The sequence below is a fragment of the Pseudoalteromonas sp. S8-8 genome, assembly GCF_000497875.1.
Lineage (GTDB): Bacteria > Pseudomonadota > Gammaproteobacteria > Enterobacterales > Alteromonadaceae > Pseudoalteromonas > Pseudoalteromonas arctica.
Genome location: NZ_AUTR01000001.1, coordinates 25,757 through 83,427, shown reverse-complemented (window position 1 = coordinate 83,427; position 57,671 = coordinate 25,757). Strand labels below are relative to the sequence as shown.

Below are 57,671 nucleotides of genomic sequence, written 5' to 3'. Positions count from 1 at the left end.
CCAAAGATGTTTACTAAAACAGCTTTAACATTGTCGTCAGAAAGAATGATTTTGAATGCTTCAGAAACACGTTCTTTAGTAGCACCGCCACCAACATCCAAGAAGTTAGCCGGCTTGCCGCCGTGTAGGTTTACGATGTCCATAGTACCCATTGCTAGGCCTGCACCGTTAACCATACAACCAACATTACCGTCTAGAGCAACGTAGTTAAGCTCGAAGCTTGCTGCGTGTGCTTCACGAGCATCTTCTTGAGATGGATCGTGGAATTCACGGATTTTAGGTTGACGGTAAAGTGCATTACCATCAATACCGATTTTGCCGTCAAGACAGTGAAGGTTGCCTTCGTCTGTAATTACTAACGGGTTGATTTCAAGTAATGCGAAATCAAAATCAGTGAACATTTTACCAAGACCCATAAAGATCTTAACAAACTGTTTCATTTGTACTGGGTTAAGACCCAATTTGAAACCTAGTTCACGTGCTTGGTAAGCTTGAGGACCTACTAACGGGTCGATCTCTGCTTTGTGGATAAGCTCTGGTGTTTCTTCAGCAACAGTTTCAATTTCAACGCCGCCTTCAGTAGACGCCATGAAAACTACTTTACGAGATGCACGGTCAACTACTGCACCTAGGTACAATTCGTTAGCAATGTCAGTACAGCTTTCTACTAAAATTTTAGCTACTGGCTGGCCTTTCTCGTCTGTTTGGTAAGTAACTAGGTTTTTACCTAACCAGTTAGCTGCAAACGCTTTTACTTCTTCGATAGTTTTAACTAGCTTTACACCGCCAGCTTTACCACGTCCACCTGCGTGAACCTGAGTTTTAACAACCCACATATCGCCGCCAATTTTTTCAGCAGCTGCAGCAGCTTCTTCAGGTGTATCGCAAGCGTAACCTGTAGAAACGGGTAAACCATATTCGGCAAAAAGTTGTTTTGCCTGATACTCATGCAAATTCATGATGCTTTATCCAATTTTTTATACTAAAAGAGCTGAATATTTTTTCAAATAAACAACTATCCCAAATTGCGCACCTAGTATAGATCCCAAGGCTTAACATGAAAACCCCAGTACGACCAAAGGCGCAAAAAAAAAGCTGTGAATGTTCATTCACAGCTTACATTTCATACAACTAGATTAAACATCTAGCAATAAGCGAGTTGGATCTTCAAGTAACTCTTTAATAGTTACTAAGAAACCAACAGATTCTTTACCATCAATGATACGGTGGTCATAAGAAAGTGCTAAATACATCATAGGTAGTATTTCAACTTTACCATTTACAGCCATCGGACGGTCTTGGATTTTATGCATACCCAAGATTGAAGATTGTGGCAAGTTAATGATAGGTGTAGATAGCAATGAACCAAATACGCCACCATTAGTAATAGTGAAATTACCACCCGTCATATCAGCAAGCGTTAGCTTACCATCACGACCTTTAAGTGCTAACTCACGAATACCTTTTTCGATTTCAGCAACAGATAGTTTGTCACAATCTTTAAGTACTGGAGTAACTAAACCACGTGGAGTAGATACTGCAATGCTGATATCGAAATAGTTATGGTAAACAATATCGTCACCATCAATTGAAGCATTAACATCAGGGAAACGCTTAAGAGCTTCAGTTACCGCTTTCACATAGAAAGACATGAAACCTAAACGAATGCCGTGACGCTTTTCAAACGTTTCTTGATACTGCTTACGAAGGCTCATGATTGGTCCCATGTTCACTTCGTTGAATGTAGTTAACATTGCAGTTGAGTTTTTAGCTTCAAGAAGGCGTGTCGCAATCGTTTTACGTAAACGAGTCATAGGAACACGTTTTTGAGTACGATCGCCCATTGGTGCTGCAGGAGCAGAAGCTTCTGCTTTTTTAGCCGCTGGCGCTGGTGCTTTTAAGAAAGTATCAACGTCTTCTTTAGTTACACGACCATTTTTACCCGTGCCTTTAATTTTAGAAGCGTCTAGGCCTTTCTCAGCAATTAAACGACGAACTGATGGTGTTAACACATCTGAACTTTCGCTTGAATCTGCTGCTGGCGCTGCGTCTGCTTTTGCAGCTGGAGCCGCTGGTGCACCGCCTGCTTTAACCGAACCAATTACTTGCTCGCCTAGTACAGTATCGCCTTCGCCGTGAATGATATCACCCATGATGCCATCTTCTTGAGCTACTACTTCAAGAACAACTTTATCTGTTTCAATATCTACCAAGTTTTGGTCGCGTGTTACCGCGTCACCTGGTTGTACATGCCATGTAGCAATTGTTGCGTCTGCAACTGATTCTGGAAGTACAGGTACTTTAATATCCACTTCTTTACCTTCTGATGCTGGTGCTGATTGCGCCACTGGCGCGTCTTCTGATTTAGCTGGTGCTGATTCTTCTTTAGTTGAACCTTCACTTGCTGGCGCTGCATCAGCATCACCAAGTAAACCCATAACTTGATCGCCAAGTACGGTTGCACCTTCTTCTTGTGATATTTCTGTTATTACACCGTCATGCTGTGCAACAACTTCTAAAACCACTTTATCTGTTTCAATGTCTACTAAGTTTTGATCGCGAGTTACTTTGTCGCCAACACTTACATGCCATGTAGCAACGGTAGCATCTGCAACCGACTCAGGAAGAACAGGAACTTTAATTTCTGTGCTCATTGCTTATCCTTTATTTTCTATAGTAAGCGCGTCGGCAACGAGCGCTTGTTGTTCTTTAGTATGTACTGACATGTAACCACACGCTGGTGATGCAGACGCTTTACGTCCTGCATATTTTAATTTAGCACCTTGTGGGATTGCATCAATAAAGTGATGTTGTGAACAGTACCATGCACCTTGGTTTTGTGGCTCTTCTTGACACCATACAAAATCAGTTACGTGTTGGTAGCGCTCTATAATTGTTTGCATTTCATCGTGTGGGAACGGGTATAACTGTTCAACACGTACAATTGCAATATTATCTTGCTCAAGCTTACGACGCTCTTGTAGTAACTCGTAGTAAACTTTACCGCTACAAAATACAACGCGCTCTACTTTCTCAGGGTTAATATCATCAACTTCGTCGATCATATTATGGTAAACACCGTGTGAAAGCTCTTCAAGTGATGAAGTTGCAAGCGGGTGACGAAGTAGCGACTTAGGCGTCATAACAATCAGAGGACGACGAAGTGGTCGAACTGACTGACGACGAAGCATAGCGTAAACTTGCGCCGGCGTTGAAGGAACACACACTTGCATGTTGTGATCAGCACATAGTTGCAAGAAACGCTCTAAGCGCGCTGAACTATGTTCAGGACCTTGACCTTCGTAGCCATGAGGTAACAAAATTGTAAGCCCACATAAACGGCCCCACTTTTGCTCACCAGAACTTAAGAACTGGTCAAATACAACTTGTGCACCATTGGCGAAGTCACCAAATTGCGCTTCCCATATTACGAGAGACTTAGGTTCAGCGGTAGCATATCCATATTCGAACGCAACGACAGCTTCCTCAGATAAAACAGAATCAAAGACTTCAAATGTGCCTTGATCTTCACTTAAATGCTCTAAAGGAGTGTAAGTTGTACCATCAGATTGACCATGAACAACAGCATGACGATGAAAGAATGTTCCTCGACCTGTGTCTTGTCCTGTTAAACGAATGTCAGTACCTTCAGACGCAATTGTTGCATAGGCAAGAGTCTCTGCCATACCCCAATCAAGTGGTTTTTCACCTGTGGCCATTAGCTTACGATCGTCATAAATCTTTTTAACGCGAGATTGAGCTTTATGTTGTTCTGGGTAAGAAGCTACTTTCTCACCAAGAGCTTTAAGCTTCTCTACAGATACGCTAGCATCGTAGTCAACATTCCATTCATGACCAATATATTTGGCCCACTCAGAAGAATGCGACGTCTCTGGCTGTATTTCTGAAACAACACAGCTGCCTTCATCTAGTGCATCACGGTACTCATCGGCTAAGGCTTTAACTTCTTGTTCAGAAAAAGAGCCTTCAGCAATAAGTTGGTCTGCATAGATTAAACGCGGCACTGGATGCTTTTTAATTTTTTGGTACATGACAGGCTGAGTTGCATTAGGCTCATCAGCTTCATTGTGACCATGGCGACGGTAACAAACTAAATCAATTACTACGTCACGCTTAAACTGATTTCTAAAATCAAGAGCGAGTTGAGTAACAAATGCAACGGCTTCAGGATCATCAGAATTAACATGGAATATTGGAGACTGAACCATTTTAGCAATGTCAGTACAGTATGGCGTTGAGCGAACGTCATCTTGCTTAGAGGTTGTAAAACCAACTTGGTTGTTGACAACAATACGAATACTACCACCACAACTAAACGCATTAGTTTGTGACATGTTAAACGTTTCTTGAACAACACCTTGTCCAGCAATAGCAGAATCACCATGGATGGTAATAGGTAGTGCTTTAATGCCTGATTTATCACCTAAACGGTCGAGACGACCACGCACAGAGCCCATTACAACAGGGTTTACGATTTCTAGGTGAGATGGGTTAAACGCAAGCGCCATGTGTACATTGCCACCTTTGGTAGCAAAGTCAGACGAATAACCCATGTGATATTTAACATCACCAGAACCTAACGTTTCTTTATGTATACCAGCAAATTCATCAAATAATTCTGATGGATTTTTACCAAGTACATTAACTAAAACGTTTAAACGACCACGGTGAGCCATACCAATAACAGCTTCTTGTTGGCCGCTTTCACCAGCGCGGTGAATAAGCTCTTTAAGCATTGGAACTAACGCATCGCCACCTTCAAGTGAAAAGCGCTTAGCACCAGGGAACTTAGACCCTAAATATTTTTCTAGACCATCTGCTGCAGTAAGCCCTTTAAGGATACGTAGCTTTTCATCTTTTGAGAATTTAGGCCTAGACTGGACAGATTCTAGACGTTGTTGTAACCAACGTTTTTCTTCTGTTGATGTGATGTGCATATACTCAGCGCCAATTGAACCACAATATGTAGTTTTTAGTGCTTGGTATAGTTCACCTAAAGGCATAGTATCGCGCCCTACGGCAAACGATCCTACGTTAAACTCGCGGTCAAAATCACTTGAAGATAGGTCGTGGTACTCTAGCTCTAAATCTCGTACACGCTCTCGTTGCCAAATACCTAATGGATCTAGGTTTGCATTTTGGTGCCCACGAAAACGGAAAGCATTAATAAGTTGTAGAACTTTAACCTGTTTAAGGTCACCGCCACTACCCTCTGCTACCACTACTTCTCTATGCTTGTTTTTTGCAAGCTGTGCAAACTGTGCTCGAACCTCTGAATGTTTTACTTCAACATCCACACCATCAACTTTAGGTAATTGTTCAAACACTTCTCGCCATTCGTCTGGCACAGAAGTCGCATCGTCTAAATACGCTTCATAAAGCTCTTCTACATAAGCAACGTTGCCGCCGTTTAAATGTGAAGATTCTAGCCATGCCTTCATCACACCTTCGTGCATTTATAAGCCCTTTTTTTTAGCGCAGAAATTAATAGTTATTATAACAAGATGGCTAATATAATTTAATATTAGCCATCTTACCTTTACTAAGCTATCAAACCGCTCGGTTTAGTAACATAGATTTGATTTGTCCAATTGCTTTGGTCGGATTAAGACCCTTAGGACAAACGCTAACACAGTTCATGATACTGTGACAACGGAACACACTGAACGCATCGTCTAAATCCGCTAAACGTTCTTCAGTTGCTGTATCTCGGCTATCAGCCAAGAAACGATAAGCATGAAGAAGACCTGCTGGACCAATGAACTTGTCTGGATTCCACCAGAACGAAGGACACGATGTTGAACAACATGCACACAAAATACACTCATAAAGCCCATCTAATTTATCACGTTCTTCAATAGTTTGAAGACGTTCGCCTGCTGCAGGCTGATCATTAATTAAATAAGGTTTAACTTTTTCGTACTGAGTGTAGAACTGACTCATGTCAATAACAAGGTCACGAACCACAGGTAAACCTGGTAATGGACGTACTACGATTTTACCTTTGCCATTTTTTTGTAGCGTAGATAAAGGAGTAATACATGCTAAACCATTTTTACCATTCATGTTAACACCATCAGATCCACACACACCTTCACGGCATGAACGACGGAAAGATAATGTAGGATCTTGTTCTTTTAGAAGAATAAGTGCATCCAACACCATCATGTCGTGACCTTCCTCTGTTTGCAAGGTGTATTCTTGCATACGAGGAGCGTTGTCAACATCTGGATTATAACGATAAACTGAAAATTGTACTTGTGCCATCGTCTATCTCCTAGTAAACACGTGCTTTAGGTGGGAAAGCTTCACGCGTTTTAGGCGCATAGTTTACATCACGCTTACTCATTTCATCCGTTACAGGATTGAATACTGAGTGACATAACCAGTTTTCGTCATCACGATCTGGGTAGTCAAAGCGAGAATGTGCACCACGGCTTTCTGTACGGAAGTTTGCAGCTACTGCAGTTGAGTAAGCTGTTTCCATTAAGTTGTCTAGTTCAAGACATTCGATACGCTGCGTATTGAAGTCTGATGATTTATCATCAAGACGAGCATGTTGCAGACGTTCGCGAATTTCTTTAAGTTCTTGAAGACCTGCAGCCATTGAGTCACCTTCACGGAATACCGAGAAGTTAAGCTGCATACATTGTTGTAGGTCTTTTTTGATTTGAACTGGATCTTCACCTTGGCCAGCCGTTGAATTTTCCCAACGATTGTAACGTGCAAGAGACGCTTCTAAGTCTGATTCTGAAGCAGCTTTAGATATTTCAACGTCATTTAGGTACTTACCTAAGAAGTTACCCGCAGCACGACCAAACACAACTAAATCAAGTAATGAGTTACCACCTAAGCGGTTTGCACCGTGTACAGATACACATGCAATCTCACCTACTGCAAATAAACCTTGAACTACTGTTTCGTTGCCTTGAGCATCGATTTGTAGCGCTTGTCCATTTACATTAGTAGGAACACCACCCATCATATAATGACAAGTTGGAATTACTGGAATTGGCTCTTTTGCAGGGTCAACGTGAGCAAATGTTTTAGCAAGATCACATACGCCTGGAAGACGTAAGTTAAGTGTTTCTTCACCCAAATGGTCAAGTTTTAACTTAAGATGTGGACCCCAAGGACCATCACAACCACGACCTTCACGGATTTCAGTCATCATTGAACGTGCAACAACGTCGCGAGACGCTAAGTCTTTTGCGTTTGGTGCGTAACGTTCCATGAAGCGTTCGCCATCTTTATTTAAAAGATAACCGCCTTCACCACGACAACCTTCAGTTACTAGCGTACCAGCACCTGCGATACCCGTTGGGTGGAACTGCCACATTTCCATGTCTTGCATAGAAATACCAGCACGTGTTGCCATACCAACACCGTCACCAGTGTTAATGTGAGCATTAGTGGTTGATGCGAATATACGACCTGCACCACCAGTAGCTAATACAACAGCTTTAGATTTGAAGAAGGTAACTTCACCTGTCTCAATCTCAATTGCAGTACACCCTACTACATCACCATTATCGTTTTTAACTAAATCAAGTGCATACCATTCAGAGAATACATTTGTTTTGTTTTTAACGTTTTGTTGATATAGAAGGTGTAATAAAGCATGACCAGTACGGTCAGCAGCTGCTGCAGTACGTGCGGCTTGTTCACCACCAAAGTTTTTCGATTGACCACCGAAAGGACGTTGGTAAACACGGCCATTTTCAAAACGAGAAAATGGTAAACCCATGTTTTCTAATTCGGTAATAGCTTCTGGGCCAGTTTGACACATGTATTCAATAGCGTCTTGGTCACCGATAAAATCGGAACCTTTAACGGTATCGTACATATGCCATTCCCAGTTATCTTCGTGTGAATTACCAAGCGCAACCGTAATACCGCCTTGAGCAGATACAGTGTGTGAGCGCGTTGGAAATACTTTAGATATTAATGCACACGTTTTGCCAGATTCTGTAATTGCTAAAGCAGCGCGCATACCTGCACCACCTGCACCAATTACTACGGCGTCAAATTCACGAACAGAATATTTCACTTAAACACCCCATAATACGATTAGACCAATAGCTACGTAAGCAACGGCCATTAGGTTTAATACAAAACCTAAAACTGCACGAAGCTTTGCGCACTTAACATAGTCTGTAAGAACTTGCCAAAGGCCAATGCGGGTATGAACCATAATGCAAACAAGGGTAATTAACGTAAACCCTTTCATTGCTAGGTTAGAGAAGAGGCCTGTCCAGGCTTCGAAAGTGACTTCTGGCGTCGCTAAAAAATAGCCGATAATAAAAATCGCGTAAGCGCTGATTATTAATGCCGTGGTACGTAAAGATACGAAATCTTGTACACCATCACGTTTTAGAGTTGCTTGATTTAAAACCATATCCACACCCCTGCCAATACGGCAAACACAACACCAAGAGCCATTGAAACTTTAGCGCTGAGGTTACCTGATTCAAGTTCTTCCCAATGTCCCATATCCATAATCATATGACGGATACCACCAATAAGGTGATAACCTAATACAGAAACAGTGCCCCAAGCTATAAATTTGGCAATGAATCCGTTAAACAGACCCTTGACGAATTCAAAACTTTCAGCTGAAGAGAGAGACTCAGACCAAGCCCAAATGACAAACGTTAAAGCAAAAAATAATGCAACACCGGTGACGCGGTGAAAAATTGAAGCTTTAGCCGTTGCCGGCATAGATATAGTTGTTAGATCTAGATTTACAGGTCTTTGCTTTTTCACAGTTACTTGCCCATCTTTGCTCACAGTGGAGCTCATCTACTTGTTTTTCTAAAAACCCACCAAATATTACTGATGGAACTATCAAAATAAACGTACCAAAACAATTAAAGTTCACAAACCTGTAAATTTTAAGCTGTTAAGAATATGTTTACCCAAATACAATACGGTTTAAAACCACCGTTAGTATATATACCCACAAGGCTTTTTACAATTCTTGTTTATTTAGAGATGTTTGCGAATTAGCCAATAGTATTATATTTAATTAATACCGAATATTTATTATACATATATGCATAATGTTTATAAAAATTGACTTTAACCCCCTCTTTCACGTTAAAATGAGAAGATGTGCTTAAAACAGATTTCAGAACTTTAAAATCTAAAAATCAGAATAGATATCTTAATAGGAGATACATAACGATGGCAGATAAAAAAGCCACAGTCCAAATTGATGGACTAGATCCAATCGAACTTCCAATTTATCAAGGCACTGCTGGCCAAGATGTAATCGACGTACGTACGTTAGGTTCACACGGTCACTTTACTTATGACCCAGGTTTCATGTCGACTGGTTCTTGTGAATCTGCAATCACCTATATTGATGGTGGTAAAGGTGTACTACTTCACCGTGGTTACCCAATTGAGCAATTAGCTGAAGACTCAAATTACATTGAACTTTGTTACTTACTTTTAAATGGTGAGTTACCTTCTAAAGAACAATATGAAGTTTTTAAGAATGAAATCACTACAAGCACTATGCTTGACGAGAAGATTGCTAACTTTTTCCAAGGTTTCCGCTTTGACGCTCACCCAATGGCAATGCTTTGTGGCGTAGTAGGTGCATTATCATCTTTCTATCATGAAGACCTTGATATTACTGATGCTGAACAACGTAAAACAAGCGCAGTTAAGCTTGTTGCTAAGTTACCAACAATCGCGGCAATGGCTTATAAAACAAATATCGGCCAACCGTTTGTATACCCACGTAACGATTTAAGCTACGCAGAAAACTTCTTACACATGATGTTCTCTGTACCTGCTGAAGAATATAAAGTTAATCCAGTAACTGCAAAAGCGATGGATAAAATCTTTATGCTTCATGCAGATCATGAACAAAATGCATCAACTTCAACAGTTCGTCTTGCTGGTTCATCTGGTGCTAACCCGTATGCATGTATTGCAGCTGGTATTGCATCTTTATGGGGACCTGCTCACGGCGGCGCTAATGAAGCATGTTTAAACATGTTAGAAGAGATTGGCTCTGTTGACCGTATTGATGAATACGTAGCTAAAGCTAAAGATAAAGCTGACCCGTTCCGCCTTATGGGCTTTGGACACCGTGTTTACAAAAACTTTGACCCACGCGCTACAGTAATGCGTCAAACGTGTCACGAAGTTTTAGCTGAGCTGAATATCCAAGATCCACTTCTTGATATTGCTATGAAGCTTGAGCAAATAGCGCTTGAAGACCCGTACTTTGTAGAGAAAAAACTATACCCTAATGTAGATTTCTACTCTGGTATTATCTTAAAAGCGATTGGTATTCCAACAAGCATGTTCACTGTAATCTTTGCAATGGCACGTACTGTTGGTTGGATCACGCACTGGGATGAGATGCTATCTCAACCTGGTCATAAGATCAGCCGTCCTCGTCAACTTTATACTGGTTACACTCAACGTGACTACGTATCAACTGACAAGCGTTAATTAACGTTGGTTAGTTTAAAAAGGCCGCATTTTGCGGCCTTTTTTATTAACAACACTTGAGAATTATCATAAACCGATTACAATTCCTGCCTTAAAAACACTATGTAGATGAGCCATGCTTGCTTTAAAGTTTGATATAAATAAAATTAGAAATGACTTCCCAACATTAAATCAAACAATAAACGGCTGCCCGCTTGTTTATTTAGACTCAGCAGCAACCTCACAAAAGCCTCAATCAGTTATAGATACAATTACTGAATTCTATACGTTTCAAAACGCTAATGTACACCGTGGACGCCATACACTTAGCGAGCAAGCAACTTATTCATATGAACAAATACGGGATAAAACTGCAGAGTATTTCAATGTATTTAGTAAAGAGATTGTATGGACTAAAGGCGCTACAGAAGCCATTAACTTGGTCGCTAACGGATTAAAAAAGCGCTTAAATGAAAGTCATACCATAATGATATCTCCGCTTGAGCATCATGCAAACATAGTGCCTTGGCAAATAGTGAGTCAACAAACGGGTGCTAAATTAATAGCGCTTCCACTAAATAAAAATGGCACGCTGAACACCAAAGAATGCTGTGAATTTATAAAAGAAACAAAACCTGCTCTATTAGCTATTACACAAGCATCTAACACACTGGGTAATATCACCGATTTAAAACCACTAATTAGAGCTGCAAAAGACGTCAATTCTCTTGTTTTAGTCGATGGTGCACAAGGTGCACTGCATTTAAAACCCGATTTACGTGAATTAAACTGTGACTTTTATGTCTGCTCAAGCCATAAAATGCTCGGTCCAACAGGATTAGGTGTGCTTTATGGTCGATATGAGCAATTAAATACCCTTGAGATTTACCAATCAGGTGGGGAAATGATCGATAAAGTGTACTTAACTCACAGTACTTATCGTCCTGCGCCTGCAAAATTTGAAACTGGAACACCAAATATCTCTGGAGTTTTAGGCTTTGGTGCCGCATTAGACTATTTAAATGAATTAGATCACGCAAAAATCCAGCAATATGAGCAAAAATTGTTTAGTTATGCCGCTCAAAAATTGGTAAAGGTTGATGGTATTACAATATATAGCAACCTATCTGACAATATTGGTACACTCTGCTTCAACTTAAATGATGAACATCCTTATGATTTGGCAACTTTACTTGACGGGTACGGGGTTGCAGTAAGGAGTGGACACCATTGTACACAGCCATTAATGACACATTTAGGGCTTAATGGAACGCTAAGAGCGAGCTTTTGTTTTTATAATACCTATGAAGATGTAGATATATTCATTGATTCACTTAAAAAATGTATCGCTTTACTGGACTAAACGTCACTTTAATAGAATTAATTAGGATAACTCATGACAAATACGTTTAACAAAGTCACAGAATCTATAAAAAATGCGCCCGCTTGGCAGCAAAAATATCGTGAGATAATGCTTTTAGGAAAAAATTTACCTGTTTTAGCTGATGTTTTGAAGACTGATGATGCACTTGTACCAGGCTGTGAAAGCAAAGTATGGATGTTTGTTGAATTTGATTTAACAGAAAATACACTTGTTGTAATTGGTGACTCAGATACACGTATAGTAAAAGGATTATTAGCCATTATTTTAGCGCTTTACAATGGCCTCACACCAGAGCAAGTAGTGAATAAAAATGCGTATGAAGAATTTGAAAAGCTCGGCCTTATAAGCCACTTAAGCGCATCACGTGGTAATGGTATTAAAGCCATGGTTGATAAAATACAAACCATGGCACAACAAAAGCTTAGTTAGCAAAAACTAAGCTTGCGAGCGTTGTTTTTTATCTAGATATTTACGCACCGCTTTTGCCGCAACAAAAAAGCCGAAGCTTCCTGTGATCATAGTCACAGATCCAAAACCATTATTACAATCCATATTCATCGAGCCATCAGCACTTTGCTTAGCATGACATACGCTGCCATCGCTTCCTGGGTAAACCAATTGCTCTGTTGAGTAAACACAATCAATATTAAACTTACGTTTAGGATTATTACTAAAATTATACTGCTTACGCAAAATATAACGTACTTTTGCAAGTAATGGGTCTTGCGTAGTTTTAGCTACATCACCAAAAGTTATTTGGCTAGGATCTGTTTGCCCGCCAGCACCACCGGTAGTAATTATAGGAAGTTTATTACGTTTGCAATGCGCTATTAATGCTGCCTTTTCTTTAACTGCATCAATACAATCAATCACATAATCAAAACCTTGAATATGCTCTTGAATATTATCAAGCGTAATAAAGTCATCTATTACATTAACTTGGCACTGTGGATTAATAAGCTCGCAGCGCGCTTTCATTGCATCTACTTTAGCTTGACCAATAGTGCCCGTTAACGCATGAATTTGTCTATTGACGTTAGTCGCGCAAATATCATCCAAATCAATCAATGTTATTTTACCAACACCAGTACGTGCAAGTGCTTCAGCCGCCCAGCTTCCTACACCACCAATACCTACTACACAAAAGTGTGCTTCTTGAAGCCAATCAAATTGTTGATGACCATACAAACGCTTAATTCCGCCAAAACGTATATCTGTAACTTTTTCGCTCATTTACCAATCCAGTTGCCATGGCGATTGCCATGCTTGAAAATCTTGATGTTTAATTAACGCCAAATACTCATCACCATTATCGGGTAATAAAGTTAGCTGTATTTGTTCACCTTGCCATAAAAAGCTCAACGCATATGCATGTAAATAGGTACGATTTGAAGACGTACCTGCATACATTGCATCGCCTAAAATAGGTGAGCCAACACTTTTTAGTGCCACTCTTAATTGATGCGTCTTTCCTGAGTAAGGTTTTAAAATATACCCTCTAAACCCAGGCTTATAGCTTAGCGAATAAAATCGGGTGATTGCAGGGTTAAGCTTACTCGTTAGTAACTTAAACGAGCCACGGCGAGATTTAGCCATATCGCCTTTAATCCACCCCTGCTTCTTTTTTGGTTTAGCGTCACTAATCGCTAAATAAAATTTAGCAATCGCATGCTCAGTAAACATAACAGTAAAGCTGGCCGCAGCGGCTTTGTTTCGCGCTAAAATAATCAGCCCTGATGTCACTTTATCTAAACGATGAACGGCATAAAGCTTTTGCGTTAATTGTTGTTCGGCTAACACAACAAAGCCGGGACCATCTTCTGAATGAAAATTAAGACCCGCTGGCTTTTCTAAAATATAAAAATCGTTATGTGTAAAAATGATTTTTAATATTTTACTTACTTGTTCACTCACGCGTTTGTACTTTTAATATGCGCTATCACTTTAGCTAAGTCATCGGGCGTATCAACTCCAGCATGGGGTGCTATTTGAGCTTGCTCTATTTTGATTTTATAACCATGATACAACACACGTAACTGCTCAAGCGATTCAAGTAGCTCAAGTGGCGATACGCTCAATTCTATATATTGTTTAATAAAACCCGCTCTGTACGCATAAATACCTACGTGGCGCTGAAATGGCGCTAAATTAAGAGCACTGCTGTCATTCATCATTGTGCTTCTATCAAACGGAATACTTGCACGAGAAAAATACAGCGCATTTTTATTTATATCGCTAACCACTTTAACGGCATTAGGATTAAATACTTCATCACGCTCTTCAATAGCAACACTTAACGTTGCCATTGGTGCTGTTGAATCACTTAATAGTGCAGCAACTTGGGATACATTTTCTGGCGCAAGTAAGGGCTCATCGCCTTGTACATTAACCACAATTGTATTGCTGTCGAGATCAAGTAAATCAACTACTTCGGCTAAACGCTCAGTACCCGATTGGTGATCTTCGCGAGTCATTACAACATCACTAGTAAATAAACTTACTGCATCAAACACTTTTTGATGATCGGTTGCTATAACCACTTTACTTGCACCTGATAAACATGCTTTTTCGTAAACATGTTGAACCATTGGCTTACCGCAAATATCAGCAAGCGGCTTACCAGGTAGTCGGGTTGATGCAAAACGTGCAGGAATTACAACTACGAATTCCACTTTTCAACCTCTTCTAAAGATAACTCACGAGCTTCGTTTTCAAGCAATACTGGAATATCATCTTGAACGGGGTAAGCAAGCTTAGCTGCTGTGCTAATTAGTTCGTTGTTTTCTCTATCAAAGCGTAATTTACCCTTACAAACTGGGCAGGCAATTATCTCGAGTAATTTTGTATCAAAGGCCATTGAGTATTCCTTTTTCTTTTAATAATGAATTTAATGTGTTTATTACGCCATCGGTAGGCTCTGCATCAACAGGTAGATAATACCAATTAGGTTTTGCAAAGGACTTACATTTAACCGCGTCTTTTTCGGTCATTATAATGCAATCATCACCAAACTGGGTAAAATCATCTGCTGTATAAGCATAATGATCTCTAAAATGATGAGTCGACAATAGCTTAATATTTTGTGCTTCTAATGAGTTTTCAAACCGTTTAGGGTTCCCAATTGCACTTATTGCATGTGCCTCGCTTACGTTACTTTTTGCATCATCACTTGAATTAACTAAGCGAAGGTTACTTACTTGCAGCACGTAGCTATTATTAGCCTCACCGCCATTTTCAATTACTATATCAACACTTTGTAAGCGTTTAGTTGTTTCGCGTAGTGGCCCTGCGGGCATAACAAAACCATTACCAAAGCGGCGTTCACTATCAACAATACAACACTCAATGCTACGAGGCATTTTATAATGCTGCATCCCATCATCAGAAATAATGACATCAAGCGTATAATTTTTTTCTAATAAATCGATATTGTGTTGTCTATTAGGCCCAACCGCTATTGGGCACTTTAAACGATGGTATAAAAGTACGGGCTCATCTCCAGCCTGCTGAGCACCTATAAGGCCAGTAACTAACAGCGGGTAATTTTCTGATTGCCCACCATATCCTCTACTAATAATTCCCACTGATAAACCTTGCTCTGTTAAATGACCATACAGCCACAAAACAAAAGGCGTTTTACCATTACCGCCAACACTTATATTGCCAACTACAATTACAGGCGTTTTGCACTCAAAAGGTTTAAGTATTTTAGCGCTATATAAGTATTTTCGAAATGACGATACAACCCAAAACAAAGCACTTAATGGTAATAACAGTAAAGTAATTAGACCAAATGGTTTATACCAGCTTTGTTCTATTTTACTCACGCCTGATCACCAAACTGCATTTTGCAAAGGGCTGAATAAGTACCGTCATTTGCTAATAAGCTATTGTGATCGCCACTTTCTATTACACGACCATTATCAATAACATAGATTCGGTCACTGTTTTCGATAGTAGATAAGCGATGCGCAATAACAATTGAGGTTTTATCTTTCATTAGCGTTTCTAATGCTTGCTGAATAAGCTTTTCAGATTCGGTATCAAGTGCTGATGTTGCCTCGTCTAAAATCAAAATAGGTGCGTCTTTTAATATTGCACGTGCTATCGCTATACGCTGGCGTTGACCACCTGAGAGCATTACCCCATTTTCACCTACCATGGTGTTTAATTGCTCTGGCAGGTCTTTAACAAATTCCCACACGTGCGCTTGTTTGGCAACTTGTTCTAACTCTTCAACAGACACATCGTGCTTTATGCCATAACAAATATTGTTGGCAATCGTATCGTTAAATAACACAACTTGTTGAGACACTAAAGCAAATTGGCGACGCAGATCAGTTAATTTATAATCCTGCAGGGCTATACCATCAAGTAATATTTCACTCGGTAACTCTAAGTCATAGTAGCGCGGTAATAAATTAGAAATTGTTGATTTACCCGAGCCTGAGCGCCCTACTAAGGCAATACTTTCACCTGCCTCAATCGTTAGCGACAAATCGTTTAATACGGCTTCATCTTTAGTTGGGTACTTAAAGGTTACATTTTTAACTTCAATTAACCCTTTAACTTTATCGACTGAAACGGTGCCAGTGTCTTTTTCCATTTCTTCATCTAACACTAAAAAAATACTTTGCGCGGCAGAGATACCACGTTGCATATCACTATTCACATTGGCGAGTTGTTTTAGTGGGCGTAATAGCATCATCATTGAAGCAATTAATACCATGAAATCACCAGAGCTTATTGTATCAATCATGGAGGGCATTGATACCACCCACAAAATAACTGCCATGGCACTTGCCGCTAAAATTTGAATTATAGACACACTAAGCGCTTTAGTTGCGTCCATTTTGATACGTTGCTGACGATTATGATTATTAATTTTCGAGAAGTGATTGATCTCTTGATCTTGACCACCAAAACCATGAATAACTTTATGTCCGCTCAGCATTTGTTCTGAGCTACGGGTAACTTGCCCCATGGCAGATTGAATGTTTTTAGAAATGTGGCGAAAACGTTTAGAGACGACGGCGACAATAATAGCAACAAGTGGGATGATCACTAAAAATATCAGTGATAATTTCCAGCTGGTATAAAACATTACCGCAAGTAAAAATACAACAAATGCACCTTCTCGAACCACGATTAGCAACGCTTTGGTTATTGCTTGTTGAACTTGTTCTGTATCAAATGTGATTTTTGAAATTAAATCTCCCGTTGAGTTTTTGTCATGAAAAGAAACGGGTAAGTGCAATATGTGCTCAAATAACTCTTGGCGTAAAGAACGTACAACTTGGGAGCCTACATAACTTAAGCAGTAAGAAGACATAAAGTTAAAAACACCACGCCCTAGAACTAACGCGATAACGACAAAAGGAGCGTACTTTAAAACGTCTGTATTACGCTGGTTCAAACCTTGATCAATAAACGGCTTCATTAATTGAATAAATAAAGCATCCATTGCTGAGTAGCCTATCATCCCAATAATTGCGACAAATGCGACGCTTTTGTAGGTGCCAACATATGAGACAAGACGTTTATAAATTTGTGTAGTACTTTGATCCATAACACTCTCTAAATACAGTAACAATCTGTATTGTATCCTCCGATGAGATAAAACTAAACGTCAATCTTTGATAAACCAGTAACTTTCCTGCCCTCTTGCTGTTTCTATAGCCAAATTCTTTGCATAAAATTTAATACTAATTTGCCCTTCAACGCCTGTCGTAAATTGCTGAGCGTTTATTTGGTTATAACGTTCGACGACAAGAGGCTTGGGGAATTCCCATTGCCCTTTATAGGCACTTGAATGAATGACTACTTGGGGAGCAACGTTATATATAAAATTAACACTTGAGGATGTATCGCTGCCATGATGCGGGCTTAACATTACTGTACTTTTCAATGATGTATTATCCGCTAATAGCGATGCTTCACGCGCCTTTGATATATCACCGGTAAGTAACACACTATGGGTATTATCTGATACCCTAACAACGCATGAATCATCATTTTCATTTCCAAACCCTTTTGTACTAAAGCTTTGTACTTTTAATCCAGCAAAATCAATGTTTATGACTTCACATACATTATGTGTATTTTTAGGATGAAATTGTTGTAATGTTTCACCAAAGCCAGCATCTATGAAATGTTGTAATCCTCCAGCGTGATCATTATCTTCATGACTTAGAATCGCCGTTTTCACTGTTAAATTATTTGCTTTAATATAAGGCAATAAAATACTTCGCGTACGGCTAAAGCGATTGAAATAACTGGGGCCAAAATCATAAATAAGCACTTGATTATCTTTTTCAATTAATGCCATAAGTCCATGCCCAACATCAAATACATGTAGTTGCCACTTAGACTTTTCTGTTAGCCAATAATTTAATAAAAGCGTTATTGCTGGAATAAAAGCGAGCCATTTATAAGGAAGAAAATAAACCATCAACATAATAATATAAGTAAAAACGACAAATATTGAGTCAATTCTGCCAGTCGTTATCCACCTTAACGATTCTGGTATTTCATTAAGCAATTTAAATAGCGCATATAAGCCTGTATCAAACAGGTTTATTAAAATACTTATATCTAAGAAAATACTCAGTAATGTAAAAACAATTAAAAAAGGTAAGATAATGATTGAAAGCAGCGGTATAGCAATTAAGTTTATTATCAAACCTGCAATACTTACCCCATTAAAAAAATAGAGTGAAAGTGGCAATAAACCAATAAATAACGCTATTTGAATAACAAACAGTGAAATAACTTTGTTTTTTATGCGAGTGTTTAATATTGGTAATTTATTAATAACTGTAAAAATGATAGCAACAGCTAAAAATGAAAAGTAGAGACCTGGATTGAGTAAATTAAATGGGTTAACAATAAGAACAATAACCAAGGCAAATAAAATGCTCCGCCAACGCAGCGGCTGCTTAGCAAGAAAATACAATAATAAATAACAACCCAGCATGATAAGCGCTCGCGTTGCCGATACTAAAAAGTCACTTAAGTACACATAAACCAAGGCTACTAAAAATCCGCATGAACTGTAATAAAGAGTCAGGTTGAATGATTGCCCAATCGAAGAATTAATTTTTGCAAAAATGAATCGAGTAAATAGATAACCGAAGCTAAAAATCAAACCAATATGTAACCCCGATATAGCAAGTAAATGACTTAGCCCAAGAGATTGCATTAATTGTTTGTCAGCGTAGCTCATCAACGATTTTTCACCGCTAAGCAATGCATAATAGAGCCACTGTAATTTTGTATCCGTATAAGTGTTTTTAAGGAAGTGCTGATAATCTAAAATTATGCTTTGTTTGTCGCTATTTATAATATTAAGATTTTTATTAAGCACTTTACCTTTAAATAATATTCTACTTATAAAAGCATAACGTTCATTATCAAATACATTAAAATTTTTATTACTACGAAAATGTTTTAAATGAATTAAAGCAGAAAATTCATCACCTACTATTAAAGGCTGTGCAGAATTAACACTGAGCATTGCCTTGGGTGCTCTAAAACCTGAAAAATAACTCCCTTCTAATGCCACTATTTTAACTTTAATATATTGAGGTTTTTTGTCAGAAATAACCTCTTCAACAATTAATGTAGAATCAAGTGCATACTTTTCATCCTGTTTTGGTATTTCAAAACTATAAAAAACGTAAAAATGCAGACCAACGAAGCAAATTGCACAAATAAAGCCTAACAATACATTTAAAAACGGCTTAAAATAAGCGCTCACTATAACAATGAAAATTGTGAATACTGTAAATTCGAGAGTTTGATAATAAAATACGGTTGCTATACAGCCAATTACAAACCCAAGACTTATCCACACTGATGTAAATGGTTGCTTTAAATGGCTAAAAAAACGATCCAAAGATTTTTACCTGATCCAAATAAAATTAGACATCATAAATCACTAAGAATATTTGGACGCCTTTTACAAGATGCAAATCTTTGGCATTTAAATAGACGTTCTGCTCGAGGTGCATTTGCAGTCGGGTTATTTTTTGCTTTCATCCCTGTTCCTTTTCAAATGGTTTTAGCAGCAGCCGGCGCTATATTATTTAGAGTTAATTTACCTATCTCAGTTGCATTAGTATGGCTTACAAACCCTCTAACTATGCCACCTATTTTTTATGGCTCATACTTAGTGGGTACATTAATACTTAATCAGCCTGAGCAACACTTTGTATTTGAAGCTAGTTGGTCTTGGTTTCTAGAGAGCATAGAAACTATTGGCCCTGCATTTTTACTAGGTTCGTTAGTATGTGCTTCTATTGCATCAATTATCGGCTATTTTGGTATTGATATTATTTGGCGCCGTTCTGTTAAAAAGGCATGGTTATCGCGAAATAATTAGTAGCGTTAAAGCTAAATAATAACTATAAGATTCATGGCAATCCTAATCTTATGAAATATTATAGACGAAAAAAAACCAACTTTATTAAGTTGGTTTTTTTTATAATCAATATTAGTAAACTTTAAAAGCGAAATATACGTCTTAAGCCAACTAATGGTAATAGCAATAATGTATACCAAGGAAAGCTAGCAGAGTTACGCTCATACACTTCTGCTTCTACTGGAGCACAGTTTTCTACTTCACCATTTGCAATTGGCGTTAACTTAACTGCAACTGCAATACTTTCGTATTCAATTTCACCATTGATATCAGTTACAACACCGCCTAAAGAATCAAGTTTTTCAACTGTCTTAGTCGCAGTACCAAATATTTCATTATTTTCATTAATAGCTGTTGCTTCGACCATTGAGTAAGCGTAGTCAGTTTCGCCATCAGTGTCATAACAAGGCAGTAAATCATTTAGATTAGTGATTTTGTCTTCACCAATTTTGTAAATAAAAGCTTCTTTAAGTCGTGAGCTATCAGAAACACCTACTTCCCCTTCGCCTACAATATATCCTTGATTATTTATATCGTTGCCATAAGAACTTGAGCTTGAAAAATAATCAGTTGGGAAAACTGTATTACCTGTTTCGATGTCATGATAGAAGAATTTATTACGAAGAGTACCTTCAATACGCTTTGTCGCATAACCTGTAATTACATCATTATCATTAATAGCGATTGATTTACCAGCCTGCCAATCGTCTTCTTGATTAATAAAGTCAGTGACTGCACCGTCTTTAAAATAAACTGGCATTGTAAGAATCGTATCATCATTTTTGTAATAACGCGTATTTGATGAACCTACAATTGTACCGTTGTTGTTCACTGCTAAAGCAGTACTCGTAAATGCGTCATCTTCTGTTTCACCTTCATCAGGTGTCAGTGCCATACCAAGCTCTTCAACAGAAATAATATTTAACGATTCATCAAGTTCCCATTTAACAGCACGCTTATTAAATAAGCCTCGTGAAATATTAGAATTTAATAAGTTGATACACACTGACGTTGGTTCGTCTTCATTATCACAGTTATCATCAATATTATCTTGTCTGTCATCAGGAATACTTGTAGAGATATTACCTACAACAGTGTAACCACTATTTGTTTTGACTATATCGTTAGCGCGGCTTGTGCCGCCGTATTCATTAAACTCAGGCTCTAACTCAACACTTATACTGCCATCAGCACTTATTACAATCCCACGTTCTATAAACTCATGTGTGAACCACGTTTCTGCATCATCTTCACCATCAGGTGTAAAAGACACTTTATCGTAAGGAGCACCGCCCCAACCAACAGTAACGCCGTCTTCACTTACAGCATTAAAAAGGTTAATAGTTGAACGCGTTAAGCCATCATAATCAACAGATGCAACATCAAATAACGGTTGCTCTGTTACTTGTGTGTCATTGTACTTTATGCCAACTAATGAGCTTAATTTTTGATATTCAAAATTTGTAGAAATTGAAGATAAAAAACTAACCATGAAAGTATGTGCATCAGAATTAGTAAGTACTGCATCATTATTTTCAATGTCATCAAGTGTAAAGGTAATCTCTTTATCACTTAAATCAAATGCAGCCTCTGTATTATCGTAGCTATTTTCAATAATATTTTCAGTAAAATCTATATAGCTGATATCAATAGGTAAATTGTATAAACCATTTGCGAAACCAATAATATGCCCGCTTTCGCTTACATCTGTTACATAAGAATATTTAGCGTCTTCAAGAGTCCCTAATTCACTTAACTGGTACGTAGCACTTGTTGCTGAAGTGCTTAATGTCGCTAAAATACTGGCAGCGAGTAATTTATATTTCATTTTAGTCCTTACTACTGATTCTGTAATTCTTCAAGTTCTTCCCAGCGCTCAAGCGCAGCTTCAAGGTCAGACTCAAGTTGTGCCAAATGGTTCAATGCTTTAGTTGTTACATCACTCTCTTGTTTAAAAAAGTCTGAGTCACTAACTACAGCTTGTTGAGCTTCAATTTCAGCTTCTAGTTTTTCCATTTTATTCGGTAGTTGCTCTAATTCAAGTTTTAATTTGTAAGAGAGTTTATTTGTTTTAGCTGCAGGTTTAGCAACTGGAGCGACTACTTTTTCAACTTTTTTTACTGGTTGCTGCTGCGTTTTTTTTTCTTGTTCAGCTAAATAGTTAACGTAAGCCTCATAGTCGCTATAGCCACCTACAATATCTGTAACTTTACCGTTACCTTCAAACGCCCATACACTTGAACATGTATTATCAATAAATTCACGGTCATGGCTTACAATCAGCACTGTACCTTGGTATTGATTAATGATGTCCTCTAGTAACTCTAACGTTTCAATGTCTAAGTCATTTGTTGGCTCATCGAGAACAAGGATATTAGACGGTTTTAAAAACAATTTAGCTAATAGTAATCTGTTTTTTTCACCACCAGAGAGTGCTTTAACAGGGGTTCGAGCACGTGCTGGCGGGAATAAAAAGTCTTGTAAATAACCTAAAACATGACGTGAGCGTCCGCCCATCATCACTTCTTGTTTACCTTCGGCGACGTTATCTTGAACTGTTGCTTCTTCATCAAGTTTTTCACGATATTGGTCAAAGTAAGCAAATTCTAAATTAACACCTTGCTTAGTTATGCCGCTATCAGGCGCTAAATTACCAAACATTAGTTTTAACAGTGTGGTTTTACCAATACCATTTGGGCCTACTAGACCGATTCTGTCACCACGCATTACCAGTGTAGAAAAATCATCAGCAATAACTTTGTCTTTAAATGCATGACAAAGATTCTTAGCTTCAAATACTAACTTACCAGAGCGATCTGCTGTTTCAATATTGAAATCAGTTTTACCAACTTGATCAACACGTTGCTTACGCTCTGTACGAAGCTGCTTTAACTCACGAACTCTACCTTCGTTACGCGTTCTACGCGCTTTAACACCTTGGCGGATCCATGTTTCTTCTTCGGCTAAACGCTTATCGAACAATGCATTTTGGCTTTCTTCTACTTTTAAATCATGGGCTTTTTGCTCTAAGTACGTGGCGTAATCACCAGGGTACGAAATAAGCTTACCACGGTCTAAATCTAAAATACGCGTAGCAACAGCACGAATAAACGCACGGTCATGCGATATAAATACGATTCCGCCCTTAAACTCTTTTAAAAATTGCTCAAGCCACATGACGCTTGCCATGTCTAAATGGTTTGTTGGCTCATCAAGTAATAATAAATCAGGCTCACTAACAAGTGCACGTGCAAGTGCTACTTTACGTAACCAGCCACCAGAAAGAGACTCAAGTTTAGCTTCTGGCGTTAATTCTAATTGTGTTAGCACTAATTGAATTCGGCTATCAAAGCGCCAGCCATCAGCCGCTTCTAATTGATTTGATAAACGTTCAAGCTTGTTTAATAACTTATCAGTACACACTGTTTGCAACTCATTACTTACATGATGAAAATCAATTAGTAAGTTTGCAATCTCAGGCATACCTTGCGCAACATAATCAAATACTGTGCCATTTGCGCCTTTTGGTGGATCTTGTTCTAAACGAGAAATTCGAATGCCACCTAGCTGATTTATTTCACCATCATCTAATACAACTTCGCCATCAAGCACTTTTAATAGAGTTGACTTACCCGCGCCATTTCGACCAACAACACACACTCTTTCGCCACTCTCTATAACAGCATCTGCTTTGTTAAGCAAAGCATGCGTACCAAAAGCAAGTTGTGCTTTTAAAATTCTAATTAAATCCATAGTTCTTATTTGCTCTTATTCTGCTTGTGCTAAAAATTCGCGCACAGTGTGTAAAGTAAAAGGCCAAAATAATTGCTCGCCTTTTTCACTTTCTAATACAGGAATAGTAATTTGATACTCAGCTATAAGCTGCTCATCAGTCATAATATCGATTAGTAATAACTCACTCGTATTACTAAGTACCTCAGTGATAAGTTGCTCAGCTTGCTCGCACAAGTGGCAACCATCAGTGTGGTATAAAACCCATTTAGCCATGTGTGATTAACCAGCTATTATGGATTTTTTTATTACGTTTAAAGTCTGGTGATAACGTTTTATCTGAAATATTAATGGCTTTTAAACCTAAACCAATCAGACCAACTTCATCTATCACAAAGCCACGTTTGTTATTAGAGAAAATTAAGGTACCTGATGGGCTTAAAATCTTCTTAACCCACGTTAATAATTTAATGTGATCGCTCTGTACATCAAACGCGTCTTTCATACGTTTTGAGTTTGAAAACGTTGGAGGATCTAAAAATATCAAATCATATTGCGCCGTTGCGTGCTCTAACCATTTTAAACAATCTGCTTGTTCAAAACGGTATCGTGTATTACTAATACCATTTAAATCAAAGTTATCTTGGCCCCATTTTAAGTAGGTCTTTGATAAATCGACTGTAGTAATGGCTTTAGCACCACCAAGAGCAGCATGTACAGAAGCTGTACCTGTGTATGCAAAAAGGTTTAAGAAACGTTTATCTTTAGCATTTTCTTGAATATAACGGCGCATTAAGCGATGGTCTAAAAACAAGCCTGTGTCTAAGTAGTCAAATAAATTAACTTTGAACTTAGCACCAAACTCTTCAACAACCATAGTACGGTTTTGTTTAGACATAGCGGTGTACTGATCTTCGCCCTTCTGCTTTTTACGTACTTTTACAGCAATGTTTTCAGGTGAAATCTCAAGCTGTTGAGCCGTTAAACTTATTACGTCTTGCAGGCGTTTTTCTGATGTTTTTTCATCAATTTCTTTAGGCGCTGCATATTCAAAAATTACAGCAGAGTCGCCATAAATATCTACAGCAACATTGTATTCAGGGATATCCGCTTCATAGACGCGATAAGCATCTATTTTATTTTGTTTAAGCCAGTTTTTTAAGCCTTGCTTATTTTTTTTCAATCTATTTGCAAATGACGTTGAGCCTTCAAAATTGAGTGCTTTTTTGTCATCTGTAGTCAAACTTACTTGCTTATCATCTAATTGGTATAAGTTAAGTTCTACATCAAGCGGGCCATTTTTAAATTTATAACGCTTAAGGCGCACAAGTTTTAAAAGTTTAAATAAGCTCTCGTCCATACCCAATAAGGCAAGTTTCCAGTGATTGAAGTGCTTTTTAAAGCCAACGCCTAAATTACGGTGTAAATCAACAAGCTCAGCCATAGAGCCAATACGCTCACCATAAGGTAAGTTTGAAATTACAACACCCGGTAATTTTGCAACAGCTGTAAGTTTAGTTGCATCACTTTGCTTAAACTTAATCACGTCGTCAAGCTCTGCACGTTTAGCATTATCAATTGCTTTACTTAATACTTGCTCATCGTAATCGTGGCCAATTAACCATAATTTAGGATCAGTAATATTAGCGAGTAACTCTTCTTTAAGCTCTTTAAACTTAGCGGCTCTAAAACTGGGTAAACGCTCAAAAGCAAAACCTTCACGGAATAATCCTGGCGCTTCGTTTCGCGCCATACCGGCAGCTTCTATCAAAATAGTGCCCGCACCACAACATGGATCGAATAAAGGCTGTTTTACATTTTCAAGCCAGCCACTTCGCTTAATTAATGCAGCAGCTAAGTGCTCTTTAATTGGCGCTTTACCTTGGCCTTGGCGGTAACCACGTTCTGACAAACGAGGACCTGAATAGTCAATATACATCGATACGCCGTAACGATTTAATCGTGCAACTACGCGCACGTTAGCATCTTGCTTATCAACGTTAGGACGTTGCTCATATAAATCATTAAAATAGTCAACAATCGCATCTTTGATTACAAGACCCGAAAATTGCGTGTTTTTTAATGAGTCATTGGTACCGTTGAAGTCGACAGCGAATGTTTGCGTAGGTCCAAACCATTCTTGCCAAGGTTGCGAGCGCGCAAAATTATACAGGCTATTTTTGTCATCTACGCCTTCTTTTTCTTCAATAAGCATAAGCACACGCGTTGCAAAACGAGTTGATAAACAAACCTTTTGCGCAAGTAATGAGTCAGCCTCAAAACGAACAGAACCAACAGTTTGCTTAGACACGGTTGCGCCAAGTTCTGTTAGTTCATCAACCAATAAATTTTCGATTCCGATAGAAGTAAGTGCGATAAATTGCAAAGTAATAACCCTTAATAGCTAATTGCGCAGGATTATAACATAGGTTGGGCGACAAACACGCCATAAAGACACGCTTAAGACTTAAATTTGGTTAGGCGGTTTGACTTTGATATTGCTGATTTAGGATGGGGTGTACTCGATTATTCAAAATACGGATTACTTCAAATTGCGCCAAAGATAAGTTTTCGTCTAATTTAAAGGTTTCACTTAAATTCAAACAAATAGATGCATCAGGACAATGCTCTACAATTAAAAAATCACCTGACTGCGCTTTAGATGTTAATTTTACTATTGCCTCTACGCTTGGCTCTGTTCCGGTGTATTCTTCAAAAAACCAACTTTTTGCTAAAACGGGTTTTAAGTGATACTTAACAGCAGTCGCATTTAATGATATTTGACAAATTTGAGCCGCAGACCACAATTCAAATCCATCCAGATAATTATAAACTTGTTCGTAAAATGCAGCATCTTCGAGACTAAAACGTGGATTTTTAAAAACAGAATCGGTGAGCTGTCTTAATTTATAAGGCGTGCATAATTGCATGTCGTCATTTAAATCAAGTAACAAACGATTTTTATCAGGACAAGTAATCCACTGCCATTGCTTTGATGCTTGTAACATTTACTCCTCCTTGGGTATGTTGAATAATTATTGCTCAGAGTATAACCGCTTTTGACCACTTTTAAAATGTTTGCTTAGAACATTTAGCTAACGATCAAAAGCTTAGATAACTGATCCTTATAAGCCGTTAACGATCGACTTTACCAATTGTGGACCTTTGTAGATGAACCCAGTATAAACCTGAACTAAATTTGCGCCTGCATCTAACTTTTCTTTTGCAGATGTAGCATCATCAATACCGCCGACTCCGATGATTGGTAGCTTACCTTGTGTTAAGCGTTTTAGTTCACTTACTACCTCTGTAGAGCGCATTCTAACAGGGTGACCTGATAAACCGCCCGCCTCTTGTGCATATTGCTGCCCCATAACTGCGGCTCGCTCAAGCGTTGTGTTTGTGGCAATTACACCATCAATTTTATTATTTAAAAGTGATTCACTTACTTGCTCTATTTGTATTTGATCGAGATCCGGTGCAATTTTTACAAGCATAGGCACTTGCTTATTATGCTTTGAAATTAAATCTAACTGTTCATTTTTAAGACTTTGCAATAAATCATCAAGTGCAGCACCATATTGTAAATCACGAAGCCCTGGGGTATTTGGTGATGAAATATTTACCGTAATGTATGAGGCATGCTCAAATACTTTACGCATACAATGAATGTAGTCATCTTTACCTTGTTCATTAGGTGTATCTTTATTTTTACCAATATTGATACCGAGTATGCCACTGTACTTTGCTGCTTTTACATTTTCGACTAAATTATCAACACCTTTATTATTAAAGCCCATACGGTTAATAATTGCGTTTGACTCTGGAAGTCTAAAAATACGTGGCTTATCATTACCAACTTGAGGACGCGGTGTAACCGTTCCAACTTCAATAAAACCAAATCCCATTTGGCTAAAAGCATCAATACATTCTGCATTTTTATCAAGGCCAGCGGCAAGCCCTACTGGGTTTTTAAATTCAAGACCTAAAAAGTTTACGGGTTTATCTGAAACACTTTGTGACCAAGCTATATTTAGAGGCGTATTAGCAAAACGACGAAGATTATTAAGTGCAAACTCATGCGCCCACTCCGCATCACGGGTAAACATAAAACGGCGAGCTAAATCATAAAACATCAATATAATCCTCTTTTTAAATTTCAGACAAAAAAATACCTCAGACAAGGCTGAGGTATTGTATAACAATTTTAACAATCAGTTATTTATTTACTAAACAAATAACTGATTAAAGCTAAATTATTTTCCTGATGTATCACAGTTATGACTTAATAACATAAGTTCACGAAGTGCAACTGAGAACTTAGCAAAGTCGTGGCTTTGTGATGTTTTAAACTCAGCCAACATTTGTTTCCAACGCTGAAGTAATAAATCTTGACTATCCATCCACTCATCTATTTGACTATCAACATCGCTCTCGTCACCTTCAAAGCTATTTAGCACCACTTCAGATAACGTACGTTGCTGCCAATCAAGCTCTTCACGGTAAGATGAACGAGCAAGTGCTTGCCAATGATTTGCTACTGGTTGCTTAGTTATTTGCTCTAAGAACCAATGCAGACCCATTCTTGCGCCTAGTTTAAAGTAAGTATTCGATACCATCGAAATACTCTTACCTGAATTATTAGCAACTTCAGCTAAATCCATCACAGAGAATAAGCTTGATAACGAAACAATACGATTAGCTATATCTGCAGGAACGCCGGCGTCAATTAACTTATTAGCTTCAATTACAATACGGTCATTTTCTTTTTCAATCATGTACGTATTTAAATTATCGCTTAAATCTTTAAATGTTGGCGCAAAGAATTCAATTCCTTGTTCAATCGTTTGTGACTTATTACGATGACGTAAGAACCAACGCGTAGTACGGCGAACAGTACGACGAAGTTGGTAAAGCATTTCAGTTTGTACCGCTGCTGGTATTTTATTATCCAGTGCGCTGATAGAAGACCATGTATCGCGCATTTCAAATATTTCGCTAGCAATTGAGTAACACATTGCAATTTCAGCTTCGTTGGCACCGGTTTCTTCATGCATACGTACCATGAAGTTTAAACCCATATCATTAACAATACTGTTAGCAAGTTTAGTTGCAATAATTTCTTTACGAAGTGGATGGTTGTTCATCGCATCGTTAAACTTCTCACGTAGAGGACGTGGGAATGACTTCACAAGCAATTGACGATAGTAAGGGTTTTCAGTAATTTCATCACTTACTAAAGACTCTTTTAATACCATTTTAGCGTACGAAACAAGCACTGAAAGCTCAGGGCGAGTTAAGTCTTTACCTGCGGCTGCACGTTCTGCCAATTCTTCATCGCTTGGAATAAACTCGATAGCACGGTTTAACTTGCCATCTTTTTCAAGTGCATGAATAAAACGAATCTTTTCTTTAAGCGTTGAAGTACCTTTAGACTGCGTAATTGAAATAGTATGTGTTTGACGGTAACAGTCTTTTAATACTAATTCAGATACTTCATCTGTCATTGAATAAAGTAGCTCATCACGTTGTTTACGTGTTAAGTCACCTTCAGCAACCAAGCCATTAAGTAAAATCTTAATGTTAACTTCGTTATCTGAACAGGCAACGCCCCCTACGTTATCAATAAAGTCAGTATTAACACGACCACCCTTAGCTGCAAATTCAACACGACCTAATTGAGTTGCACCTAAGTTACCGCCCTCACCAATTATTTTAGCGCCTAAATCTCTACCATTGATACGTAGTGCATCGTTTGCACGATCCCCTACATCTGCATCAGTTTCTTTAGAGTTTTTAATGTATGTACCAATACCGCCATTCCACAGTAAATCGAACTCCATCATCAATGAAGCTTTCATTAACTCATTTGGGGTCATACTTGCTTTTTTAGTACCCAACATTTTTTTCATTTCTGGGCTGAGCGTAATTGATTTAGCAGCACGAGAGAAAACACCACCACCGGCAGAAATTAACTCTTTATTGTAATCTTCCCAAGATGAACGCGGCATATTAAATAAACGTTCGCGCTCTGGGTAAGAAGTAGCAGCATCTGGGTTAGGATCAACAAAAATGTGCATATGGTTAAAGGCAACTTGTAAACGAATATGCTTAGATAACAACATACCATTACCAAATACATCACCAGCCATATCGCCAATTGCAACTACCGTAAAGTCGGTAGTTTGACAATCGATATCCATTTCACGGAAATGTCGTTTAACTGACTCCCATGCGCCTTTAGCTGTAATACCCATTTTCTTATGATCGTAACCAACCGAGCCACCTGATGCGAATGCATCACCTAGCCAGAAATTGTATTCATTAGCTATGCCGTTTGCGATATCAGAGAAAGTAGCGGTTCCTTTATCGGCTGCAACCACTAAGTAAGCATCATCTTCATCGTGGCGAACAACATCGCGAGCTGGGACTACTTCCCCGCGCTCTATGTTATCTGTAATATCTAGAAGACCACGGATAAAGATTTTGTAACACTCTTGGCCTTCTTTTATAAACGCTTCGCGCTCACTAGGTAATTGTTTACATACAAAACCACCTTTAGAACCAACAGGTACAATTACTGTATTTTTAACTTGTTGCGCTTTAACTAAGCCAAGTACTTCAGTACGGAAATCTTCACGACGATCAGACCAACGCAGACCACCACGCGCTACTTTACCGTAACGTAAATGCACACCTTCAACGCGCGGAGAATAAACAAAGATCTCAAACGCAGGAAGTGGAAGTGGTACATCAGGAATTAAGCTAGGCTGTATTTTAAACGAGACATAAGACTTAAACTGACCTGCATCATCTTTTTGGAAATAGTTAGTACGAAGCGTTGCAACAATCATATCTACGTATAAACGTATAATGCGGTCATCATCAAGGTTTGCTACATTTTCAAGTTCTAAGTAAATTTGCGTACTTAACTTTTCAAGTGTTTTAGCACTTGCTGGGCTCTTAACTGAGAACTTTTTAGCAAATAAATTAACAATTTGCGCTGCAATGTTTGGATAATTTGCAAATGTGCTTTCAATGTAACTTTGTGAGAACGTTACACCAATTTGACGCATGTACTTAGCGTAAGCACGTAAAATAGAGGCTTCGCGGCCAGTTAGGCCACCCATTAACACTAAACGGTTAAAACCATCATTTTCAAGGCGGTTGCCCCACACATTTGTTAATGCAGCGCGAAAACGTGCTGAAATTTTATCAAAGTCTGCCATCCCTTTGCTGTCAATAAGCATCGAGAAGTCCATGATCCAGTTAATACGACCATCGCTAGTTTTAACTGAATATGGTGTTTCACCAACAACGCGCAGACCAAAGTTTTCAAGCATTGGCATAACATCAGATAAGTGAATTGGCTCATCTTTATGGAATAAGCTTAATCGTACAATATTACTGTTTGCTTCTTCTTGAGGACGGTAGAACAGCATTTCTAGCTTGTTTTCATCGCTAAGTAGTTCTAATTTTTCGATATCAACAACCGCAGCACTTGGAAGCACTTCGTCTTTGTATGAGCGTGCAAACGCATTACAGTATTTACGATTTAAATCGTTACCGCGTGCTTCACCCGCAGACTCTAAAAGTGCAGATTGAAGTTTATCTTCCCACGTACGTGCAGCTTCTACTAAATTGTTTTCGATGTCTTTCACGTTATATTCGATCTTGTTGTCGGTCACACGAACGGTGTAATGAGTACGCGCCAGTGTTGACTCAGAGAAATAAGTAGTAAATTCGACTTTATCGTCAGAATTAAATGCATTAGCTAATATATCTTGCGTTTCACGACGAAGAGCCGTGTTATAGCGTTCGCGAGGAACATAAACCATGCAAGATAAAAAGCGACCATACGCATCTTTACGTACAAACAAGCGACACATATCGCGCTCTTGTACTTGTAAAACACCCATAGCAACTTCAAGTAGCTCACTTTCGCGCGCTTGAACTAGCTCATCACGTGGGTAGGTTTCTAAAATATTTAAAACAGCTTTGTAAGCGTGTGTACCTTTAGCAAAATCACACATTTCCATAATGCGGTTAATTTTACTTTTTAAAACAGGCACATCAGTAGCACTGTTATTGTAAAAGCTTGATGAGAACAAACCAATAAAGCGGTCTTCACCAATTACATTGCCTTCATCGTCAAAACGCTTAATACCTACGTAATCAATGTAAGCTGGACGGTGAACGCGAGAAACAGAGTTAGTTTTTGTTAGGATCAGTAGGTTGCTGCTGCGTGCTTCTTGGCGAGCAACCTCTGGTAATTCTGATAATAATCGTGTGTGTTCTTCAGTAGAGTTTTTCATCAAGCCAAGGCTTGATTCCATTTTACCTTTTAATTGGTAATCACCTTGAACTGGGCTTAGCTCATATTCACGGTAACCCATTAGGGTAAAGTTATCTTTCGCTAACCAATCTAAAAACTCAGTTGTTTCTGAAACTTCTTCTGTCGTTTTATTGTGATGACGTTTAGGTAACTCTTTGGTTACTGCAATCAATTTTTTACGAATTGGCTGCCAATCATCAACAGCAACTGACACATCAACAAGAACCGACTCTAACTCTTTCTTGAAAGACTCAATCACAGAAGAATCTGTTTGACGGTCAATTTCAATAAAAAATACTGTTTTAGTAGATGAGGATTCTTGCTCTGCTTTTAAATTTGATAATCCAGAAATTTTAGCGTTTTCATCGCGCTTAATTTTTAATGGGCAGTGAAGTAATAAGTGAGAGGCGATATTTTCACGAGTCATGGCCATACGAACAGAATCAACTAAAAACGGCATGTCTTTAGTAATAATCTCTACGATTGTATGTGATGACTGCCAGCCATCTTTTGCCACTTCAGGGTTGAAAACGCGGATAACAGCGTCGTCGGTAGTATTTTTTTCTAGCGAGTTCCAAAGGCTTAATGCTGCGCCATATAGGTCACTATCGTTGCGGTTTGCCAAATCCTCTTTAGACATATTGCTGTACAAGGCTTTGGCGAATTTCTCAACGAGTAACACATTATCAGCGCGAACTTTTTTCTGGATCAGCTTACAGACATTATCTAGGATAACCGAGGCTTGGCCTTCATTTCGTGTCATTGTATGTTCCTTAATCTATTACTGCTCAGGAGCAGGAATTTGTACAGCTATTCATTAGCGTGGAGTCAATTAAATTCTAACCCTTTTACAGCTAATAAACAGCCTTTTCGATGAAAACATTTTAAGCATTTCAGCTATTTGGTCATCTATTCACAAATTGTAGATATAAATGGCCTTTACAGGCCATTTTGGAGCAAAATTATTCACATTATTTTTTCTGGTCAGTCCAGAGAAGGCTACCAATAGCGGGTAATAACAACACTGCACCTAACATATTTACTAAAAACATGAAGGTTAACAGTATACCCATATCAACTTGGAATTTAAGATCTGAGAATATCCACGTACTCACACCAATCGCAAGTGTAATACCGGTAAATAGAACCGCACTTCCACGTTCAACAAGCGCATTTCGATAAGCAACACTTAATGGTACATTTTGCTTAAGCTGCCCCATCATCGACGACAGTATATAAATACCGTAATCGACCCCAATACCTACTCCTAGAGCAATAACTGGCAAAGTAGAAACGGTTAAGCCTATTTCTAATTGCACCATAAGTGCTTGTGCAAGTGTTGATACGATATAAAGCGGCAATACCACAGCAATCGTTGCTTTTACGCTTCTAAAGCTCATTAAACATAAAATAATAACGGCACCATAAACGTAAAGCATCATTGGTATTTGTGCTTCTGATACAGACTCATTAGTCGCGGCCATTACGCCCACAGGTCCTGACGCTAATTTAAATGCTAATTTATCAGTGCCCTCTTCTTGTGCAAATTGCTTAACACTCTTAATTACGGTATCGATAGTTTGTGCTTTATGATCATCTAAGAATATAATCACTGGCATAACAGAACAATCACCGTTAAGTAAACCTGTACTAGTTTCAACTCGAGACGTTGACTGTACTAAGCTTGCTGAATTTCTTGGCAAACTCTGCCATTTTAAATTGCCTTCGTTGTAGCCCGCGTTAACCGATTGAGCTACAGAGCTCAAACTTACAGCAGACTGCACACCGGCCACATTCTCAACTTTGTATTGAAAACGGCTTATACGCTCCATCACATCATGCTCAGTACATGCTGCAGGATACGCCTCTACAATTACTTTTAAAATATCAGATGAGATAGTGTACTTATCTGATATTAAAAACGTGTCTTGGTTGTAACGGGCATCTTGATGCAGAGATGGTGCGCCTGCGTGTAAGTCACCTATACGCATTTTATCTGCTTGCCAGTAGCCTAGAGCAAATAAAACAAGAGTAAAACCGATAATCATTTTAGCGATTTTAGGATCGGTTGCTTTTACTAAAATGTCTCTGATCTTATCAAGTATATTAGGCTTCTCAGCATCACCAGATTGAATATGTACACTGTTTTCAAAGTTCATGTACGACGCCCAAACTGGCAGCAAAATTAAATTTGTAAATATAATTACTGCCACACCTAAACTCGCTGTAATAGCAAGTTCGCGGATAATACCAATATCAATAGTAAGTAATGTTAAAAAGCCTACGGTATCTGAAAGCAGTGCAATACCACCAGGTATTAATAAAGCCCTGAAACTTGACTGACAACAAATTCGCGTACTTTTTCCTTCACCTACTTTTTTGCCAATCGCATTGATCATCTGCACACCATGGCTTACACCAATAGCAAATACTAAAAACGGTACCAAAATAGACATAGGATCAAGGCCAAAACCTAAACTTGAAAGCAGGCCTAATTGCCAAATAACAGCAATAATGGAACATGCGATAGGCAAAATAGTCAGCTTTAAACTGCCACAAAATAGCCAGACCATAATAAAGGTAAAAGCGATAGCAATGACAAAAAATACAACCACCCCTTTTGCCCCTTCAGCTATATCACCAGCCATTTTTGCAAAGCCAATAATATGAATACTTACTTTGTCCGTACTTAAAGGCTCTCTTAAATCACTTTCTAGCTTTTGTGCAAAAGCTAATGTGTCTAATTTTTGTTGTGTTTGAGGATCAGTTTCTAAAAGTTGAGCAGTTACCATTGCACACGAATAATCGCTGGCAATCATACGTCCTACAACTTTTGCTTTTTCAATGTTTTCCTTTACTACACCTAAACCACGCTTATCTGCTTTAAAGTTAGCAGGAATAATTGGGCCACCGGCAAAGCCATCCTCCACTACTTCAACAAAACGAGCACTGGGTGAAAATATTGAGTTAACTAATGGACGATTTACGCCAGGAATGAAATAAAGCTGATCGTGAACCGCTTTTAATTGAGTAAAGAACTCTGGATTAAATATATCACCACTGTCATCACACACTGAAATCAAAATACTGTTTGCACCACCAAACTGCTTTTCATGCTTGGTATACACTTTCATATAATCGTGGTTTAACGGGATATTTTTATTAAACGATGCATCTAATTGAATTTGAGTCGCTTTGAATACAAGTAAACAGGTTATAAGTGCAAAACTTATAAGCATAATTAAGCGATGTCTAAAAATCGCCTTTTCAATAAAATCGAGTAGTTTATGCATTAAGGGGTTAACTCCTTCACTTTAATGCCATCTTCTGTAGCCATGATTAGTTTGTTATCTAAAATTACACCATCAAGAATCGCTTTACCGTCAGCAAGCTGCTCATGGGTGAGTAACCCATCTTGAAGATGAAAAATAACGCCACTGTTGGCAAGCATAAGCCATTGTTTGTTATTATAATTAATGATGTTGTTGATCGTCGCTGTTTTAACATTTTCGAAATGCTGCCACTGCTGTTCACCATTTTGCTTTGCAAAAACATTACCTCGAAGCCCTGCCACAATTTCTTGTGTGCTATCTGATGCAACCGCAAAGAATGAGCCAGGATAAATTTCTTCTATCCTTTGCCAAGTTTGACCATCATCAATGCTTCTGGCCATCAAGCCCATCTCACCAACCAGCATTAAACCATTATCTGTTTTTTCGATTCGATTAAAGTGCGGTAAAATTGAAGCAGTTTCGGCTTCGTATCCTTCGGGGTCATTTTCTTTTAAATCGTTCAAGTAATCACGATCATCACTAAATAATAGCGAATCTAAAAAGCGTTTTTGCCAATGTTTACCACCATCGGTGGTTTGATAAAACATGCCATATGCGCCCACTGCAAAACCTTTTAAATCATCTTCAAATAGAATATCTAAACATGGTTTGTCTAATTTTGGTTGTGCTTGTTGTAGTTGCCAATTAACACCACCGTCAGTAGTATTTATTATTGTTGCATCGTGGCCACACGCCCATCCATTATTTTCATTACTAAAATCAACGGCAGTTAATAGCACTTGAGTTGGGACTAGCTCAGCTTGTTGCCATTTATCACCCGAGATACTTTTAATAACAGTACCGTGTTTACCTACTGCAATTAGACCATTGCCTGTGTTGGTTATGTCGGTGAGTAAGGTTTTAGCTGCATTTGTTGCACTGATTGCATTGTTAGGGGCTTCTTGTGCAACACTCGCACCGCTTATTATCAGGCTGGCATATACCAAATACTTCATAAATTTTAATCGCCTTGTACGAGAGAGTTGTTTGTCTTTTTACTGGGGAAAGCGTTGCGCGCTGTAAGACAAACGCGATGAGAAAGGAAAAGGCACTTAACAAATTGTTAAGTGCCTAGTTTAATACTATCTACCTGCGCGACGTAAAGCACTTGAAGTAAATTCGTTATCGTTAAATGACTGTGAAAAATCGTACATTTTTTCTTGGTTATCTAAACCAATTGCTAAATAACGACGAGAATTCAAATCATGATAAACCTCAAGCGTACTCCACTGTGTAGGTACTTCGTAGTAGTTAAGGCCATAAGCCATTGCTACACGATAAAGTTGGTCGCGGTTATCATAAATATCAGTAACCTGTACTTGCCAGCTATCTTCATCGATGTAAAACACACGTTTTTTATAGATATGACGTGTATCATCTTTTAAGTTAGCTTCAACAACCCAAACACGGTGTTTTTCGTAACGTGTATGTTCTGGGTTAATATGGCCTGGCATTAAAATATCATCGTACTCTAGCTTATCGCTATGAAGTTTATAGCTGTTGTAAGGTATGTATAACTCTTGCTTACCTTTTAGCGTCCAGTTGTAACGATTTGGTGAGCCATTAAACATATCAAAATCATCGGTAGTGCGCAGGCTATCTGCAGCTGTGCCTGGTGCATCATATGCAACATTAGGTGCACGACGAACGCGACGTTGTCCCGAGTTGTAGGTCCATGCTTGGCGCGGCGTTAGTATTTGATCCATTGTTTCATGAACTAATAATGCAGTACCCGCTAAACGAGCCGGCTCTGTAACGCTTTGTTTAAACTTAAACAAAATATTTGAGTCTTGCAGCTCTGCGGGTGTTGCACTAGGGTCTGAGTATTTAACTAACAACTGCTCATCAAAGCCAACATAGTTATAAGAACCAGATGCAGTCGGTGCAGCTTGACCACCAAAACGCTCAATAGACTGGCCACGGTAACGTAATAAGTGATTCCAAATTGCCTCTAAACCCGTTTTAGGTATAGGGAAAGGAATACCAATCGCTGTATTTTTAATACCGTTACCGCCTTCTATTAATTCAGCAGTCGGTGCAAACTTTTTAGTCGCATCATACACGAACTGAGGGTAAGAAGCAGAACGACGTGTTTCATACACTGGCATTTTAAATGTGTCTGGGTATGCTTCAAATAAAGCAATTTGACCCGGACTTAAATTGGCTTTGTACTTTTCAATATTACTTTTGTCAATAGTGAAAAGCACTTTATCAGCTGTAAATGGGTCAAGGTGATGCATACCAGCTTCATAACCTGCAGGGGCTGTTGTAATTCCGTTATTCCATGCTGGAATAGAACCATCAGCATTAGCTGCTTTTTCTGCGCCCATTGGCGTTAAGTTTTGACCTAATTGAGCAACTTCATCAGCGTTTAATTTAGCTAAAGCTGTGCTGCTTGCAAACAAGCTACAAAAAGCTGTAGCGATGAGGGTAGGTTTTTTAATCATAATAATGTTACCCCTAAATAGAATATTTTAAGTTAAAAGAAACGTAATCGCGATCCGAGAAAGTATTAATATCGCCGCCGCCCCAAAACGAGTTATAGCTCACATCAAGTGACCACGCATTTTGGTAGTTAAAGTTCATGGTTGCACCCAAAGATTTACGGTCTTCAATAAATAAGAACATAGGGTCTGGTGTATTACCATTTACGTCATGAGAAAATACAAAACGTGGAGAGAAGTTAATACCTTTGTAAAGGTTAAAATAGTCACCTTTAGCAATTAAGCGGTAACCCCAAGAAGACGCAGTAGCAAATGATTTTTCTTCAGCGCCATTTGATAAACCAAGTTGCAACGTTGAGTAATCAGTAGTACCTGGGCCTGTAATTGTGCCACTACGGCCAGTACCGGATACATTTAAACGCATTTCGTCATATTCTGGCATGTTATGAATTTTTACAGCACCCACTTCACCAACAACAGCCCAACTATCAGCACCTAATGAAGGTCCAAATAAGTGAGTAGCCGTGAATTGAATTTGTGATGTATCACGTTCAATATAGCCTTGAGCAACTTCACCCGCACCAACAGAGCTAATATCATCGCCAAAACTCATTTGCGAAATACCTGCAAAATCAGGACGAAGACCTGCAAGCGCTAACTGCTCCGGCATAGCTGTGTAAAGTAACTCTACGTCATCAATTTGCAGTGGTTCATCTTGACGAAACGCAAACTCACCCGCAAAGGCTGTTTCACCAATAGTTGTGTTAAAACTTAAACCATATAGTTTAATATCTTCTGGGTAGTCGTTTTCAGCTTTTGAGAAGGCCGTTAAATCAGCAACATTATCTGACGTAATTTCTGTTGTCATGATCATCGCTAAATCTTGAGCAATTGCTGCCTGTGAAAAGTTTGATACACGACCAGATATAAGTGGACGACGACTATGGTAGTTCACGTGGTATAACGCAATTTCAGTATCATTAAATTCAGGTAAAAATATACCTAAACGTAAACCGTACTGTCCGCCATCTTCAGGTTCATTTTTACCATTATCTCCTTTACCTTTTAACGCAACCTTAGTCGGGTAAGCAAGATACATTTGGGCTAATAAAGCGCTTCCTTCAGCACTTGAAGGATCAATACCTTGAGCAGATGCTGCTAATGCAAAATCAGATGTTAGGTTATTTAAACTATCCGTTAAAAAAGCAACATCAATATCAGGATTAGACGTAAAGCCTAATTGAACATTCTGCTGATAACCATTTTCTGCTGCAAAGTCATTAGTAGAAAAGTATGTACCTGCTGCTGGTAAACGTGTTTCTTGCCATTGATATTGGTAGAAACCTTCAAGCGTAATGTTCTCAGTAATACCGAGCGATGCCCAAAGCATACCGATTGGTATAAATGCTTCTTTTAGCTCAGCGCCAGGTGCTTTTAATCGATCTATATCAACTGGGTTTACGTTAATACCATGAGATATAAGCGTACTTTCACCCCAGTTAACTACTTGCTGGCCTAAACGGACAGATAAAGGGTTATTACCATCATTTAAATCAAAATCGGCCCATACAAACGCGTCTAATAAACGTATGTCGGCACAACTTTGTGCTTTGGTGTCTTTATCGTCACATGGATCGACACCCTGCCCTGATGTAGGATTTGAATAAGCGTGATAACCATCCATTAAAGCAAAGTCATAAAAATACATGAAGCGAGTGAACAAACCGTAGTTATCTTTATTTATTGAAAGGTCGTGTGTGCCCTTCAATAGTTTTGAGAATGAGTCACCACTATCAAAATTTAAATTACCCGCGTCACCGTTATTTGAATAAGACCCAGGTTGAGCCCATACATCTTGAGATGAGTAAATAGTGTTGTTTAGCGCTGGGTTGTATCCTGTCCAATCAAAGGCTGGATTATTACTTTTGCCAATTAGGTTAAAGTCTCTATCTTCTACGCGAACACTTTGCCCATATGAAAAGGTTGAATCGAAGGTAATATCAAAACCTCCAGCTTCAAATGTTACAGCTTGAGTACTTGCTGCAGATAAACCTAAGCTAGCGGCTGCTAAACCTATAGCGATTCTATTTTTAACAAAAAGCGATCTTCTTATCATTTTGGTTCCCCCCTGTCGCGGGTCATTTTGTGTGATCAAGTTATTGTTTTTAGTGTAATCATAACGATAGAAGCGAATCAGTGAAATTACAAATACTCGCTCTAATCTGTCATATACTTTTTATTCTGGTTAACGCTTACGTATTGGTAAGACGTCGTACCAGATAATTTATACACGTAATTTAACAATAGGACAAATTGAAATTAACAAAAATACAATATTTTTATGTATATATAACATAAAAACCGAGTGTCAGGCCACTCGCTCTAGGCGGATGAACTTGTTTTCGGGGGTTAATAAGAGTCTAAAACGGCCACGTACACCCAAGCTCGAAATGAAGGGCCTCAAATGCGTAGCAGCAAAACGAATTGTTTTACCGCCATCTTCTATAACTTGTAAAGAGCTAAAACGGCCATGGTAGTAATCCATGCACTCGTTATAGCTCAATCTTAAGGTAAAATAATACTCAATCATTTATGCGAGCGCTTTTTCAACCTTTTCATACAAGTCAGCACTTAGGCCATCTAAATTGGCTAAGCGTTGTAATTGCAGTTTCATTGCTTGTGAACGTACATCATCGTAACGCTTCCACGACATAAACGGTGTTAGCATACGAGATGCATTTTGTGGATTAATTGCATTAAGTTTTATTAATAAATCACCTAATAACGCATAGCCTTGAGCGTCTGCTCGATGAAATTGCGCTGTATTAAAGTGGCTAAAACTTCCTACAAGTGCACGTACACGGTTAGGATTTGAAAAATCAAAACACGGGTGTTCGTAAAGTGCCTTAATATCATCTATAGCATTACTGCCTGATTGCATAGCTTGCAGTGCAAACCACTTATCCATGACTAAAACATCATGACGCCACTGACTATCAAAATGACTCAAAAGCTCGTCTCTAAAAGGGTGTGAAGCTTTTACCACAGCGCTTAGGGCACCAAGTACATCAGTCATATTAGTCGAGCTTGCAGCTTCCTTAATAAAGGTTACAGCCTCAGGTTTTTGTGTTTTAGCAAGGTAGTGCAGACATATTTGCTTTAAGGCACGATTCGCAACGGAGCTTGCACTTATACTGCCATCATCTTCAAGAGATTTGTAACAACTAAGTAATTCATCAGCAAGTTCATCAGCAATTTGTTGCTCAAATTTTTCTGTTATTTCAATAATCTCATCTACAGGTATTACATCAAATTCAGCAGCTAACGTGTCAAAACTTGGCAATTTAAACAGCTCTGCAATTAAAGCTAAATCGCCCTCTTTAGTGTTTATAAGTACACGTAGAGCATTTATAATTTCGCTGCTTAATACGCTATTCGTTGCATCGGTGATTTGAGATTTAATCGCCTTAACGAATAGCTGCTGTTGTGCATCCCAACGTGAAAAATCACTGCGCGCAAAACGCATAATATGCAATAGTTCTGGCTCTGTTGTTTGCTGATTTAAAATACAAGGAGCAGAAAAGTCTTCGAGTAAAACCGCAACAGGCTTTTCTAAAATATTGTCAAAGCTAAATGTTTGAGTCGTATTTGTTACATCAAGTACATGATCTAGCTTTTTACCTTTATATTGCAGAGCAATACTTTGCCCATTGGCATCAAGTAGTTCAATAGCAAAAGGTATATGAAGCGGTTTATTCTCTGGCTGATTAGCCGGCGCTGCTTGCTCGATTGTCAAAGTATATGTATTTGAGCTGCTATCAAATTCTTGAATTGCATTTAAACGCGGTGTACCTGATTGGCTGTACCATTGTTTAAATTGCTCTAAATTAACACCTGATGCATCGCTCATTGCACTTACAAAGTCATCACATGTAACTGCTTGCCCATCGTGGCGCTCAAAGTAAAGCGTCATCCCTTTTTGAAAGTTAGTTTCACCCAGTAATGTGTGCATCATACGGATAACTTCAGCACCTTTATCGTATACAGTTACTGTATAAAAGTTATTCATTTCAATAACTTTCTCAGGGCGAATTGGGTGAGCCATAGGGCCTGCATCTTCGCTAAACTGATGCGTACGCATAACTTTGACCGCATCAATTCGGTTAAGTGCACGAGAGCCTAAATCACTACTGAACTCTTGGTCTCTAAATACAGTTAACCCTTCTTTTAGCGATAACTGAAACCAATCTCTACAAGTAACTCGGTTACCTGTCCAGTTATGAAAGTACTCATGCCCTACAATGGATTCAATCGTATGGTAGTCTTTATCTGTCGCTGTTTCTTGATTGGCTAATACGCATTTACTATTAAAAACGTTTAGCCCTTTATTTTCCATCGCGCCCATGTTGAAAAAATCGACCGCTACAATCATATAAATATCAAGGTCATACTCTAAATTAAAGCGTTCTTCATCCCACTGCATTGCCTTTTTGAGTGAGGCAATAGCATGGGGTGTTTTAGATAAATTACCTTTATCAACAAACAATGCTAATTCTACATCTCTGCCGCTTTTAGTCGTGTACGTATCTTTTAAAACATCAAAATCGCCCGCTACAAGTGCAAATAAATAGCTCGGCTTTTTAAATGGGTCTTGCCATTTCACAAAATGACGACCATCTTGTGTTTCACCACTGTCTACTTGATTACCATTAGAAAGAAGTTGTAGATACTTTTTATCGGCAATAATAGTTACATCAAACGTGGCAAGTACATCAGGGCGATCCATGTAATAGGTGATCTTTCTAAAACCCTGCGCTTCACACTGTGTACAATACGCACCGCCAGATAAATACAAACCCTCTAGAGAAGTATTCGTCTCAGGCGATATCTCGGTCACAATACTTAATTGGCAACTATCCGGTAGGTTATTAATTATTAGCTGCTCGCCAATAATTTCATAATCAGTTATATCAACCGTATCAATAGATAAAGACAGTAAGCGTAAATCAATACCATCAAGCACTAAAGGTGCTTTTTTATCACCAACACGCGTAAGCGTTAGCAAAGAGCTTACTTTGGTTGATAATGGCTGTAAGTCAAAGGTTAGCTCTGTGTGGTCAATTAAAAAATCAGGAGCTTTATAGTCTTTAAGATATTGTGCTTGAGGTTTACTTGATTCAGTCATAGATACTCCAAAACAGCTCCTTTTAAGTTAAAAGGAGCTGTTTAAAATTAGGCGGATTGTTTTGGCTTAATACGTAAAATTTTAATACCCAAGTAGGCATAAACCACCGCTAAAACAGGGTTAATTAAATTAAAGAAAGCGTAGAGTGCATAATCAAAAGGATTTATTAGTAAAACGCTTTGCATATATGCGCCACAAGTGTTCCATGGAATTAGTGGGCTGGTAATTGTACCGCCATCTTCCAATGTACGAGATAAGTTAACAGGCTTCAAACCACGTTTTTCATATTCATCTTTAAACATACGACCAGGTACAACAATTGCAATATATTGATCGGCCGCTATCACGTTAGTACCAATACACGTTGCTATTGTTGCCGCAATTAACGATCCCGTACTTTTAGCTATTTTAAGTATGCTTTTAACAAAAATATCCAAAAGGCCTGTTTTTTCCATAATGGCACCAAACATCAGTGCAGTCATAATAAGCCATGTGGTTGTAAGCATTCCGGACATACCGCCACCGCTGAGTAGGGAGTCCATTTTGTCATCGCCTGTACTTATGCTAAAACCATCAAAAAACGTCGTCCAAACAAGCTTAAAATAGCCAACTAGCTGTCCTTGAGAAACATCAATTTGGCTAGCAATTAAATCAGATTGAAACAACATGGCCCAAACAGCGCCTACAACAGCACCGATAGAGATAGCAGGAAAGGCCGGCATTTTTTTAATCGCTAAAACTAAAAGTACAATTAGCGGGATTAGCATTTCAAAACCAATATTAAAGTTTTGCTGTAAAATAGCCGTTATTTCATCAATACGCCCCGCTTCGCTTGAAGCAGTTGCGTTAAAGCCCATGAATATAAATATAATCAGTGCAATTACAAAACTAGGGACTGTCGTCCACAGCATATGTTGAATATGCTCAAATAAATCAGCACCTACAACTGCTGGCGCTAAGTTGGTAGTTTCTGACAGCGGGCTTAGCTTATCGCCAAAGTACGCGCCAGATATAACCGCGCCTGCTGTAACTGTTTGCTCAAGCCCAAGACCCGTTGCAACGCCTAATAAAGCAACACCTATCGTAGCGGCAGTAGTCCAAGAACTACCAATACTCATAGCTACAATGCCACAAATTAAACAACTCGCTGCATAAAACCAACTTGGATTTATAACTTGCAAGCCATAATAAATTAAAGTTGGTACAGTTCCAGAAAGTAGCCAAGTGCCAATTAACGCACCTACCATAAGTAAAATTAGGATAGCGCCAAGCGAAAGCGTTATACCTTCAATCATGGCTTGTTCTAACTTTTTCCATGTATAACCGTTTTTAAGCCCAATTAAAGCCGCTGCAAAAGTAGCAAATAAAAGTGCAATTTGGTTAGGGCCTGATGAAGAGTTATCACCAAATAAGTAAACTGCAGCACCAAGTAAACAAATTAATACAGAGATAGGAATTAATGCATCAAAAAACGAGGCGGGCTTGATTGGTTTGTCATCCAATAGCTTCAAAGTAGAGACTCCTACACACACTTACTGTGTGTTTAATTATTATTTTTAGCACGTAAAGCGCATTAATTGAGCGTCATTAATCTAGCTCAACTTTATGTAATCAAGGATTATAACAATTTAGTAAATTTTAGGTAGTAAAAAAGGCGCTAAAGCGCCTTTTTTATAGAGGTAAAACCAGTTGCTACTTCTTAGCTATACGACCATAATTAATATAATCTTGAGTAATTAATGCAGCTTCTTCCAAAAATGGGTCAAGCTCTTCAATTACTTCAGGTAAATCGTCTAAGTTTTCTACCGGATCTTTACCTAAACGCTTAAGACGTTCGTTAGTACGTACAAGTGCACGTGCTTCACCTTCATCTTTTTCTTTAATACGCGTAGCTTCAACTAAAGAGATAGTTTTACGGTCTTTCTCTTCGTTGTATAAGGTAATGTCATTAAATATATAACCAAATTCTGGTTCTGATTTTATTCGTACTTCGTGTTGTTTCTCAAGGTACGTAATAATAGGTGTTAAATTACCTAGTTTTTTGTATTTCGCTTTAACAATGCTATCCCAAGGAAGTGCATTATCTTGCTTACTTTCGCCCCACTCTGCAGGGTCAATTGCTGATGGAAACGAAATATCAGGGATCACACCTTTATGTTGCGTACTACCACCGTTAATACGATAAAACTTAGCAATTGTATACTGCACACTACCCAGCGCATTATCGTATAAATCGTAAGCGCGGCCTAAGCCTTTGTGCTGCTGCACAGTACCCTTACCAAAAGTTTGTTCGCCAATAATAACCGCACGACCGTAATCTTGCATAGCTGCTGCAAATATTTCAGAAGCAGAGGCACTGTAACGATCAACTAAAACAGTTAAAGGACCATCGTAATAAGTTATACCATCGCGATCTTTTTGCTCTTCAATACGGTTATTTAAGGTATGAATTTGAACCACTGGACCTTGGTCAAAAAACAAACCAGACAGTTGTGTTGCTTCATATAAAGAACCACCACCATTTTGACGTAAGTCGATAATAATACCATCAACTTTTTCTTCTTTAAGCTTAGCCAGTTCAACTTTTACATCTTTCGAAAGATTATTGTAAAAGCCTGGAATTTCAATCACTCCAACTTTACTTGTTAAATCAGAGTATTTGGCTTCAAATACTTCTGATTTAGCCGCTCTATCTTCAAGTCGAATTTTATCACGAGTGATTTCAACAACTTTAGGTGCGCCGTGAGCGTCAACACCTTTTAAATACTGTAGACGTACTTTAGTCCCTTTAGGACCTTTAATTAAATCAACTACGTCATCTAAACGCCAGCCAATTACGTCTACAAATTCTTCGCCATCTTGGGCAACACCAATAATGCGGTCATCAGCTTTAATTTGATCTGTTTTATCTGCAGGGCCTCCCGGCACTAAGCTGCGAATAACAGTGTAGTCTTCATCAGGGCTTAGTACGGCACCAATGCCCTCAAGCTCTAAGTCCATATCCATTTTGAATTGCTCTGCTCGACGTGGCGATAAATAAGACGTATGCGCCTCAATACTGCGTGCTAGCGAATTCATAACAATTTGAAAAGCATCTTCTGAATTAGATTGTACTAAACGTTTTTCTGCATTTTTATAGCGTTTGGTCAGCACTTCTTTAATGCCTTCCCAATCTTTACCCGTCATTTTTAAACGCAGTGCGTCGTACTTTACACGCTCACGCCAAATTTCATCAAGCTCAGCTTGCGACACAGGCCATGCTGAATCTTCACGGTCAAAAAAGTATTCATCTTCTTTATCAAACGTCATTTCTTTTTCAAGTAAAGTAAGTGAATACTCATAACGTTCAAAACGGCGTTTAAGACTTAAGTTAAAAATATCAAACGTAAAGTCTAATTTACCGGTAGTAATAGCGTTATCAAAGTCATCACGATATTGCTCAAAAGAAGCGATATCGCTGGCTAAGAAAACGCTTTTGTTAAAATCAAGGGATTCGATATAACGATCGTACACTTTACTAGAAAGCTCATCGTTAAATCGAACCGGTGTATAGTGTGAACGAGCAAATAAGCTAGCCACTCGTTTGCTAGCAGTACCATGTTGACTCTCTTGCTTAAGCTGGGGTAAATCGTCAATTGTAACGGCTTCTACAGCAGCAAATAATGAACCTGAAAACAGGGCAGCAACTAACGGAATGAGCGTAAACTTTTTACTCATACACAACTCCTTAATTTATTTACAACTTAAACGATGTATAAGCTGTCAGCTTTGGTTTTAACTTGCATACCTGTCACTAATTCAACATGAACGTCATCTTTGTTCACTTCAGTGATTACTGCATTTACAAGTGCTTGGCCAAGTTTAACCTTAACCTTATTATTAACCTTGACCTCAGTTGCTGGTAAAGGTTCAATTTTTCCTGAACGTTTAACTGGCGCTGCTTTAGCAGGTTTGTTAGCCGCAGGTGCGTTTTTATCGCCTGCTTTGCTAGCATGAGCTGGTTTTTTCTTGAAAGATTTAGAATCAGAATCTTGGCGAGGACGCTGTTGTTTTTTGCGTTTTGCCATTTTAGCGCGGCTTTCTTCCAATGCTTTTTGTGCATGGTCGATATGCTCTTGCTCAACTTTTTCACCTTGATTACCATCAAGATCAATACGAAACTCTGACTTTGTCACAGCTTCTAAATAACGCCAGTTAGACGTGTACTTTCTAAGCGCTTGACGAACTTGAGTCTTACTTACTTTTTCAGACCCTTCAATACGCTCAGCAATATCTTTAAAAATACCTACTTTAAGCGGCTTGATGCCATCTTTTTGTTTAAAACATTGTGGGAATTCTTGATATAAAAATTCCAACACTTCATTAATATCTTTTAGCTTGTTTGTGGTTTCCATTTTAGAACCTATTTTTCACATCTTTTCATCAAGGGACGAATCGACGTAGTGTGTTACCCAGTCGACCAACTCTTCGAAATCGGCTTCTATTACAGCCATATCACCTCGAAGGTGTTCCCAAATACCATTAATTGTTTCATCAATAAATTCACATTCTGAATCATCTGGTAGACGATCCCATGCAATATGAATTAAATCATTGAGCGTTTCCGCTACATGTTCTTCTTCGCCTTCCCAGTCGCCAACATCTTGCACAGCAAATAGGTAGTCTTGAACATTTAGCAAATCTTTCATTACAGGCTCGCCTCTAAGCATTTCACTAATGCTTCAAGACCAGCTTTATCATCAGCATCAAATCGACCAATACTTGGACTATCAATGTCTAGTACTGCGAATACTTTACCATGTTTCATGATAGGTACAACTACTTCAGAGTTAGACGCTGCATCGCAGGCTATATGGCCGTCAAAAGCGTGAACATCTTCAATTAATTGTGTTTCTGCGGTTGCCGCAGCTGTCCCACATACCCCTTTCCCAACGAGAATACGGATGCATGCAGGATTACCCTGAAACGGACCAAGTACTAATTCAGTAGGAGAATCCATAAAGTAAAAGCCCGCCCAATTTACATCTTCTAAAGAGGTAAATAACAGCGCGCTTATGTTTGCCAAATTGGCAATTACATTAGATTCACCAGCTATCAGCGATTCAGTTTGCTTAACTAATGACTGGTAAAAATCGTGCTTTTGCATACCAAACTACTTCTTATTAAACATACAGTAGCTAAAGGTACTCTTTGTCGTGAAAAATTGGAACCTTTTGGAGGTAAAAAAAAGGAAATCGCACCGTTTATCAGCGTGCTTGGTCAATAATGCTGCGATTATTTTTTACCGATTTACGAAGACCAAATAAAAACAGTCCAGCTGCAAATGCTGACATAACACTATTAATCAAAAATATCTCGCCAGTTGAGGCACTTAATAAGTAACTAAATATAGCGCCACCTAACAAACCAAGCGTTAATACACCTGAATAATTAACTTTAGAATACTTAAACATTAGTAAATACCCTGGCACAACAAAGGCCGCCATTGTTAAGCCTACAATATGTGCATTTGAGATAGCAGTCATCAACAGTTGAAAAAATACGGATAAGAAATCACCCTGTAGCGTTAGTGCATAATACAATCCTAACAAGCTGCCAATAATTACCGGGGACAATAATGAAAGCGCGACGCTTTTTGCGAGTTGATGTTTCATCTAATAATCCTTAATACAGAGTATAAATTTTAATGCATTAAGCATGCACCAAGATCTAAAGCTTAGAAATAGAGACTATGGTCGTAACTTATGATGATAAAACATACAATATATAAGCTAGGTAATTTAATAAAGACAAGCACTAGACTTTTTTGTTAATGGATCGAGAGGTCGGGATTTGAACCAACACTCTCGAATTAAATAGTTGAATTAAACGACTTACTACAAGAATACTTATTTAATGACGTAAACAAACCAATCAAAGACCTCATTTAAAGGTAATATTGTTATTCAACATTACAACCATAATGAGTTTGCAAATTTTGTTCATGTTCTAGATTAAAAGGCACTGAGGGGTCAAAAGTGGGGGCATCTTTCACTTGCTGCTGCGTCATATCAACATAAATTTTAGAAGTAGGCCAACTCACCTCTTTAATCCATTTGGGAGCAATCAAAACCAGATGACCCAACCACCAATTACTGGTGTTAATAATCAAATAACGAATTTCCCAGGTGTCGGTATCTATCAACATACCTTGTAAGTGACCTAGATCACCGTCTATGACATCAAGTTTGTAACCCGTTACTGCATTACTACTGCGTAGATGATGATCATTATCTTGAGATAATGCAGCATCAACATCTGCGAAATTATCTGGTGCATCTAAGTTATCAGGCTTTGGTGCGACACTATAATTACCAGGTGACATCATATTAGGGCCGGGATCACCTCCCAAAATATCAGTGTTATCCCAATAATGTGAGTAACCATAATATCGCATGTATTCTAGCTCATACTGCCTAGAAACTGGCTTTTCGCTATCCATATCAGGGCAATTTTTAACTTGTTTTCTTGAAATTGTAACAGTGAGCGTCTGTGGTTTCTGATTCAACTTTTTAATTGATATAGGTGAAAGTAATATTTTTTTGCTCAATAGCCAAGTGCCAGTTTCAACCACCAAATATCTGATCACCCAGTGTTTATCATCAAAATAAAAATCTTTGGTAAGCCCAATATCTCCATCCGATGCATCAATGGCTAAATTTTTTAAATCATTCAGAGTATGTAACATGACGTATTTGCTCCAAGTTAAAGATGGCAAACAATAAATCATTGTTTTGTTAATAGAGTTTATATTTAAAAGCTTGCAGCAATATTCTCATTCAATCTGTTCGCTATCGCACCGAAGTAGCATGAATACAAGGCTAATCTAGATTTATCTATACATTTTAAGGTGAATTGAATATGGCTAAAATAGAAAAACTAGAGTTAGCAGCCCATCGCAACGATATTATTGAAGACGTCAGTAATTTGATTGAGAAATATCGCACTATTTTTGGCTGGGATGTGCCCGATATCGATGAAAAATTGGCAAAAAATTTAATTGTGAATGAAGTTCGCCAAGCGCTTGATAATATCAACAATGAATAAATTACAACGACCTACCAAGCTAGCTAAAAGTTCGAATGCAAACAGATGAAATCTCTGCAATCGCTTATTGTATATTTGCTGTTTGCTTATTGGATCTGAGAGCTAAGATAATTTGAAAAAGAGTCTGTTCTGAATATTACTGCTTATGTGTTTGAATTTTGCTTGCTCTGATATTTTGCGCCCCACCACTGACCTGAGGAATACTATAATGCCCAGACCAATAAAGCCCAAAACACTTTACCACTCAACATTTAAACTTATTTTTAAGCTCCCGCTTATTGCGATACTAACACTATGCGGGCCGTCCGCTTTTGCAGGCGATGGACCATGGCCGTCGTTTACAGCGACAACACTCATACTTACGCCGTCTCGTAATGCCGCAAAATCTACTCGGGAGTGGGTTAACACATTACGTTCAAAAATCGATCATGATAAATATCGGATTCGGGACGTCCTAGCTGTCAATTTACCATTCTTTATGTCGGAAGAGGATGCCATTGGTCGGGCAAAAGAAAAAGTACCGCAACGCTACCACGATCAAACTTGGATTCTGAACTCACAGGTCATGGAAGAAGCGTTAGGTGTGCCCTCAGATAGTGATGAAGCAGTCATTGTTGTTTTGGATAAGAACGGTGATCTGATATCGCAGGTTCATGGTAAAGTTACAACAATCCGAATGAATGAGATCACCAATGCCTTGCAGAGCCTCGCAAGAAGCTAACAACTCCACTACTGACCATTAACGTATCAAATAAAATCGTTCAGTAGTTTAGCGCGTGATTTAATTCGTTGAATTGCTTAAATACTTATGCGAATTGGTATAACATTTCAATTAAACGATATGTTCTCTTTTGAGTTTTAGAATGAATCTCAAGCATGAGCAAGTGCAGTACTTTTTTTGAACACAAAAAAGCCCGCTAAATTAGCGGGCTATTTTGTTATATGGTGGAGAGATAGGGATTTGAACCCTAGATGGGCTATAAACCCATGCCGGTTTTCAAGACCGGTGCATTCGACCACTCTGCCATCTCTCCGATACTGCTAAGTTAAAAGTAAGAGTGTACTAATAACTATTTAAATGAATGATACTTTAATTACCACACACTTATTAAATAAGTGGTGGAGAGATAGGGATTTGAACCCTAGATGGGCTATAAACCCATGCCGGTTTTCAAGACCGGTGCATTCGACCACTCTGCCATCTCTCCGCACGGCCTGCATAATAGGGAAACCCATCCCTTTTGTGAAGCTTTTTTTTAAATTAATTGTTTAAGTGCTTAAAAAACAATTAATTTGTCTAAAGTTAGAACAAAGTGTTTTTAATTTAGCCGTCAATACTCTTTTATTTAAATATTTAACTCTATTGATCTACAAAGGTTTGCCCAAACATATAAGAGTTGGTAATCTAATTTTAGTTAAATTATCGAAACACACACGTTTCACTTAAAGGAGCTCTACAATGGCGTTTAATCAATCGTACAATACCGCGAAACCGGTAATGTCTACCATTGAAACAAACAAGGTACTTAAAAACACCTACTTTTTACTAGCTATGACACTTGCGTTCAGTGCTGTTACAGCCGGTATTTCAATGGCACTACAATTACCTTACTTTATGGGAATTGTGTTTACACTTGTTTCGTTCGGTTTATTATTTGTTGTAAATAAAAAAGCAGATACAGCATCTGGTGTATTTTGGGTGTTTGCTTTCACAGGTTTAATGGGGGCAGGCTTAGGTCCATTGCTTAACCATTATGCTGCAATGCCTAATGGCCCAATGCTTATTATGCAAGCGTTAGGTTCTACGGCGCTTATCTTTTTTGGTTTATCTGCTTATGCACTGAACACTAAAAAAGACTTCTCATTCATGGGTGGCTTTTTAACGGTTGGCTTAATCGTTGTGATTGTAGCTAGCATTGTTAATATTTTTGTTGGCAGTTCACTTATGTTTATGGTGCTTAATGCGGCAGTTGTATTGATCATGTCTGGCTTGATTTTATTCGATACAAGCCGAATCATTAACGGCGGCGAAACCAACTACATTCGCGCAACAGTGTCTTTATACCTAAGCGTATATAACTTATTTACGTCTTTACTTGCTCTACTTGGCGCAAGTGATGACTAATTAAATAGTTCTGTTAAAATAGCCCCTTAATTGGGGCTTTTTTATTGGAATTGTTTTGTCACGTTTTGTTCTTTCATTACATACACCACCATCCGATCACGATACCACGCAACGCATTGTTAAGTTTGCGAATGCATGTTTAGCCCAAGGGCACACCATTGATGCTATTTTTTTATACCAGCAAGGTATTTATCAAGCATCTACCCACTTTGATTTATCCTCAGACGAACTTCAAATTTCAGCACTTTGGCAGCAACTCGCCGATCAAAAACTAAATTTAATGCTGTGTGTTACCGCCGCTGAAAAACGCGGGTTAGATATTAAAAACACAGGTGTATTTGCAGTTGCAGGGTTAGCTGAATTTGCAATGCTTGCAAGCGACGCTGATAAATGGGTGCAATTTAAATGATAAACGTATTAGTAATGAGTCAGTGCAGTCCATTTGACGATTTAAATATTCGTGATGCACTTGATATGACATTGATATTTGCTGCCGTTGACCAAAATGTAAGTTGGTTGTTTAGCGGCCCTGCCGTTTTGGCTTTAAAAAAGCATCAACAACCAAACAATATTGGCTTAAAAGATTTTTTTAAAAACATTAAAACACTCGAAATCTATGATGTTGAAAACATCTACGTGTGTGAAAAGTCATTGCTTGATTATGGTTTAAATAAGCATGATTTACTCATAGAGGCAAAAGCACTCAACTTTAGCCAACAACAAACATTAATTAAAGCGCAGCAACATGTGGTGAATTTATGAGTACATTACATATTTTTTCTAAGCCGCTTAACTATTATTCGGCAAATCAGCTAGAGAACTTAATTTTATCAACCGATAACGTGCTACTTGTTGGTGATGCCTGCTTTGCAAAAAAACAATTTAGGCAATTTGCAGATACACTGTTAATACTTGAACAAGACGCGCAAGTACGTGCAATAAAATTAACAGATAACGATAAAGCCATTAGCTATGAAGACTTTGTAGCACTCACTTTATCAACTAATCAATCAATTACGTGGTAACTCATGCTTGAATTTAACAACCAACAGGTTGAAACCGACAAACAAGGCTACTTGCTTGACCATACTTTGTGGTCAAAGGAGCTTGCACCTGTAATTGCTATCCAAGAAAACATCACGCTTAGCGTTCAACACTGGGAAGTCATTAACTTTGTTCGTGATTTTTATATTGAATATAACACCAGTCCAGCAATTCGGATGCTTGTAAAAGCAATGGCTAAAGCACTCGGTGAAGACAAAGGAAACAGCCTTTATTTATATAAATTATTCCCTAAAGGCCCTGCTAAGCAAGCAACAAAAATCGCCGGATTACCAAAACCAGCTAGGTGCATATAATGAGATCTAAATCAGGTAATAATCAAGTAACTGAATCCAAGCCAAAAAGAAGTACAGGGCGTACTTATTCTCGCAGTGCACTTAACAAAACGCCTTCAGGTAAAAGAGAAATAAAGCCGCAAATAGCATCTAAAGACAGAAAAATTGTGTTATTCAATAAACCATTTGATGTGCTGTGCCAATTTACAGATGACGCAGACAGAAAAACTCTCGCTGAGTTTATACCTATTAAAGAAGTTTACGCAGCAGGAAGATTAGACAGAGACAGTGAAGGTTTATTACTTTTAACAAACTGTGGAAAATTGCAAAACACCTTAACTGCACCTGATAAAAAAACGAATAAAACATACTGGGCACAAGTTGAAGGTGAACCAACAAGTGAATCAATTAATGATTTATGTAATGGCGTAGAACTTAAAGACGGGCTTACACTCCCCGCTAACGTTAAAATAATTGATGAGCCTACAATTTGGACTCGTAATCCGCCTGTACGCGAGCGAAAAGCAATCCCGACTACTTGGTTAAGTATTACCATTAACGAGGGTAAAAACAGACAAGTTCGCCGAATGACCGCGCATATTGGACACCCTACACTTCGCCTCATTCGTTATAGCATTGGCAACTATACCTTGGATGATATTAATTGTGGTGAATACAAAGTAATTAAGGGCGTAGTTGATGCATAAACCGCATGTAACAGTTGCGGCAATAGTAAAAAAGCAAAATGAGTTTTTACTTGTAAAAGAGCGCGATAAATTTACACAGCAGGTTTGTTACAATCAACCTGCGGGTCATTTAGAGCAAAACGAAACGCTTGCACAAGCTGCAAGCAGAGAACTACTTGAAGAAACAGGCTTAGCGCTTGGGCCAGTCGGCTTTTTAGGTGTGTATAATTTGCATGCCGAAAATGGAGTGCACTATTTACGATTCTGCTTTTTATTTGAAGCGCCTGATAATATAAAAGCGGCAACGCCAATAGATACCGACATTATCAGCGCTAACTGGTATACATTAGAGCAAATAAAATCACTACCGCTTAGAAGCCCTTTAGTATTGAAGTGTATTAACGACAGCCTGAATCGACCAGCGTTAAGCCTAGAAACTATTTATAATTAGCTATATTGGGGAGTAGCTTAAATAAAATAATTAACTTTGTTTTATTTACTCTGAGCTTAGCGCTATGCAGTTACGCCCTTGTTTTTTAGCATAGTACAGGGCGTTATCAGCAGCCTTTACAAAGCTGATTTCATCACTATTTGTATAGTCACTGATGGTATTAATACCCATACTTATAGATAAAAATCCGGTAAAGCTATCCTGGTGTGCAATAGCTAAGTTTTCTACAGCTTTTTGTATTTGCTCAGCTATAAACAACGCCCCTTGCCTATCGGTTTGAGGTAATAAAACAACAAACTCCTCTCCCCCATAGCGAGCAACAAAATCTTCTGGGCGACTAACCGTTGAAGCAATTGTTTGAGCCACATCATATAAACACGTATCGCCCGCTACATGCCCATACCGGTCATTAAATTGTTTAAAATGGTCAATATCGATAATAATCATCGATAGCATGCCTTCGCATTCTTTTGCTCGTTCGTACTCATGCGTTAGTTTTTCATCAAACCGACGCCTATTTGCGATTTTGGTTAATGCATCTAAAAAGGCCATATCTCTGAGTATATCCTCTGCCTCTAAACGCTCTGTAGCATCATTAAAAACAGCTAAGAACTCTTCACCTATATCAATCCCTGATATCTCCATCATCACTTGTGAGCCATCATGACAAGACACACGATAGTTATTTGCGGGTATATCGTTATTATTATTCAGCGCTTTTTCAAGTGAGTCTTGCCACAGCTCTTTTGCAAGTGCTCTGTATTGCGGATCTGGATACGCTTTTTCCCACCACGATTTAAGATTAGGTACATCCTCTACTGTATAACCAAAAACATCTACAAAACGTTGATTAACTTTCAAAATATCGCCCGTCTTGGCACACACATTACATACCGGCATTGGCAAAACGGTAAATAACCTAGCGTAGTGACTTATCTCATGTTTGCGCATAGGGTTGAGTGTACTTTGAGGTAAGTAACTCATTGGCATATCACTTTTTTCAATACTAAGCTTTTCGTCCATTTCTAAAGCGAAATACCATTCAAGCCACCAGTGCTCCACATGCTCCAGCACCTTTAGCTCAATGTTCTTTTTAAAGGTTGAACCCTTTATTAAGCTAAATAACTCATGTACATGGTTTGGTTCTTGGTAAATATGAGGGTTTTTGAGTTTTATTAACTCATAAAAAAGGTGATAGGCTGACTTTTTAAACTCTGTCGTTTTACTGGAGAGTAATTCACTATCCACAAAATCAGATTTGCGTGTGTAGTGTTCAACTAAAGAATTTATCTTGTTTATTTGATAGGCATAATTCATATATTCATTCCATTGACTATATATCAAGCGACTTAAAGTGGTTTACATTCATATACTCACCACTATTTTTATTTTATTAAGTGTATATTTACTCTAGTAGTTTTAAAAGAAAATACTATTAATAAAACTTAATAACTACATGAATTATTCTATAGTCTTAATTTATTAGTAAAGATCACTTTAATATTACTAAAGTTACAGCCTGATAACGCGCTTAAGTCTAGTTTGCTATTTGTTATATAAATAAAATACTGACTAATTCCCCTCTTTGCGCCCTTAGTCTCTTTAAGCACAAACAAAATACATGCTATAATCGCGGCCTTTCCAAGTTAACAGCAATCTGTATAAGCGAAATTATTCATGAGCGAAAATAGTCACATTAAAGTCATTGTTGGCATGTCCGGCGGTGTTGATTCTTCTGTATCTGCATATTTATTACAACAACAGGGCTACCAAGTAGAAGGCCTGTTTATGAAGAACTGGGAAGAAGACGACAATGATGAATACTGTGCTGCCGCTGATGACTTAAAAGATGCACAAGCAGTGTGTGATAAGTTAGGCATTGAACTTCACACAGTAAACTTTGCAGCAGAATACTGGGACAACGTATTTGAGTACTTTTTAGCTGAATACAAAGCAGGTCGTACACCTAACCCAGATATAATGTGTAACAAAGAAATTAAATTTAAAGCCTTTTTAGAATTTGCTGCTCAAGCACTAGGTGCTGACTTTATTGCAACGGGTCACTATGTTCGCCGCGAGCTTCGCGATGACAAATACGTAATGTGTCGCGGACTTGATAACAATAAAGATCAAAGCTACTTCTTATATACTCTAAGCCATGAACATATTGGCCAAACGTTATTCCCTGTAGGCGATATCGAAAAACCAGAAGTACGCCGCATAGCAGAAGAACAAGACCTAATCACTCACGATAAAAAAGACAGTACAGGTATCTGCTTTATTGGTGAGCGTAAATTTAAAGACTTTTTACAAAAGTTCTTACCAGCACAACCTGGCGTTATCGAAGACACAGACGGTAATAACGTAGGCGAACACGAAGGCTTAATGTACCACACACTTGGACAACGCAAAGGCTTGTTAATTGGTGGAATGAAAGAAGGTTCTGGTGAGCCTTGGTACGTAGTAGATAAAGACCTTGAGCGAAATGTACTTATTGTGGGCCAAGGTAAAGATCACCCTCGCCTATACAGCAACGGTCTTAACGCAAACCAACTTCACTGGGTAGACCGTATTGGCCCTAAAGGCACAACTCGCTGCACAGTAAAAACGCGTTACCGCCAAGAAGACTTAAGCTGTACCCTACTTGTAGGTGAAGACGGCATGGCCCGCGTATTGTTC

Annotated in this window: 48 protein-coding genes, 2 tRNA genes and 1 pseudogene (2 of these 51 running past the window's edge); 14 read left to right on the top strand and 37 right to left on the bottom strand. The window is 38.4% G+C overall.

Annotated elements, in window-relative coordinates:
- The 7 genes from sucC to sdhC form a co-directional block, all read right to left on the bottom strand.
- Positions 1 to 959 carry the 5' portion of an ADP-forming succinate--CoA ligase subunit beta gene (gene sucC, locus L659_RS0100375; protein WP_007586870.1) on the bottom strand. Its footprint begins 208 nt before the window's first position, so the window shows 959 of its 1,167 coding nt (coding positions 1-959); it begins with the start codon at positions 957 to 959; its stop codon lies off the left edge, out of view.
- Between the two features lie 177 nt (positions 960 to 1,136).
- Entirely contained in the window at positions 1,137 to 2,654 is a 1,518-nt protein-coding gene (odhB, locus tag L659_RS0100370; RefSeq protein ID WP_007586871.1) for a 2-oxoglutarate dehydrogenase complex dihydrolipoyllysine-residue succinyltransferase, read from the bottom strand.
- A 3-nt stretch (positions 2,655 to 2,657) separates the two neighbouring features.
- Positions 2,658 to 5,477 carry a 2-oxoglutarate dehydrogenase E1 component gene (gene sucA, locus L659_RS0100365; RefSeq protein ID WP_010552673.1) on the bottom strand — a complete coding sequence of 940 codons (2,820 nt, stop codon included), beginning with the start codon at positions 5,475 to 5,477 and terminating at the stop codon, positions 2,658 to 2,660.
- 94 nt (positions 5,478 to 5,571) lie between these two features.
- Entirely contained in the window at positions 5,572 to 6,288 is a 717-nt protein-coding gene (locus L659_RS0100360) for a succinate dehydrogenase iron-sulfur subunit (protein ID WP_007375751.1), read from the bottom strand.
- Positions 6,289 to 6,298: 10 nt separating this feature from the next.
- Positions 6,299 to 8,071 (bottom strand): succinate dehydrogenase flavoprotein subunit, encoded by a 1,773-nt coding sequence (gene sdhA, locus L659_RS0100355; RefSeq protein ID WP_007375750.1) that lies wholly within the window; start codon positions 8,069 to 8,071, stop codon positions 6,299 to 6,301.
- Complete coding sequence (sdhD, locus tag L659_RS0100350; RefSeq protein ID WP_007586873.1) at positions 8,072 to 8,419, bottom strand: succinate dehydrogenase, hydrophobic membrane anchor protein; 348 nt, start codon at positions 8,417 to 8,419, stop codon at positions 8,072 to 8,074.
- A complete protein-coding gene (gene sdhC, locus L659_RS0100345; protein WP_076914908.1) occupies positions 8,410 to 8,787 on the bottom strand; it encodes a succinate dehydrogenase, cytochrome b556 subunit in 378 nt (125 codons plus the stop codon). The genes sdhD and sdhC overlap by 10 nt, the downstream gene beginning before the upstream one ends.
- A gap of 420 nt (positions 8,788 to 9,207) precedes the next feature.
- Between sdhC and L659_RS0100340 the strand changes: the two genes are divergently transcribed.
- The 3 genes from L659_RS0100340 (at position 9,208) to L659_RS0100330 (ending at position 12,286) form a co-directional block, all read left to right on the top strand.
- Positions 9,208 to 10,494 (top strand): citrate synthase, encoded by a 1,287-nt coding sequence (locus L659_RS0100340; protein WP_007586875.1) that lies wholly within the window; start codon positions 9,208 to 9,210, stop codon positions 10,492 to 10,494.
- Between the two features lie 115 nt (positions 10,495 to 10,609).
- Complete coding sequence (locus L659_RS0100335) at positions 10,610 to 11,836, top strand: SufS family cysteine desulfurase (protein ID WP_024589201.1); 1,227 nt, start codon at positions 10,610 to 10,612, stop codon at positions 11,834 to 11,836.
- 33 nt (positions 11,837 to 11,869) lie between these two features.
- Positions 11,870 to 12,286: a SufE family protein gene (locus L659_RS0100330; protein WP_024589200.1), complete on the top strand. Its 417-nt coding sequence runs from the start codon at positions 11,870 to 11,872 to the stop codon at positions 12,284 to 12,286.
- Between the two features lie 6 nt (positions 12,287 to 12,292).
- Here L659_RS0100330 and tcdA read toward each other — a convergent pair whose 3' ends face one another.
- Genes tcdA through L659_RS0100295 form a run of 7 tightly spaced genes read right to left on the bottom strand, consistent with a single transcriptional unit; the run spans position 12,293 to position 19,754 of the window.
- Positions 12,293 to 13,090 carry a tRNA cyclic N6-threonylcarbamoyladenosine(37) synthase TcdA gene (gene tcdA / locus L659_RS0100325; protein WP_024589199.1) on the bottom strand — a complete coding sequence of 266 codons (798 nt, stop codon included), beginning with the start codon at positions 13,088 to 13,090 and terminating at the stop codon, positions 12,293 to 12,295.
- Positions 13,091 to 13,771: a TIGR01621 family pseudouridine synthase gene (locus L659_RS0100320; RefSeq protein ID WP_024589198.1), complete on the bottom strand. Its 681-nt coding sequence runs from the start codon at positions 13,769 to 13,771 to the stop codon at positions 13,091 to 13,093. It abuts the gene before it with no gap.
- On the bottom strand, positions 13,768 to 14,529 hold the full coding sequence (gene kdsB, locus L659_RS0100315) for a 3-deoxy-manno-octulosonate cytidylyltransferase (RefSeq protein ID WP_024589197.1): 762 nt from the start codon (positions 14,527 to 14,529) through the stop codon (positions 13,768 to 13,770). The genes L659_RS0100320 and kdsB overlap by 4 nt, the downstream gene beginning before the upstream one ends.
- Entirely contained in the window at positions 14,517 to 14,714 is a 198-nt protein-coding gene (locus L659_RS0100310; RefSeq protein WP_002961789.1) for a Trm112 family protein, read from the bottom strand. The genes kdsB and L659_RS0100310 overlap by 13 nt, the downstream gene beginning before the upstream one ends.
- Complete coding sequence (gene lpxK / locus L659_RS0100305) at positions 14,704 to 15,684, bottom strand: tetraacyldisaccharide 4'-kinase (protein WP_024589196.1); 981 nt, start codon at positions 15,682 to 15,684, stop codon at positions 14,704 to 14,706. Before lpxK ends, L659_RS0100310 begins: the two co-directional genes overlap by 11 nt.
- Positions 15,681 to 17,426 (bottom strand): lipid A export permease/ATP-binding protein MsbA, encoded by a 1,746-nt coding sequence (gene msbA / locus L659_RS0100300; RefSeq protein ID WP_024589195.1) that lies wholly within the window; start codon positions 17,424 to 17,426, stop codon positions 15,681 to 15,683. Before msbA ends, lpxK begins: the two co-directional genes overlap by 4 nt.
- A gap of 60 nt (positions 17,427 to 17,486) precedes the next feature.
- Positions 17,487 to 19,754: a DNA internalization-related competence protein ComEC/Rec2 gene (locus L659_RS0100295; protein ID WP_024589194.1), complete on the bottom strand. Its 2,268-nt coding sequence runs from the start codon at positions 19,752 to 19,754 to the stop codon at positions 17,487 to 17,489.
- Between L659_RS0100295 and L659_RS0100290 the strand changes: the two genes are divergently transcribed.
- Positions 19,734 to 20,240 carry a DUF2062 domain-containing protein gene (locus L659_RS0100290; RefSeq protein ID WP_007586895.1) on the top strand — a complete coding sequence of 169 codons (507 nt, stop codon included), beginning with the start codon at positions 19,734 to 19,736 and terminating at the stop codon, positions 20,238 to 20,240. The two genes, L659_RS0100295 and L659_RS0100290, sit on opposite strands and share 21 nt — an antisense overlap.
- A gap of 121 nt (positions 20,241 to 20,361) precedes the next feature.
- Here the strand turns inward: L659_RS0100290 and L659_RS0100285 are convergent, their stop codons facing one another.
- From L659_RS0100285 to L659_RS0100190, 20 genes are all read right to left on the bottom strand, one after another.
- Positions 20,362 to 22,107, bottom strand: a complete 1,746-nt coding sequence (locus L659_RS0100285; protein WP_024589193.1) for a DUF3466 family protein — start codon at positions 22,105 to 22,107, stop codon at positions 20,362 to 20,364.
- Between the two features lie 11 nt (positions 22,108 to 22,118).
- Positions 22,119 to 24,032, bottom strand: coding sequence for an ATP-binding cassette ATPase Uup (gene uup, locus L659_RS0100280; RefSeq protein WP_024589192.1), 1,914 nt, complete (start codon positions 24,030 to 24,032; stop codon positions 22,119 to 22,121).
- Positions 24,033 to 24,047: 15 nt separating this feature from the next.
- Entirely contained in the window at positions 24,048 to 24,287 is a 240-nt protein-coding gene (locus L659_RS0100275; RefSeq protein WP_024589191.1) for a glutaredoxin family protein, read from the bottom strand.
- Entirely contained in the window at positions 24,280 to 26,397 is a 2,118-nt protein-coding gene (gene rlmKL, locus L659_RS0100270) for a bifunctional 23S rRNA (guanine(2069)-N(7))-methyltransferase RlmK/23S rRNA (guanine(2445)-N(2))-methyltransferase RlmL (protein WP_007586899.1), read from the bottom strand. The genes L659_RS0100275 and rlmKL overlap by 8 nt, the downstream gene beginning before the upstream one ends.
- A 91-nt stretch (positions 26,398 to 26,488) precedes the next feature.
- Complete coding sequence (locus L659_RS0100265; RefSeq protein ID WP_007586900.1) at positions 26,489 to 27,019, bottom strand: cell division protein ZapC; 531 nt, start codon at positions 27,017 to 27,019, stop codon at positions 26,489 to 26,491.
- 117 nt (positions 27,020 to 27,136) lie between these two features.
- Positions 27,137 to 28,147, bottom strand: a complete 1,011-nt coding sequence (gene pyrD, locus L659_RS0100260; protein WP_024589190.1) for a quinone-dependent dihydroorotate dehydrogenase — start codon at positions 28,145 to 28,147, stop codon at positions 27,137 to 27,139.
- A 120-nt stretch (positions 28,148 to 28,267) separates the two neighbouring features.
- Positions 28,268 to 33,109, bottom strand: a complete 4,842-nt coding sequence (locus L659_RS0100255) for an NAD-glutamate dehydrogenase (RefSeq protein ID WP_024589189.1) — start codon at positions 33,107 to 33,109, stop codon at positions 28,268 to 28,270.
- A 208-nt stretch (positions 33,110 to 33,317) separates the two neighbouring features.
- Entirely contained in the window at positions 33,318 to 35,639 is a 2,322-nt protein-coding gene (locus L659_RS0100250) for an efflux RND transporter permease subunit (protein WP_024589188.1), read from the bottom strand.
- Complete coding sequence (locus L659_RS0100245) at positions 35,639 to 36,634, bottom strand: WD40/YVTN/BNR-like repeat-containing protein (RefSeq protein ID WP_024589187.1); 996 nt, start codon at positions 36,632 to 36,634, stop codon at positions 35,639 to 35,641. The genes L659_RS0100250 and L659_RS0100245 overlap by 1 nt, the downstream gene beginning before the upstream one ends.
- Before the next feature lie 126 nt (positions 36,635 to 36,760).
- The gene (locus L659_RS0100240; RefSeq protein ID WP_024589186.1) at positions 36,761 to 38,125 is read right to left on the bottom strand and encodes a DUF1329 domain-containing protein; all 1,365 of its coding nucleotides are present in this window, start codon (positions 38,123 to 38,125) and stop codon (positions 36,761 to 36,763) included.
- A gap of 13 nt (positions 38,126 to 38,138) precedes the next feature.
- Positions 38,139 to 40,238 (bottom strand): DUF1302 domain-containing protein, encoded by a 2,100-nt coding sequence (locus L659_RS0100235; RefSeq protein ID WP_024589185.1) that lies wholly within the window; start codon positions 40,236 to 40,238, stop codon positions 38,139 to 38,141.
- 252 nt (positions 40,239 to 40,490) lie between these two features.
- Entirely contained in the window at positions 40,491 to 40,712 is a 222-nt protein-coding gene (locus tag L659_RS0100230; RefSeq protein WP_024589184.1) for a DUF2835 family protein, read from the bottom strand.
- Entirely contained in the window at positions 40,713 to 43,307 is a 2,595-nt protein-coding gene (gene pepN, locus L659_RS0100225) for an aminopeptidase N (RefSeq protein ID WP_024589183.1), read from the bottom strand.
- A 47-nt stretch (positions 43,308 to 43,354) separates the two neighbouring features.
- Positions 43,355 to 44,818 (bottom strand): Na+/H+ antiporter NhaC, encoded by a 1,464-nt coding sequence (nhaC, locus tag L659_RS0100220; protein ID WP_007586912.1) that lies wholly within the window; start codon positions 44,816 to 44,818, stop codon positions 43,355 to 43,357.
- Between the two features lie 181 nt (positions 44,819 to 44,999).
- Positions 45,000 to 47,024 carry a carboxy terminal-processing peptidase gene (gene prc, locus L659_RS0100215; RefSeq protein ID WP_024589182.1) on the bottom strand — a complete coding sequence of 675 codons (2,025 nt, stop codon included), beginning with the start codon at positions 47,022 to 47,024 and terminating at the stop codon, positions 45,000 to 45,002.
- 26 nt (positions 47,025 to 47,050) lie between these two features.
- Positions 47,051 to 47,701: an RNA chaperone ProQ gene (gene proQ, locus L659_RS0100210; RefSeq protein ID WP_007586916.1), complete on the bottom strand. Its 651-nt coding sequence runs from the start codon at positions 47,699 to 47,701 to the stop codon at positions 47,051 to 47,053.
- A 15-nt stretch (positions 47,702 to 47,716) separates the two neighbouring features.
- Positions 47,717 to 47,995, bottom strand: a complete 279-nt coding sequence (locus tag L659_RS0100205; RefSeq protein ID WP_002961910.1) for a hypothetical protein — start codon at positions 47,993 to 47,995, stop codon at positions 47,717 to 47,719.
- Positions 47,995 to 48,453, bottom strand: a complete 459-nt coding sequence (locus L659_RS0100200; protein WP_024589181.1) for a GAF domain-containing protein — start codon at positions 48,451 to 48,453, stop codon at positions 47,995 to 47,997. Before L659_RS0100200 ends, L659_RS0100205 begins: the two co-directional genes overlap by 1 nt.
- 100 nt (positions 48,454 to 48,553) lie before the next feature.
- On the bottom strand, positions 48,554 to 48,961 hold the full coding sequence (locus L659_RS0100195; RefSeq protein WP_024589180.1) for a hypothetical protein: 408 nt from the start codon (positions 48,959 to 48,961) through the stop codon (positions 48,554 to 48,556).
- A 287-nt stretch (positions 48,962 to 49,248) separates the two neighbouring features.
- Positions 49,249 to 50,034 carry a PRC-barrel domain containing protein gene (locus tag L659_RS0100190; RefSeq protein ID WP_024589179.1) on the bottom strand — a complete coding sequence of 262 codons (786 nt, stop codon included), beginning with the start codon at positions 50,032 to 50,034 and terminating at the stop codon, positions 49,249 to 49,251.
- 173 nt (positions 50,035 to 50,207) lie between these two features.
- On the opposite strand from L659_RS0100190, the gene L659_RS0100185 reads away from it, so the two are divergent.
- A complete protein-coding gene (locus L659_RS0100185) occupies positions 50,208 to 50,393 on the top strand; it encodes a hypothetical protein (protein WP_024589178.1) in 186 nt (61 codons plus the stop codon).
- A 478-nt stretch (positions 50,394 to 50,871) separates the two neighbouring features.
- Positions 50,872 to 51,114, top strand: coding sequence for a hypothetical protein (locus tag L659_RS1000000123870; RefSeq protein ID WP_231388417.1), 243 nt, complete (start codon positions 50,872 to 50,874; stop codon positions 51,112 to 51,114).
- A 222-nt stretch (positions 51,115 to 51,336) separates the two neighbouring features.
- Here L659_RS1000000123870 and L659_RS0100175 read toward each other — a convergent pair.
- Together L659_RS0100175 and L659_RS0100170 are read right to left on the bottom strand one after the other, a co-directional pair.
- Positions 51,337 to 51,427, bottom strand: a tRNA-Ser gene (locus L659_RS0100175).
- A gap of 83 nt (positions 51,428 to 51,510) precedes the next feature.
- Positions 51,511 to 51,601, bottom strand: a tRNA-Ser gene (locus tag L659_RS0100170).
- 251 nt (positions 51,602 to 51,852) lie between these two features.
- Here L659_RS0100170 and L659_RS0100165 point away from each other — a divergent pair.
- Genes L659_RS0100165 through L659_RS0100135 form a run of 7 tightly spaced genes read left to right on the top strand, consistent with a single transcriptional unit; the run spans position 51,853 to position 54,992 of the window.
- The gene (locus L659_RS0100165) at positions 51,853 to 52,518 is read left to right on the top strand and encodes a Bax inhibitor-1/YccA family protein (RefSeq protein WP_007580214.1); all 666 of its coding nucleotides are present in this window, start codon (positions 51,853 to 51,855) and stop codon (positions 52,516 to 52,518) included.
- 55 nt (positions 52,519 to 52,573) lie between these two features.
- On the top strand, positions 52,574 to 52,927 hold the full coding sequence (gene tusD / locus L659_RS0100160) for a sulfurtransferase complex subunit TusD (protein ID WP_024589176.1): 354 nt from the start codon (positions 52,574 to 52,576) through the stop codon (positions 52,925 to 52,927).
- Positions 52,924 to 53,280: a sulfurtransferase complex subunit TusC gene (gene tusC / locus L659_RS0100155; protein ID WP_007580210.1), complete on the top strand. Its 357-nt coding sequence runs from the start codon at positions 52,924 to 52,926 to the stop codon at positions 53,278 to 53,280. Before tusD ends, tusC begins: the two co-directional genes overlap by 4 nt.
- Positions 53,277 to 53,543 (top strand): DsrH/TusB family sulfur metabolism protein, encoded by a 267-nt coding sequence (locus L659_RS0100150; RefSeq protein ID WP_024589175.1) that lies wholly within the window; start codon positions 53,277 to 53,279, stop codon positions 53,541 to 53,543. Before tusC ends, L659_RS0100150 begins: the two co-directional genes overlap by 4 nt.
- Before the next feature lie 3 nt (positions 53,544 to 53,546).
- Entirely contained in the window at positions 53,547 to 53,876 is a 330-nt protein-coding gene (locus L659_RS0100145; protein WP_024589174.1) for a TusE/DsrC/DsvC family sulfur relay protein, read from the top strand.
- On the top strand, positions 53,876 to 54,562 hold the full coding sequence (locus tag L659_RS0100140) for a pseudouridine synthase (protein ID WP_007580204.1): 687 nt from the start codon (positions 53,876 to 53,878) through the stop codon (positions 54,560 to 54,562). The genes L659_RS0100145 and L659_RS0100140 overlap by 1 nt, the downstream gene beginning before the upstream one ends.
- Positions 54,555 to 54,992, top strand: coding sequence for an NUDIX hydrolase (locus tag L659_RS0100135; RefSeq protein WP_024589173.1), 438 nt, complete (start codon positions 54,555 to 54,557; stop codon positions 54,990 to 54,992). The genes L659_RS0100140 and L659_RS0100135 overlap by 8 nt, the downstream gene beginning before the upstream one ends.
- Before the next feature lie 45 nt (positions 54,993 to 55,037).
- Here the strand turns inward: L659_RS0100135 and L659_RS0100130 are convergent, their stop codons facing one another.
- Complete coding sequence (locus L659_RS0100130) at positions 55,038 to 56,309, bottom strand: sensor domain-containing diguanylate cyclase (RefSeq protein ID WP_024589172.1); 1,272 nt, start codon at positions 56,307 to 56,309, stop codon at positions 55,038 to 55,040.
- A 360-nt stretch (positions 56,310 to 56,669) separates the two neighbouring features.
- Between L659_RS0100130 and mnmA the strand changes: the two are divergent.
- Positions 56,670 to 57,671: pseudogene (gene mnmA, locus L659_RS01000000122825) on the top strand (tRNA 2-thiouridine(34) synthase MnmA) (it continues 103 nt past the right edge of the window).

What these genes read in the sequence shown, in the direction of transcription:
- odhB (WP_007586871.1), bottom strand. Translation starts at nt 2,654, where the DNA reads ATGAGCACAGAAATTAAAGTTCCTGTTCTTCCTGAGTCGGTTGCAGAT.
- sucA (WP_010552673.1), bottom strand. Translation starts at nt 5,477, where the DNA reads ATGCACGAAGGTGTGATGAAGGCATGGCTAGAATCTTCACATTTAAAC.
- L659_RS0100360 (WP_007375751.1), bottom strand. Translation starts at nt 6,288, where the DNA reads ATGGCACAAGTACAATTTTCAGTTTATCGTTATAATCCAGATGTTGAC.
- sdhD (WP_007586873.1), bottom strand. Translation starts at nt 8,419, where the DNA reads ATGGTTTTAAATCAAGCAACTCTAAAACGTGATGGTGTACAAGATTTC.
- L659_RS0100340 (WP_007586875.1), top strand. Translation starts at nt 9,208, where the DNA reads ATGGCAGATAAAAAAGCCACAGTCCAAATTGATGGACTAGATCCAATC.
- L659_RS0100335 (WP_024589201.1), top strand. Translation starts at nt 10,610, where the DNA reads ATGCTTGCTTTAAAGTTTGATATAAATAAAATTAGAAATGACTTCCCA.
- L659_RS0100330 (WP_024589200.1), top strand. Translation starts at nt 11,870, where the DNA reads ATGACAAATACGTTTAACAAAGTCACAGAATCTATAAAAAATGCGCCC.
- tcdA (WP_024589199.1), bottom strand. Translation starts at nt 13,090, where the DNA reads ATGAGCGAAAAAGTTACAGATATACGTTTTGGCGGAATTAAGCGTTTG.
- L659_RS0100310 (WP_002961789.1), bottom strand. Translation starts at nt 14,714, where the DNA reads ATGGCCTTTGATACAAAATTACTCGAGATAATTGCCTGCCCAGTTTGT.
- msbA (WP_024589195.1), bottom strand. Translation starts at nt 17,426, where the DNA reads ATGGATCAAAGTACTACACAAATTTATAAACGTCTTGTCTCATATGTT.
- L659_RS0100290 (WP_007586895.1), top strand. Translation starts at nt 19,734, where the DNA reads ATGGCTAAAAAAACGATCCAAAGATTTTTACCTGATCCAAATAAAATT.
- L659_RS0100285 (WP_024589193.1), bottom strand. Translation starts at nt 22,107, where the DNA reads ATGAAATATAAATTACTCGCTGCCAGTATTTTAGCGACATTAAGCACT.
- uup (WP_024589192.1), bottom strand. Translation starts at nt 24,032, where the DNA reads ATGGATTTAATTAGAATTTTAAAAGCACAACTTGCTTTTGGTACGCAT.
- L659_RS0100275 (WP_024589191.1), bottom strand. Translation starts at nt 24,287, where the DNA reads ATGGCTAAATGGGTTTTATACCACACTGATGGTTGCCACTTGTGCGAG.
- L659_RS0100265 (WP_007586900.1), bottom strand. Translation starts at nt 27,019, where the DNA reads ATGTTACAAGCATCAAAGCAATGGCAGTGGATTACTTGTCCTGATAAA.
- pyrD (WP_024589190.1), bottom strand. Translation starts at nt 28,147, where the DNA reads ATGTTTTATGATTTAGCTCGCCGTTTTATGTTTACCCGTGATGCGGAG.
- L659_RS0100255 (WP_024589189.1), bottom strand. Translation starts at nt 33,109, where the DNA reads ATGACACGAAATGAAGGCCAAGCCTCGGTTATCCTAGATAATGTCTGT.
- L659_RS0100250 (WP_024589188.1), bottom strand. Translation starts at nt 35,639, where the DNA reads ATGCATAAACTACTCGATTTTATTGAAAAGGCGATTTTTAGACATCGC.
- L659_RS0100245 (WP_024589187.1), bottom strand. Translation starts at nt 36,634, where the DNA reads ATGAAGTATTTGGTATATGCCAGCCTGATAATAAGCGGTGCGAGTGTT.
- L659_RS0100240 (WP_024589186.1), bottom strand. Translation starts at nt 38,125, where the DNA reads ATGATTAAAAAACCTACCCTCATCGCTACAGCTTTTTGTAGCTTGTTT.
- L659_RS0100235 (WP_024589185.1), bottom strand. Translation starts at nt 40,238, where the DNA reads ATGATAAGAAGATCGCTTTTTGTTAAAAATAGAATCGCTATAGGTTTA.
- L659_RS0100230 (WP_024589184.1), bottom strand. Translation starts at nt 40,712, where the DNA reads ATGATTGAGTATTATTTTACCTTAAGATTGAGCTATAACGAGTGCATG.
- pepN (WP_024589183.1), bottom strand. Translation starts at nt 43,307, where the DNA reads ATGACTGAATCAAGTAAACCTCAAGCACAATATCTTAAAGACTATAAA.
- prc (WP_024589182.1), bottom strand. Translation starts at nt 47,024, where the DNA reads ATGAGTAAAAAGTTTACGCTCATTCCGTTAGTTGCTGCCCTGTTTTCA.
- proQ (WP_007586916.1), bottom strand. Translation starts at nt 47,701, where the DNA reads ATGGAAACCACAAACAAGCTAAAAGATATTAATGAAGTGTTGGAATTT.
- L659_RS0100205 (WP_002961910.1), bottom strand. Translation starts at nt 47,995, where the DNA reads ATGAAAGATTTGCTAAATGTTCAAGACTACCTATTTGCTGTGCAAGAT.
- L659_RS0100200 (WP_024589181.1), bottom strand. Translation starts at nt 48,453, where the DNA reads ATGCAAAAGCACGATTTTTACCAGTCATTAGTTAAGCAAACTGAATCG.
- L659_RS0100195 (WP_024589180.1), bottom strand. Translation starts at nt 48,961, where the DNA reads ATGAAACATCAACTCGCAAAAAGCGTCGCGCTTTCATTATTGTCCCCG.
- L659_RS0100190 (WP_024589179.1), bottom strand. Translation starts at nt 50,034, where the DNA reads ATGTTACATACTCTGAATGATTTAAAAAATTTAGCCATTGATGCATCG.
- L659_RS0100185 (WP_024589178.1), top strand. Translation starts at nt 50,208, where the DNA reads ATGGCTAAAATAGAAAAACTAGAGTTAGCAGCCCATCGCAACGATATT.
- L659_RS1000000123870 (WP_231388417.1), top strand. Translation starts at nt 50,872, where the DNA reads ATGTCGGAAGAGGATGCCATTGGTCGGGCAAAAGAAAAAGTACCGCAA.
- L659_RS0100165 (WP_007580214.1), top strand. Translation starts at nt 51,853, where the DNA reads ATGGCGTTTAATCAATCGTACAATACCGCGAAACCGGTAATGTCTACC.
- tusC (WP_007580210.1), top strand. Translation starts at nt 52,924, where the DNA reads ATGATAAACGTATTAGTAATGAGTCAGTGCAGTCCATTTGACGATTTA.
- L659_RS0100150 (WP_024589175.1), top strand. Translation starts at nt 53,277, where the DNA reads ATGAGTACATTACATATTTTTTCTAAGCCGCTTAACTATTATTCGGCA.
- L659_RS0100145 (WP_024589174.1), top strand. Translation starts at nt 53,547, where the DNA reads ATGCTTGAATTTAACAACCAACAGGTTGAAACCGACAAACAAGGCTAC.
- L659_RS0100140 (WP_007580204.1), top strand. Translation starts at nt 53,876, where the DNA reads ATGAGATCTAAATCAGGTAATAATCAAGTAACTGAATCCAAGCCAAAA.
- L659_RS0100135 (WP_024589173.1), top strand. Translation starts at nt 54,555, where the DNA reads ATGCATAAACCGCATGTAACAGTTGCGGCAATAGTAAAAAAGCAAAAT.
- L659_RS0100130 (WP_024589172.1), bottom strand. Translation starts at nt 56,309, where the DNA reads ATGAATTATGCCTATCAAATAAACAAGATAAATTCTTTAGTTGAACAC.